This window comes from Deinococcus depolymerans (assembly GCF_039522025.1).
In the GTDB taxonomy this organism is placed as follows: Bacteria; Deinococcota; Deinococci; order Deinococcales; family Deinococcaceae; genus Deinococcus; species Deinococcus depolymerans.
Window position 1 is genome coordinate 1 of the sequence record NZ_BAAADB010000007.1, and the last position, 53,007, is coordinate 53,007.

A 53,007-nucleotide genomic window follows, 5' to 3' on the forward strand; every position below is an offset into this window, starting at 1 on the left:
ACGGCAGGCAGCTCAGAATGCTGAAAAGTACGTCCTGACCGGGATGGAGCAGGACGGACTCCTGCTTAAGGCCGCGTGACACGACATCGGCAGGGAAGTGGAAACTCTTGGTTGACAGATCGGAACACCACCGATCTGCCAACTCCACGTCCGGAATCCGTTTCTCTCCTCCTCGCATCCGCTCCGATTGAATGGTCTTTGCAGCCCATTCAATCGGAGTCCGTATCAGACGGGTTTGGCCAGCACGCTGTCCCCGGCGCGCAGCGTCGTGCGGACCAGCAGGTCGGCCGGAATCATGATCTGCGTGGCCAGGTTGGCGGACATCCGGACGGGCAGGGTGTACACCTGCCCGTCGTCGGCCCGCAACGCCACGAGCTGCGGGTGGCGCACGATGTCCTCCTTCCAGCGCCTGAAGATCAGCTCGTCGACGAGCGCCACGCCCTGCACCTGCCGGGTGATCGAGACAGTCAGGCGCGCGACGCGGGTCTTGCGGGGCACGATCAGCCCGATGCGGAACAGTTTCAGCAGCATGCGTTTCGTCTCGGGGTCCTGCGCGAGTTCCGAGACGGGTTTCTGCGCGTCGATCTGCTTCAGGACGTCCAGTTCCTTCAGGCTCCAGCGCATCCGCGCCACCCGCTGCGGCGACGTGACACGCGCCGGACCGTCGAACGGCAGGTCCTGAAACGGCATGGCCTCCAGCGCCTCGAGGGTCACCTCGTCCAGCGTGGCGTCCAGGCGTGGACTGCTGTGCGTCACCCCCTCATCGAAGTGAAACCGGCCCTTGGGATCCAACATCAGCCGCACGAGGGCCTGCACGCCGTCATCCACTCCGAACTGCAGGTGCCGGACCCGCCCGGCTTCCAGCCACGCCTGGAACTGCCCGTCCGGACGGTAGACGTACAGCACGCCCGTCCGCGCCTGCTCCGAGAGCAGGTACAGCAACTCCAGGAAATCGAAGGTATCGAGGCTGGAAGTGGATCTGGTCATGCGTGCGTGGCGTTCAGAGTGATCACGTCCTCCCGTCGCGGCGCCGCGCGCCCCTGCACTCATGTTCGCTCATCCGTACCGCCCGGACAAGGGGGAGACGCCCCCGGGGTCACCCTCACCCCACCGGGCCCCCCTTCCCCACCCCGCCGCCCGACCGGCCACCACGCCGCGCAACCGGCAGGTCAGGGACGAGGAGGCAAAGCGGCCGGACAGGGCGTTGGCAACCCGGCCCCGAGTGCGGGGCGAACACGCCGGGTCCGCGCGCCGCCCTCCCCCACCTCAGCTGCGCAGCAGGTGCGAGAAGTTCGCGTTCTCCAGGGGCGGCAGGTCCTCAAGGCCGGTCAGACCGAATTCCAGCAGGAACCGCTCCGTGGTGCCGTACAGCAGCGGCCCGCCCACCGCGTCCGAACGCCCCACCACCTTCACCAGTTCACGTTCCTGCAGGGTCACGACCGTGCCGGCGCTGCCGCCGCGCATCGCCTCGATCTCCGCACGGGTCACGGGCTGCCGGTAGGCGATCACGGCCAGCACCTCCAGCGCCGCGCCGCTCAGGGGCGGCAGGGGCGGCGGGGCCAGCAGCGGCGCCAGGTGCCCGGACAGCGGGCCCGGCACCACCAGCCGGTACCCGCCCGCGACCGCCTCCACGGCAAAGCCCATGTCCGCCGCCTGCAGGCGCGCCGTGAACGCCTGCACCTCACGCAGCGCCGCGTCCTCCGGGACGCCCAGCACCCCCGCGAGTTCCCGGACCTGCACCGGCCGTCCGGCCGCGAGCAGCGCCGCGCCGATCAGCGCGCCCAGGGAGGGCGCGCCACTCATACGGCCTCCGATGGAATGGGCTGCAAAGCCCGCTGGGTCCGAGCGGATGCGCCTCGGAGAGCTGCTCCGCAGAGACGGAGAGAAGCGGGTTCCGGACGAGGAGCCGGCAATCCGGTGAAGTTCCGGATTGTCGGCGAAACAAACGGAATCCGTATCACACGGGCCCTGCCAGTGCAGCCCGCAGCGCCGCTTCCGGCACGGCCCCCGCGCGCAGCACCTCGCCTTCCGGCAGCGTCAGCACCGTACTCGGGAGGCCCAGCGCCGGGTACCCGCCGTCGGGCAACACCTCGTCACCCAGCCGCATGTCGCGCGCCTGCGCGTAGGTCAGCGCGGCCGGCTGGCCGCTCAGGTTGCAGCTGGTGGTCGCCAGCACCCCGCCCACCCGCCCCAGCAACGCCAGCGCCACCGGATGATCCGGAATGCGGACCCCGACCCGGCCGCCCGGCGCGAGCAGTTCCGGGCAGTCCGCGCTGGCCGGCATGACCACCGTCAGCGGTCCAGGCCAGAACCGTTCCAGCCGCTCCAGGGCCGGCTGCGGCCGGATCAGCCGCTGCGCCGCCGCACGGTCCAGGCAGGACACCTGCACCGGCTTCTGCGCGGCGCGGCCCTTCAGGTCGTACAGGCGGCGAATGGCGGCCGGATGCTCCGGGTGGGCGGCCAGCCCCCACACCGTCTCGCTGGGGTACGCGACCACACCGCCCGCCAGGAGCCGCGCGGCCGCCCGGTCCACCTGCGCGTGCCAGTCCTGCCCGGACCGGCCCTCTGCGTTCTTGTCGTCATTCATGATCGGCTCTCCCTGCCACTGACCGCCGGGACCACCCCCCGGGCGCTGTAAGGTCAGCGCAAGACCACCAGACTATACTGATCCGGTATGCCCGTCTTCGAATACCGAGTGCGTGACCGCTCCGGCAAGGTGCTGAAATCCCAGATGGAAGCCGAGACGGCCAACCAGGTCCGGGACGCCCTGCGCGCCAAGAACCTGATGATCGTCGAGATCAAGGCCCCCAAATCGGGCCTGAACGCCGACATCAAGATTCCCTTCCTGGACAACCAGCCACCAAATCTCAAACAGATTGCGATCTTCAGCAAGCAGCTCGCCACGCTGATCAACGCCGGCGTGCCGCTCGTGCAGTCCCTGGCCATCCTGCAGAAGCAGATCGAGCACAAGGGCTTCCAGAACGTCGTGAAGAACATGCGCACCGACGTGGAAGCCGGCACGCCCCTGAGCGACGCCATCGTCAAGTACCCGAAGATCTTCAACCGCCTGTACGTGAACCTCGTGCGGGCCGGCGAGACCAGCGGCACACTCGACTCGGTCCTGGAACGCATCGCGGCCTTCCAGGAAAAAGACCTCGCCCTGCGAGGCAAACTGAAGAGCGCCCTGACCTACCCGGTCGTGGTGCTCGTCTTCGCGATCCTGATCACGTACTTCCTGCTGACCACCATCGTGCCGCAGTTCGCGAACATCCTCTCTCAGCTCAACGCGCCGCTGCCGCTGATCACGCGCGTCCTGATGGCCGTGTCGGATTTCCTGAAGCACTCGACCCTGATCATCGTCGCCATCGTCGCGGCCATCACGTATGCCTACCGCTGGTACTACAAGACCCCGAAGGGCCGGATGATCATCGACGACATCAAACTCAAAATTCCGGTCTTCGGGAACCTCGTGCAGAAAAGCGCGATCGCGTCCTTCGCCCGCACCTTCGGCCTGCTGATCAGCAGTGGCGTGAACATCATCGAGAGCCTCGAGATCACCAAGGGCACCGCGAACAACGCCATCGTCGAAGACAGCATCGAGAACGCCAAGAACGTCGTGATGGTCGGTGAACAGATGAGTTCCAGCCTCGCGACCAGTAAGGTCTTCCCGCCCATGGTCGTCAGCATGATCTCCATCGGCGAGGAAACCGGCTCGCTGGACAACATGCTCGGCAAGGTCGGGGACTTCTACGACCGCGAAGTCGACGAGGCCGTCGACAGCATGACGGCCGCCATCGAACCGCTGATGATCGTCTTCCTGGGCGGCATCGTCGGCGTGATCGTCGCCGGGATGTTCCTCCCCATGTTCGCCATCATCGGCCAGCTCAGCCAGTAAGGGGCAAGTCCAGAGTATTCAGCGAGGGGGGGGCCGTGAAGTTCACGCCCCCCCTCTGCGTTGCCCGTGGTTCAGCGCGTGGCGGCCCTGACGGCGGCGTCCGCGTCCAGCAGGGGCTGGCCACTGGCGCTGTTCACGCTGGCCAGCAGGCGCGCTCTCGTATCCGCGGCGCTCAGGGCAGGATTCGCGGCGCGCATCAGGGCGGCCACTCCACTGACGAGCGGCGCGGCGAAACTGGTGCCTGCGCCGAGCGCGTACCCGCCGCCCGGCGCGAGGATCAGCATCTGCGCCGCGTTCGTGGCTCCGGCGCAGTTGCCGGCCCCGCCGGGCGCGACGATGTTCAGCGGTCGGGGCCGGGCGCTGCTGGGTCGGGCGCTGTAGCAGGCCAGCTGCCCGTCGTTCTGCGCGACGGCGCCCACGGCGATCACGTCCGGGTGACTGGCCGGGTAGTACACGCCGTCCCCGGCGGTGTTCCCGGCGGCGGCGACCAGCACGGCGCTCTTCGCGGCGTCCGTGAGTGCCCGGGCCAGCACGGCGTCACCGGGATCGCCGGCCAGACCCAGGCTCATGTTGATGACCTTCGCGCCCTGCCGGACCGCCTCATCCAGGCCACTGGCGAGGTCGCTGGTGCTGCCGCCCGACGCGCCCAGCACCTCCACGGCCAGCAACGGCCCGCTCCATGTGACGCCCGCCACGCCGCGCCCGTTGTTCGTGGCGGCGCCCACCAGTCCCGCCGACGCGGTGCCGTGCCCGGTGCTCGTGTCGGACCCACCCGCCTCCGGGCTGAGGAACGACGCGCTGCCCGCCACGCGGCCGGTCAGGTCCGGGTGCCCCGCCTCCACCTTCGAGTCCAGGATGGCGGTCTTCGCGGCGACCGGCGTCTTGCCGCACCCCTGCAGGAACGTCCACGCCTGCGGGGCGCGTACGCGCGTCAGGTACGACTGCGTGAAGGTTCCCACGCCCGCGATGGGCACGCCCGCGTTGCCCGGTACGCCCGGATCGTTCGGGTTCGCCAGCGGCGCGTACAGGAAGTCCGGCTGGGTTCGCAGCCCGGCCTGTTCCAGTTTCACGGCGAACGCCCGGTCGTCCGTGCCGGCCGGTGTGAAGGCCAGCCGCACGCCGTCCGTGACGGTCTGCGTCACCACGCCTGACAGGGTCGTGACCGCCTGGGCACTCAGGGTTCCACCGCCCAGCAGCAGCACCCGCCCCGGCACGTGCGGCGCCGTCCAGTCCGGTGCGCCCACCGCTGCGGCCGGAACGGCCTGCACCTGCACAGCCGCGCCCGCCGTCTGCTGGGCGCAGACAGGGCCGGGCGCGGGTACGGGGGGGGCCGGCGGGGCGTCACTGCTCCCGCAGGCCGACAGCAGCAGCGAGGCGGTCACAGCACACAGCAGGGGCACAGGCAGACGCATACCCCAGCGTATAGACCCCCGGCCTGACGTGGGTCTGAACGGCCTCCATCAACCCTGAACGTCACTCCCGCCGCCGGTCAGTGAACGCGCACACCCTTCGTCAGCGGTTGCTTCTGCACCCACTTCACGAACTTCTGCACTTCATCACGCGCCAGAATCGCTTCCACGGTGTTCAGCTCGTTTGCGAGCTGCGAGTTGCTGAACGTCTTACTCAGGAACCCCTGGCAGGCCGCGCACATCTTCACGGTGGGAATCTCGCCCAGTTTCACGCCCTGCCGCCGCCCCTGCGATTTGGGGACGAGGTGATGATCCGTCATCTCCCCTTCCCGCCCGCACAGTACGCACACGTCCAGCGGAACCGTGCGCGTGTCCTCGACCCAGCTCGCCTGCTCCCGATCCTTACGACCCATGACGGCACCATAGCGCAGGTAGAACGCACGTCCGGTACACACACCACATGACCAGTTCGCCCCTGAAGAAACTCAGCGAGGCCGAATACCTGAGCAGCGAACCACTCAGCCCCCACCGCCGCGAGTACGTGGACGGCTTCGTGTACACCCTCCCCGCCGACGCCCCCACCGCGCAGGCCGGAGCGACCAGCCGACACGGCACGGTCGCCACGAACCTCGTCGCCGCCCTGCACGCCCCCGCCCGGCGCATCGGGTGCCGCGTGTACGCCAGCGACATGCGCGTCCGCATCCCCACCCAAGGCACCCGGTACTACTACCCCGATCTGCTGATCACCTGCGAGGACATCCCGGACGACGCCCGCTCCACGAATGCCCCGCGCCTGATCGCAGAGATTCTCAGCGACAGCACGCAGGACACCGACCGCCGCGAGAAACTCTGGGCATACCAGCAACTCCCCAGCCTCCAGGGGTACCTGCTGGTGGACACCAGCGTCCGCGCCGCCCGCCTCTACACCCGCACCGGCACCAGCTGGAACGAGGACTACGTGGAAGGAACGGGAACGCTGACGCTGCCGTGCGCGAACATCAGCGTTTCATTGCACGAGATATACGAGGGGACAGCGCTGTAACGCCGCATTGCTTCAAAAAGGCAAACCAGTGTCCCTGTTTTCCGCAACACTGGACGGTTCATTTTCATTTAATGATTCCGTGTCAGGGTCATCTAATACTTCAAGAGACCTTAAAAAACTATTGAGATGAAAAGAATATTTATCCGGTCTGATTCCGGCTCGTATATCATTTCTAATACCGTAAAGCCCTTTAAGAAACGCCCTCTGAGCTATGCTGAAATCTGCGTATTTAACTCCCACAGCCGAGTTAGATTTTTCCAAGGCCAGGCTCTTAATGTGCCTCAGCATCTCCCGGTTTTGATTTACAAGCTCATTTAAGATCGGCTCTATTGATTCCGTCGACTGCTCTTCTATTTGGGGCTCTTGGATTGATATTACATATTTTCTAGCGTGATTTAATTCTTCGGTAAATTGGGGATAAACCATCTCAAACAGGTCAATTAGAGCAGCGTCATCAATTCTTCTCTCGCCCATAGAGTTATTAATAGACTTAATCAGCTTAAAAATATCGTCCTTATCATTTTCGGTATACTGAAAAATACTCATAAGAGGGTTGCTACCCTTAACTTCCGACCCCTTCAGATCAAACATAAACGCGCTAACCCTGGTGTCGGGGCCGCTATCAAATCTTTTGGATATTACACCAGCTTCAAAATAAAGCCAAGGCTTATTTACATTATCCGATGTCATGATTATTAGTCCAAAGGATGATTGATTCAGATTCGACAATATCTCTTCCAATCCTTTTGTTCCCTTCTCAATATTTTCAGAAGATACAAAGGGTTCACTCCCCTGGATCATCATTCTCAGATATTTCCGAAATACAAGGGCCACTTGACGACTCGCTTCGCCTGACCAGCTTAGAAATACTTTCACGCGAGTAATCTAACAGGAGAAAGGCATGCCCGCTCACGGACATGCCTCTTTTTACGACGATGCTTAGGCTTTGACTTCGTTGCTCTTGGCGAGAATGCCGCGGAGCACGGTCTGGAGGATGCCGCCGTTCTTGTAGTAGTCGATTTCGACGGGGGTGTCGATGCGGCACTGGACGGTGATGGTGCGGCTCTGGCCGTCGGCGGTGGTGATCTTCACGTCGACGTCCTGGCGGGGTTTGAGGTCGCCGGGGAGGATGACGTCGAACGTCTCGTCGCCGTTGATGCCCAGGCTCTCGGCGGTTTCACCGTTCTTGTACTGCAGGGGCAGGACGCCCATGCCGACGAGGTTGCTGCGGTGGATGCGCTCGAAGCTCTCGGCGATGACGGCCTTCACGCCGAGCAGGAAGGTGCCCTTGGCGGCCCAGTCGCGGCTGCTGCCCATGCCGTAGTCCTTACCGGCGAAGATGACGAGGGGGATGTTGCTGGCCTTGTAGTTGACCGAGGCGTCGTAGATGGAGCTGACCTGTCCGGTGGTGAAGTCGGTGGTGAAGCCGCCTTCAGTGCCGGGGGCGAGCTGGTTCTTCAGGCGGATGTTGGCGAAGGTGCCGCGGGTCATGATGCGGTCGTTGCCGCGGCGGCTGCCGTAGGAGTTGAAGTCCTTGGGCAGGATGCCGCGTTCCGTGAGGAACTTCCCGGCGGGGGTGTCGCTCTTGAAGCTGCCGGCGGGGCTGATGTGGTCGGTGGTGACGGAGTCGCCGACCTTCACCAGGGCGCGGGCGCCCTCGATGCTGACGATGTCGCTGGGGCCACCGGCGAGGTTGTCGAAGAAGGGGGGGTTCTGGATGTAGGTGCTGTCTTCCTTCCAGTCGTACAGCGCGCCCTCGGCGACGGGGATGGCGTTCCAGTCCTGGTTGCTCTTCTCGATGCCGTCGTAGACCTTCTTGAACATGTCGGCGTTGATGGCCTGGTCCATGACCTGCTGGATCTCGGCGGTGGTGGGCCACACGTCGCGCAGGTACACGGGCTGGCCGTCCTTGCCGGTGCCGATGGGGTCGTTCACGATGTCGTTGACGACGGTGCCGGCCAGGGCGTACGCGACGACCAGGGGGGGAGAAGCGAGGTAGTTGGCCTTGATGTGCGGGTTGACGCGGCCTTCGAAGTTGCGGTTGCCGCTCAGGACGCTGGCGACGACGAGGTCACCTTCGTTGATGGCGTCCACGGTGGGTTCGGGCAGCGGGCCGCTGTTGCCGATGCAGGTCATGCAGCCGTAGCCGACGGTGTTGAAGCCGATCTGGTCGAGGTACGTCTGGAGGCCGGCGGCCTCGAGGTACTCGGTGACGACGCGGCTGCCGGGGGCGAGGCTGGTCTTGACCCAGGGTTTGCTGTCCAGGCCCAGTTCGACGGCCTTCTTGGCGACGAGGCCGGCGGCGATCAGGACGCTGGGGTTGCTGGTGTTCGTGCAGGAGGTGATGCTGGCGAGCGTCACGGCGCCGTGCCCGATCTTGAGGTCGGTGCCGGTGATGGTGCCCTGGGCACCGAGCTTGTCGGCGGGCAGTTCGAAGCCGCGGGCCTTGACGGGCGCGGTGAGGGCCTCGTTGAAGACGGTGTGCATGCTGGACAGGTCCACGCGGTCCTGGGGGCGTTTGGGGCCAGCCAGGGACGGCACGATGGTGCCCAGGTCGAGTTCGATGGTGTCGGTGAAGACGGGGTCGGGCGTCTCGTCGGTGCGGTACATGCCCTGGGCCTTGTAGTACGCCTCGACGAGTTCGATCTCGGTTTCGAGGCGGCCGGTGCGGCGCAGGTAGCGCAGCGCCTCGTCGTCCACGGGGAAGAAGCCCATGGTCGCGCCGTACTCGGGGGCCATGTTGGCGATGGTGGCGCGGTCGGGGAGGGTCATGTTGCTGAGGCCCGCGCCGTAGAACTCGACGAACTTGCCGACCACGCCCTTGGCGCGCAGCATCTCGGTGACGCGCAGCGCGAGGTCGGTGGCGGTCGCGCCTTCGGGCATGGCGCCGGTGATCTTGAAGCCGATGACTTCGGGCATCAGCATGTAGATGGGCTGGCCGAGCATGACGGCCTCGGCCTCGATGCCGCCGACGCCCCAGCCGACGATGCCCAGGCCGTTGATCATGGTGGTGTGGCTGTCCGTGCCGACGAGGCTGTCGGGGTACACGACGACGCCGTCGTCCTCGGGGCGGCTCTGGACGCCCTTGGCGAGGTACTCCAGGTTGACCTGGTGCACGATGCCCGAGGCGGGGGGCACGACGCCGAAGTTGTCGAAGGCCTGCTGGCCCCAGCGGAGGAACTCGTAGCGTTCGCGGTTGCGTTCGAATTCGAGGGCCATGTTGTTGGCGAGGGCGAAGTCGGTGCCGAACTCGTCGACCTGCACGGAGTGGTCGATGACGAGGTCCACGGGGATCAGCGGGTTGATCTTGCTGGGGTCGCCGCCGAGTTTGACCATGGCGCTGCGCATGGCGGCGAGGTCCACGACGGCGGGCACGCCGGTGAAGTCCTGGAGGATCACGCGGGCGGGCTTGAAGGGAATCTCGACTTCCTCGTTGACGGGTTTCCACCCGGCGACGGTGGCGACGTCCTCGCGGCGCACGTCGTAGTCGTTCGCTTCGCGCAGCACGCTCTCGAGCAGCACCTTGATGCTGACCGGCAGGCGGCTGATGTCATGGCCCTGCTCCTGGAGTTTGTTGAGGTTGTAGTAGTAGAGTTTCTGGCCGCTTTGCGTGGTGAGCGTGTCGCGCGCGCCGAAAAGGTTCATCGCCATGTGTGTTCCTCCTTGCCCGGTTTCGGGCGGTACCTTCATCATACGGGAAGGGTGTCTGAGCGGGCGTTACCGGGGCAGGCACGCGCAGCCGCAGAGCCGTTACCCCCGTGGGGACAACAGGCCAGGTGGAGCGTCGCCCGACCGGCAGACGCCTCTGGTATCGTTCACGGGCATTCTCCCCCCAGCGAGGTTCACCTGCATGAGCGACCCCACCCACCCCACCCAGCTTCAACCGCACGAGCGCGCCCGCCTCTCTGCGCTGGAACAGACCGTCCGTGACGGCCTGCGCGACTTCCGCCGCACCGGTCAGGCGCTGTCCGAGATCCGCGACAACGAATTCTTCCTTGCCACGCACGACTCCTTCGAGGCGTACCTGCAGGACCGCTGGGGCTTCACCGCCCCGCAGGCCGGACGCCTGATCGACGCGGCGGACGTGGCCAAGGTGCTGGAACCGCTGGGCATCCAGCCGAAGAACGAGGCGCAGGCCCGCTCGTACCGCGCCGCCGCGAAGGTCATCGAGGAACTCGAACCCGAACAGCAGCGCGTCATTGCCCGGCTCGTCGAGGCCGCCGCGCCCGACACCCGGCCCGGAGCAGAGGGCGAGACGGACGGAGAGGCCGACCTGCCCTGGGACGTGCCCGCCGCCGAGGTCCGCATCATGGCCAGCGTCGTGAAGAAGATGCAGCCCGACGCCCTGGTCCACCACCCGGACAGCGGCGACGAGGTGCCCTTCGATACCCTGAGCAACCCCGAACGCTTCGAGGTCATCCGCACGCACGTGGACCAGAAGACCCAGGCGTACCGCGAGAAGCAGGAGGCGAAAGCGAACGCCCCGCAGGCCGAGAAGATCAACTGGGCCGACTGGGTGCTGAACACCGCCGCGCAGAACCTCGGGCACGGGCAACGGCTGGAGATCACCGTGGAACCCGACGGGAGCGGCGCCGCCCGCGCCGTCGCCCGCATCGTGGACGGGGGCACCGGCGAGGTCCTCTCCGCCGGAGCCGGCGCGGTCACGCTGAAGAAAGCCGTGCTGAACCTCGCCGCCGAACTGAAGTAACGCCGCGCCGAGCCGGCCCGTATCCTGCGGGTATGTCCTCCACGCTGATCACAGACCGGCCCGGTTTCACACCCATGATCGCCCGACTGATCGGCATGATGACGTACACGCGCGAGACGACCCTGGAGGCCGTGCAGGGCTGGACGATCAAGGAACTGGACCTGATCCCGGACGGGCACGCGAACAGCGCCGGGATGCTGCTGGCGCACATGGCGGCGGTGGAACGCATCTACCAGCTGATCAGTGACGGTCACCCGCACCCGGACAGCGCGCTGGAAGCCCACCACTGGCCGGGCCTGAACCTCGGCCAGCAGGGCCGCGCGGAGCTCCGGGGGCGGCCCCTGCGGCACTACCTGGAGGAACTGGCCCGGGTGCGCGCCGGGACGCTGGAACTCCTGGCCGCGCGGGACGACGCGTGGCTGGACGAACCGCTGCCACTGTGGGGCGGCACGGGAAACCGGCATTTCATGTGGTTCCACGTGTTCGAGGATGAGCTGAGCCACCGCGGCCAGCTGCGGCTGCTGCGGCGGCACCAGCCGGGGTTGCAGGGGCTGGGCCTGACGGGCGCGTGGCTGGAACCGCTCGCGGAGGGGCGCGGCGTGCGCTGCCGCGTGGCGCATGAGGGCAGTCCGGCCGAACAGGCAGGCCTGCGCGGCGGGGATGAGATCGTGGCGATTGACGGCCTGGACGTGCAGGACGTCCACTTCCACGAGTTGCGGCTGGGCGCCGCGCCGGGCGTGAGCAGCACCTACCGCGTGCAGCGCGGGCCGGACACCCTGGATCTGACGGTGACGCGGGTGGCGCGGCCCGGGTGAGTGGCCTGGCCGCTGCGCCGTACTGACCGTGCGTGTCTGTCATACGGACTCGGATTGAATGGTCTTTGCAGCCCATTCAATCCGAGCGGATGCGAGTAGGAGAGAAACGGATTCCGGACGTGGAGTTGGCAGATCGGTGGTGTTCCGATCCGTCAACGAAATAGACGGAATCCGTATCATCCCTGCCTGCCGCTCCCGCTCCGGTGTTCGCGGACGGGTGTGCCGGGGCGCCGCTTCCGCCGCCGGTGGGGGCGGGCGGCTGTCCGGGTGGGCATACCTGAGCATTCCGGTGGGTGTTCTGCGTTGAGTTCGGGGGGCGGGGGGAGTAGAATCCCCTTATTGAGAATCCTTCCTATTAAGGAGGGTCGTTCCTCTCCCCCACCCCGGAGGCTCCACTTGACCACCCAGACCCTCACCCACCCAGGCGCCCGGCCCGAGCCGCGCTTCACGCTGACGCCCGAACTGCGCCGCGCCGTCACCCTCACCACCCTGACCCTGGCTGGCCTGCTCGTCGGCCTGACCGGGCAGTCCCTCCTGCACCTCCCGGCCCTGCAGTGGGCGGGCTACGTCACGGCCTTCGTGGCAGGCGGCATTCCCGCCGGGCGGCAGGCGCTGCATTCCCTGTTCGTGCAGCGCAAACTGGACGTGGACCTGCTCATGGTGCTGGCCGCACTGGGCGCCGCGAGCATCGGACAGGCGGCGGACGGCGCGATCCTCCTCTTTCTGTTCAGCCTGAGTAACACCCTGCAGGACTGGGCGATGGGCCGCACCTCCAGCGCCATCCAGGCCCTGATGAACCTGAACCCCGAGGGCGCCACCGTCCTGCGTGGCGGGCAGGAGAAATGGTGCGAACTGGGCGACATCCGCATCGGGGACATTCTGGTCGTGCGGCCCGGCGAGCGCATCGCCGCCGACGCCCGCGTGACGCGCGGCCAGACCAGCGTGGACGAGAGCCCCATCACGGGCGAGAGCGCCCCGGTGGATAAGGCGCCGGGCGCGGAACTCGCCTCCGGGACCGTCAACCTGAACGGCAGCGTGCAGGCGACCGTGATCCGCCCGGCGGGCGAGAGCACCCTGGCGCGGCTGGTGGGCCTGATGGAGCAGGCGCAGACGCAGAAGAGCCGCACCGAGAGCCTCACCGAACGCTGGGAGAGCCCCTACGCCCTGACGGTCCTGCTGGCCGTACCCGCCGTGTACGCCCTGCTCCGGTACGGGTCCGGCCTGAACGTGGACGACGCGTGGTACCGCGCCATGACCTTCATGGTGGTCGCCAGTCCCTGCGCGGTCGTGATCAGCACCCCCGCCGTGATGCTCTCGGCCATGGCCGCCGCCGCGCGTGGGGGCGTGCTGTTCAAGAGCAGCGCCGCCATGGACGCCCTGGCGGGCGTACAGACGGTCGCGTTCGACAAAACCGGCACGCTGACCCAGGCCCGCATGACCCTGACCGCCGTGCACGCGGATGACGAGGGGCAGGCGCTGGCGCTGGCCGCCGGACTGGAGGCGCACAGCGAGCACCCCATCGCGCAGGCCATCGTCACCGCCGCCCGGGAACGCGGCGTGAACCCACGGACCGTCACGGACGCCCAGGCGATTCCCGGGCACGGCATCGAGGCCCGCCTGCCGGACGGGCAGGTCGCGTGGGCGGGGAACGTCCGCCTCGCGCAGCGGCAGGGCGCCACGCTGGACGCCGCGCAGCAGGCGGCCCTGAGTGACCTGGGCGCGCGCGGCAGCAGCAGCGTCATCGTGGGCGTCGGCCCGCGCGTGACTGGCGTGATGGGCGTGGCGGACGCCCTGCGGCCCGACATCCGCGCCGCGCTGGACGCCCTGAAGGCCAGCGGCGTCTCGCACCGGGTCATGCTCACCGGGGACCGCGAGGAGGTCGCCCGCACGGTGGCCGCCGAGGTGGGCCTCAGCGAGTACCGCGCGGGCCTGCTGCCCGAGGACAAGCTGCGCCTGATCGGCGAGCTGCCCGGCCCGGTCGCCATGGTCGGGGACGGCGTGAACGACGCGCCCGCCCTGGCCCGCGCGGACCTGGGCGTGGCTGTCGCCTCGGGCACCGACGTCGCCATCGAGAGCGCGGACGTGGTCCTGATGCGCAGCGACCTCGGGAAGCTGGCCGGCGCGGTGCGCCTGGCACGGGACGCGCGGCGCACCGTGATCACGAACCTGCTGTTCGCGTTCGGCGTGATCCTGATCGTCGCGCCGCTGGCGGTGGCCGGAAAGGTGCCGTTGCCGCTGGGCGTCATCGCGCACGAGGGCGGCACGGTGTTCGTGGTGTTCATGGGCCTGCGCCTGCTGCGCCACCGCCTGTAGGCGGGATGCAGCACGAGGGGCGCGGGAGGCAGCGGGGCACCGCGCCCCTTAAGGTTCCCGCAGGTCACGGCACATCCCGGCGCCGCCCACGCCACCGACGCTGAGCGTCAGAGTTCACCGGAGGCTCGCATGAACCTGAACCCCACCCGCCGATCCCTGCTGCCCCGCCTTCTGCTGGGCCTGCTGGCCCTGTTCGTGCTGATCCAGTTCGTGCCCTACGGCCGGGCGCACGCCAACCCCACCGTGCAGACCCGGCCGAAATGGGATGACCCGCGCACAGAGGCGCTGTTCACGCGGGCCTGCGCCGACTGCCACAGCCACGCGACCGTGTGGCCCTGGTACAGCCACGTGGCGCCCGTCTCGTGGCTGGTGCAGCGGCACGTGGACGAGGGCCGCAGCAGATTCAACGTGAACGTGCCGGGCTTCGGACGTGAAGCGGACGAGGCGGCCAGCGAGGTCCGCAGTGGCGGCATGCCGGAACCCACCTACCTGCCCCTGCACCCCACCGCCCGTCTGAGCGCGCCGGAGAGGGAACAGCTCGCGGCGGGCCTGGAAGCGACCTTCGGCAGCCGGGGCGGGGGCCGCTGAGCAGACGCGGGCCGCGCCGTAAGGTCTGGTGAACGCGGTCCCCACCCGGTGCCAGCCGGCGGGGGCCTACGCTGGGCAGTGACACACTTCAATCCAGCACAGGCCCCGCGCGGGCGGGGCAGGAGGCAGCAGCATGGGAGAAGGCAGACCGAACGGGCAGGCGCACGCCAACGTCTCACAGGACACCATCAACGACCAGGGGCAGTGGAACACCGGCACGCCCAAGAACCCAGGTGACGCCATCACCGAGGGGCAGTACACCGGGGTCAGCGACGCGAACGCCGGCGCCGGGGACAGCACGTCGCCCGCCGGGCAGGTGAGCAGCACCACCGACCCGCGTGCAGCCGAGAACACCGGCACGGACGCCAACCCCAGCACGTACGGCGGTATGAAGGACGGACTGCCGGCCAGCGGGGCCGCCACGAACCCCGAGAAGACCGTGGACGGCAACGAGGGCAGCTGACCTGGTTTAAAGCGCCTGGACTTCCGGGCGTTACCCGGGGAAGCCCAGCAGGACGTGTTCGGCACTGAAGCCGGGGCCCATGGCGCTCAGCAGGGCCCGGCCCGCCGGGGCGCCGCGCAGCACCTCGGCCAGCACGAACAGCACGGTGACGCTGCTCATGTTCCCGTACTGCCGCAGCACGCGGCGGCTGCTGTCGAGCGCCCCGGCGGGCAGCGACAGGGCCTCCTCGTACGCGGCCAGCACCTTCACGCCGCCCGGATGGACCACGAAGGTGTCCACGTCCTCGCGGCTCCAGCCGTGCGCGGCCAGGGCGTCCTCGACATTGCCGCGCATCATGCCGCGCACCAGGGTGGGAATGTCGCGGCTGAACCGGACCTTCAGGCCCTCGTCGACCACGTCCCAGCCCATGATGTCCTCGCTGTCCTCGATCAGGGTGGAGTACGCGCCGTGCAGGTGCGCCAGCGCGGGCGGCCCCGGCACGTCCGGCGCGGTCAGGACCAGGGCTGCGCCGCCATCCGCGAACAGGGCGGTCCCCACGAAGTTGCTGCTGGACTCATCCCCCCGGACCAGGGTCAGGCTGCACAGTTCCACCGCCACGAACAGCACCCGCCGGAAGCCCGCACGGACCAGGTCGGCGGCGCGGGCCAGTCCGGCCGCGCCGCCCGCGCAGCCCAGCCCCCAGATGGGCACGCGGACCGCGTGACGGTTCAGGCCCAGCGCGCCGATCAGGTCGGCGTCCAGGCTGGGGGTGCTCAGGCCGCTGGTGTTCACGACCACCACGGCGTCCACGTCCTGCGGGGTCACCTGCGCCTCGGCGAGGGCCTGCGCCGCCAGCCGGCGGGTCAGGGTGCGGGCCTCCTCGATGAACACGGCGTTCTTCTCCCCGAACCCCCGGGGGCTCAGGTACCACGCCAGGGGCCGCGCCAGCGCCCGCGAGTCGATCTGCGCGTTCCCGAACACCTCCAGCAGGCCGGGGCGGGCCGCCATGCGGGGAAAGAGGGTGCGGGCCGCGGCCTGCACGTCGGACTGCGCGGTCAGGTGCGGCGGCGTGCCCGTCACCAGGGAACGGAGGGCTGGCAGGGGGGGAACGGACATGCGGGCATTCTGCCGTGCCCACGCGCCGCGTAACCGTGCGCCTTCCCCCTTCCGGTTCCCGGCGACCTTGGCCGGACCTTCAGAGGTCACGCCCGCCCCCGGGGCGGGCCGGAACGCCGCCAGACAGCACCGGCACCGCACCGGTCACGGGGGGGCTCTCCTTCACGGCCAGCAGAAGCGGAAGCTGGCAACCCGGCGCAGCGCCCGGGTTGCCAGCGGAACAGACGGCAGTCCTGATCAGTCCTGGCGGGGCTGGTTGGCCCATTCCTGCTTCCCGACCTCGTCGAGCGCGCGGAAGTCCTCGTCGGTCAGGGTCAGCCCGGCGGCGGCCACGTTCTCCTCGAGGTGCCTGACCTTGCCGGTGCCGGGAATGGGCAGCATGACGGGGCTGCGGCGCAGCACCCAGGCCAGCGCGACCTGCGAGGGACTGGCGTTCAGGCGGGCGGCCAGGTCGGCCAGCACGCTGCCCTCGCGGGCGAGGCTGCCGGCGGCCAGCGGGAACCAGGGCATGAAGCCGATGTTCTCACGCTCGCAGTAGTCCAGCACGTCCTCGCTCTTGCGGTTCACGAGGTTGTACAGGTTCTGCACGGTGGACACCGGGAACACGCGGCGGGCCGCCTCGATCTCCTCGACCGTGACCTCCGAGAGCCCCGCGTGCCGGATGACCCCCTCGTCCATCAGTTCCTTGATGGCCGCGAACTGCTCGTCACGCGGCACCTTCGGGTCGATGCGGTGCAGCTGCCACAGGTCGATGCGGTCCACGCCCAGACGGCGGCGCGACAGGTGCGCCTGCTGCTTGAGGTACTCGGGCCGGCCGACCGGCGGCCAGATGTTCGGACCGGTGCGGGTCAGGCCGCCCTTGGTGGCGATCACGACCGTGTCGTAGGGGTGCAGCGCCTCGCGGATCAGTTCCTCGCTGACGGCCGGGCCGTAACTGTCGGCCGTGTCGATCAGGTTCACGCCGATTTCCGGCAGGCGCCGCAGGGTCGCCAGCGCGCCCTCACGGTCGGCCGGGTCGCCCCAGACGCCGTCGCCCGTGACGCGCATGGCGCCGAAACCGAGGCGGTTGACGCTGAGGTCCCCGCCGATCTTGAAGGTGCCGCTCGCGGCGGCGTTGGGGTTGGATTCGGTCATGGTCTTGCCCTCCAGGGAGGCATTCTGCGCCGCGTACCCGCGCCCCGTGTGGCAGTTTCCTCAAGGGAGGGTGAAGCCCAGTACGGGCGGGGTGCCTGACTTCAGCTTGGTGGGGGCGCGGCACCGCGCAGGGCGACCCAGTAGCTGTCCAGCGTCTGCTGTCCCAACGGTGTGATGCGGTAGCTGGTCACGGGTACCTTGCCCCGGAAGGCCTTGTGCACCTTCAGGTACCCGGCGTCTTCCAGCTTGGTGGCGTGGCTGCTCAGGTTGCCGCGGCTGAGGCCCAGCGCAGCTTCCAGGTATTTGAACTCCACCTCCTGCGCGCCCGCCAGTACGCTCATGATGGCCAGACGGACGGGTTCATGAATCACGCGGTTCAGGCCCAGCAAGGCGTTCAGGGAGGGGGGGGCGGGCGGCAGCGCGGCGCTCACGGGAGGTGGCTCAGGCCCAGGCGGGCGCGCAGGTCACGCAGGTCGGCGGCCACCTGCCGGGCCTGCACGTGCTGCGTCCACCCGAGCCAGATCAGCCCCAGGGACAGTGCGGCGGTGACGGCCCATTGCGCGGTGACCCGCCAGCTATCCGTGAAGTCGGTGTGACCGCCGATGAGCGCCCCACACAGCAGCAGACCGAGGCCCACGGTGCGGGTATCGGCGCGGCCCGTCAGGCGGACGGTTCCGGTCAGGGCGAGCAGCAGAGCCAGGCCGGACGGCAGGGCAAGGGGAGCCAGGGCGGGGAAGGCTGACCCGATCAGCCCGGTGCGTTCAGCCAGTAGCGCGAGCAGCGTGCCTGACCCCGCACCGGCCAGGAGCCCCCAGACGAAGCCACGCTGGGAGCGGGCCTGTTCGGTCACAGCCCCGAGGGTCTGGTACTGACGCCGCGTCAGGCGCACGACGATTACGAAACCTGCGCTGACAGCGGCAGCCCACAGCATCAGCGCGGGGGCGTTCAGGTCGGCGCGGGCCAACAGATAGGTCAGGGGGAGGGTCACGGCGCCGTACAGGTGACCCAGCCCCAGCGCGGAGGCCGAGTAACGACTGTAACGGGCGGTCAGATCCTGAAGGCGGGCATAGTCGGCGGGGTCAGGGTGGTGAGCCGTCACGCACACCCTCCCCTGCGCCCGGTATGCGCGGCCCACGGGGCGCACAGGGCGACGAGCAAGCCGCTCAGGAGCAGCGGGGTCTGGGTGGTCAGGAGTCCCATGGCGAACAGCAGGGCGTTCAGGCCCAGCAGGACGCCGGCGGGGCGGGAGCGGGAGGCAGTGGCGATCAGGAGTCCGGCACCTGTGATCACCCACATCCAAGTCGTGACACCGAATCCCGTCTGGTGGACGGTGCCGAGGGTCGCCAGGGTCAGCAGTGGAATCAGGGCCCGGCGTCCCTCCAGCGCGGTCATCTGCCAGGAGGTGGGCCTACGGAACGGTGGGGGACGGTGCGGCATGCACTCAGTTTGCACTGCAAACCAGTTTGGCACAAGCAGGTCTGAAGAATCCTCTCGCCTCTATCGGCTGGACCCGCTGCCACTTCCGGCTTATCTCAGGGCACCCTCTGACCCAGCGTCGTCCGGTTCCGGCACGTCGCAGGTGTCGCGGGACACGAACTGCGACAGGCGTTTGCGGTGGCGGCTGCTCCAGTCGATGCTGGGCCGCGCCTGCTCGGGCGGCAGGTAGCCCAGGCGGTACACGGCCATCAGTTCCAGTTCGGGTGGCACGCGCAGCAGTTCCCCGATCGCCTGCCACTGCCGGGGGATCTCCATGGGCGTACTGACGAACTGGATGCCCATGCCGAGCGCACCCACGGCGTTCCAGATGTTCTCGATGGCGGCGCCCAGCCCGAACACGCTGTAGAAGCCGCTGAGTTCGCCGGGCCGGTACTCCTCGCGGTCCAGCAGCGCGGCCAGCAGCAGTGGGCTGCCCGCCACGAGCCGGCGGTTGTCCTCACCGAGTTTCCTCGGCACGCCGAGTTGCCGCATGACCTTCAGGCCCGCGTCACTGAAGATCTGGCGCGTGAAGGGCCGCAGCGGGCCGGGCAGGTGGTCGATGTGGATGCCGTCGCGCCGCTCGTCCATCTCGGCCTCACTGAAGCGGAAGTAACGGCGGTACCGTTCGAAGAACACGCCGGCCTCGATCAGTTCGGTCATGCTCTCGCCGCTGATCTGCGCGATGCGGGCGATCGTGTCCGGGTTCTCGATCAGCACGAAGCGCCACGGCTGCGAGTTGAAGTGGCTGGGCGCGGCCTGCGCGGCGCGCATCAGGACGTGCTGGTGCTCGCGGCTGACCGGGTCCGGGCGGAACGGGCCGTTGGTGGTGCGGCGGTTCAGCATCCCGCGGATCAACGCCGCGTCCGGCGCGGCCATCCGCTGCAGGGCCGCCTGAACGGCGTGTTCTGGGGTGGAGTCGGCGGGGCTCATGCCGGTCAGCTTAGAGCACCCGGCCTCAGCGGAGCGGCAGCGGCCACGCGAGCAGCGCGCCGGACAGGAACGCGGCGGCGCAGGCCAGCGCCCGCTGCCAGTGGTCGGCGCGGCCGGGCCGGGTGCGGGGCATCCGCAGCAGCAGGGTCAGCGCCGGCAGCAGCGCCCAGGCGGCCGCGCCCGCCCGCCACGCCAGCCCCGCGCTGACGGTCACGCCCGCGCACACCAGGAAGAACAGCAGGTGATGGGCGCGGCGGTCCACGCCCCGCCGGCCGAGTTGCAGGGACAGGCCCAGCAGGAGCAGCAGCACGAGCAGCGCGCCGGTGCCGAGCAGGGTCCACTGGTGCGGCGTCATACCCGGTCACCATAGCGGTCCACCGCTCCGCGGAAGGCGGGGCGCATGACAGATGCCCTGCGCGGGCCGGTGTAGGGTCAGGGCATGTGCGTCCCCCTTCCCGCCGCCCCGCTGCCCACCGGCCGGCGGTCTCACGCGCTCCTGACCGCCGCGCTGTGCGCCGCGCTGCTGAGCGGCTGCCGGCCCGGCCCGCAGGGAGCGAACGCGGAGGACCTCGTGGGACGGGTGCTGTTCACGGCGGCCGGGTCCTTCGACGCGCAGTCCGGTCAGAAGGCCCGCATTCCTGGCGGGCTGCGCCGGGCCGTGTGGGACCAGGAGCCGAAAATGCCGCTGGACGCCCGGCGCGTCACCATCCAGTACGACAGTGACGCGCGTCCGATGACCTGGATGCTGGACATCGAGGCCCCGGCCTTCACGGCGCGGGACGTGGCCGGCCCGGACGCCCGGCCGGTGCCGACCGCGCAGGGCGGGGCGCTGCGGCCCGCGGCGTCCTCCCGCCTGCGCGACGCGCTGGTCATCACGCGCCCCGGCGGGCTGAAGATCCTGACCCGCAGCTACGCCACGCAGGTCGAACCGGCCCTGCTCGGCGCGTTCCAGCCGGTCCGCTGAGCCGAAGCGCCCGGGCGGTCAGCGGACGGCGTTACGGCCGGCGCGTTTGGCCTCGTACAGGGCGCTGTCGGCGCGGCTGAACAGGGTCATGGCGTCGTCCTGCGCGCCCCGGTAGCTGGCGACCCCGAAACTGGCGGTGACCGGCAGGCCCGCGACCGGTTCGCCCGCCACCTCCTGCCGCAGGCGCTCGGCCACGGCGTAGGCGTCCGTGCCGGAGACGCCGGGCAGCAGCACGATGAATTCCTCGCCGCCCCAGCGGCCCACGACGCCGCCCCCGCCGCTCACGCTGCGGCGCAGGCGTTTCCCGAAGGCGCGCAGCACGTCGTCCCCGGCGGCGTGCCCGTGCCCGTCGTTCACGCGTTTGAAGTGGTCGATGTCGGTCAGGATGATGCTCAGGGCCGTGCCCATGCGCTGCGCGGCGTCGCGCGCCCGCTCGAATTCCTCCTCGGCGGCGCCGCGCCCGTACACCTCGGTCAGGGCGTCCAGCCGCGCGGCGCGCAGGCGACGGGTGTCCTCGTGGTGTTCGTCGAGGTTCTGCTCGATGAACGCCGTGAGGAGGTACGCGAGCAGCCCGGTCGTGCCGATGGCGAGGCTGGCGGTGATCCAGTCCACGAGGTTCGGCGGGTCCACCGGGCCGTTGGCGACGACGCTGACGATCATGCCGACCACGCTGACGATGTTCACGGTCGTCCCGATGCGCGCCCCGAACACCAGGTACGACACGAGCACGTTCAGCATCAGCCACAGTGTCAGGTGCATGGGCATGGCGCCCCAGGCGATGGCGCGCGGAATCTCGAGAAGCGCCACCAGCAGGTACCCCACGGTGCTGAACGTGTAGATCTCCCGCAACCGGTGAGGCCAGATCAGCGTGCCGATCACGGTCACCAGCGGCACCAGGGTCGCCCAGTACTTCGGGGTCTGGTACGCGCCGGGAAAGGGGCCGGGCGGGTCGATCAGGGCGGTCAGCAGGGCGTACAGCAGGTAGGCGCTGCTGGCGATGCACACCGCGGACAGGCGGCTGCGCTGAAGACGTTGCGGCAGGGAAGTCATGGGCGGGTCCCTCCGGCGGACGGACAGAAACGGGTGGGCAGATGCGGTTGGATGGGCGCGGGCGGAAGGGCAGCGGGGGCCTGTGCGTGACCTGGCATTCGCCCGCGGCGCGGGTCCGCGCCCCCCGGCTGATGTGGAGAGCGCCCCGACCAGGTACTGACCAGCCGGGGCGCCGCTCGGTGGGTAAAACTCAGGCGAGCAGTTCGCCCTCGGCGAAGAACAGGCCGAGTTCGCGCGCGGCGCTCTCGGGGCTGTCGCTGCCGTGCGTGACGTTCTCGCCCATGCTGGTGGCGAAATCCGCACGGATGGTACCGGGAGCGGCGCTGGCGGGGTTGGTCGCGCCCATCATGGCGCGCCAGCCGGCAATGGCGTTCTCGCCTTCCAGGGCGATGGCGACCACGGGGCCGCCCGTGATGAAGTCCACGAGTTCACCGAAGAAGGGGCGCTCCTTGTGCTCGCCGTAGTGGGCTTCGGCCGTCTCGCGGGCGATGACCATCTGCTTGAGACCCACGACGCGGTAGCCCTTGCGCTGGATGCGCGCCAGGATTTCAGGGGTGAGGCCACGGCGGACGCCGTCGGGTTTGATCATGGCAAAAGTACGTTCCATAGCGTCCCGGAGAATAGCAGGCGGCAGGGCGCCGCGCGTGGACCCGCGCGGATTACCCCCACCGCTGGACCCAGCACAGCCCGGGCGGGGGTCGGCACAACATGTCTGGACCACGTACAATGCTACGGTGACCCACGTTTCTCACTCTCGCCCCTCTGGGGACGCTTCACGCATCGCGCTGATCGCCTGCGCGGTTGCGGTCGCGGGGATGCTCCTCGCCCCACTGGCCACCCTGGGCCGCGGCTTCAGCGCAGACGCCGTGCTGCTGCACCTGAGCGGTTCAGTCATGAATCTCTCCGCCGATCAACAGGCGCCGCTTCCGCCGACCGGGACCATCGTCACGCTGGCCTGGGCCACGCTGGCGATGATGGTCGCCACGCTGGTCGGAGCGCTGCGCCGCCAGAACTGGTTCTGGATCACGGGCCTGCTGGGCTTCGCGCTGGCCGTCGCGGCGGTCGTCACGCTGGGCAACAGCATCGAGGAGCAGACGGCGCGCGTCATGGCCGACAGCGTCCTGCGGCCCGGCGCCAAACGCCAGCTGCGCAACTACTACGCCAGCGCCGGCATGAACCTCGGCCTGTTCCTCCCGGCACTGGCCGGCCTGATCGCCGCCGGTGCCGGCCTGAGCGCCCGCGACTGGTGGTGGCAGACCTTCAACCGCATGCGCGGCCTGCTGGTGCCGGTCGCGGCCATCGGCCTGGCGATCCTGGTGGGAGCGCTGGTGGTTCTGGTCGTGCAGCCCGCCATCAACCGCAGCGGCGCGCCCCTGAGCCTCTGGAGCGGCTGGCTGGCCAAGGCGGACATGGTGTACTTCGTGTACTCCACGCTGTTCGCGCCGGTCACGGCCCTCAACCCGCTGCTGGACAGCCTGAAGCTCGCCACGCCGCTGATCTTCACCGGCCTGAGCGTGGCCTTCGCGTTCCGCACCGGGCTGTTCAACATCGGCGCGCCGGGCCAGCTGACCATGGGCGCCATCGGCGCGATGCTGGTCGGCGTGTACGCCCCGGCCAGCCTGGGCTGGGCACTGCTGCCGCTGTCCGTGCTGGCTGCCGCGCTGGGCGGCGCGCTGTGGGGCGCCATTCCGGGCGTGCTCAAGGCGCGGTTCGGGTCCAGCGAGGTCATCAACACGATCATGCTGAACTACGTGGCGTCCGCCATCTTCATCTTCATGATCGGCAACGACAAGTTCCCGTTCCTGGGCCGCGAGTACTCCCTGCCCTTCAAGGCCGAGGGCTTCGAACCCCGCAGCCAGGAACTGCAGCAGGCCGCGCAGCTGCGCCCGCTGCTGAGCGTCCTGAACGTGGGCTCCAACGGTGCGGTCGCCATCAGCGTCGGGCTGCTGGTCGCCGCCGCCGCGTTCTTCGGTGCGCGGCTCGCGCTGCGCCGCCAGCGGAACCGCACCCTGATCGCCGCGGCCGCCGCGCTGGTCCTGGGCGCCCTCACGTGGCGGATCGGCATTCCGGTCAGCGTGACCGGCAGCCAGCTCAACGGCGCGTTCCTGATCGCGCTGGTGTGCGTGGCGCTGTTCGGCACGCTGATGTGGCGCACCGCGACCGGCTACGCCCTGCGCGCCGTGGGCCTGTCGCCCAAGGCCGCCGAGTACGGCGGGATCAGCGTGGCGCGCGGCACCATCCTGGCCATGACCATCGCCGGGATGTTCGCCGGTCTGGCCGGCACGCACTACGTGAACGGCGGCGCGCTCGACGAGTACCGCCTGAAAGGCAACATGCCCGTGAACGTCGGCTTCGACGGCATCGCGGTCGCCCTGATGGGCCAGAGCACTCCGGCCGGGGTGGTGGCGGCCAGCGTGCTGTTCGGCACCATCGACACCGGCGGCATCGACGTGGACCAGAAACTCGACACCATCAACCGCGACATCGTGACGGTCCTCAAGGCCCTGATCGTGCTGTTCATCGCGGCCGGCGGGTTCCTGAGCCGCCGCGTGACCGACCCGCCGCCCCCCGCGCTGCTGGCCTCCGCGAAGGCCGGGCCCGGCGCGCCCTCCCTGGACGGCACCTCGGCCGCGCACCTGGAACGCAGCACGCCCCTCCCCAACGTCGGTCAGAACCCCGAGCACACCCGGGACGGTGACAAATGAATCTTCTCGAGCAACTGTTCACGACCGCCTTCCTGGTCACCTTCATCCGCTCCGTCGTGCCGCTGCTGCTGACCGCGCTGGGCGGCCTGTTCAGCGAACGCAGCGGCGTCGTGAACATCGCCCTGGACGGCCTGATCATCTTCGGTGCGCTGGCGGGCGCCGTGTCCACCAAACTGCTGGAACCCTCGCTGGGCGCCGCCGCGCCCTGGGTCGGCTGGCTGGCCGGGATGCTGGTCGGCGGCCTGATCGCCTGGATTCACGCGGTGGTGTCCATCAAGTACCGCGCCAACCAGGTGATCAGCGGCACGGCCATCAACCTGCTGGCCACGGGCGTCCCGGCGGTCCTGCTGACCGCGCTGTACGGCGTGTCGAACGAGAGCCCCAAGGTCGAGAACGCCCTGCCGCTGTGGGGCGTCGGGGACCTGAAGTTCTCGCCGCCCGTGTACTTCGCGTTCCTGGCCGTGGCCGCCGCGTGGTACGTGATGTACCGCACGCCGTACGGCCTGCGGCTGCGCGCCACCGGTGAGCAGCCGGGCGCGGCGGCCAGCATGGGCGTGAACGTGCGCCGCATGCGCTACAGCGCCGTGATCCTGTCTGGCGTGCTGGCCGGCACGGCCGGGGTGTTCCTGAGCATCGGGAACCTCGACTCGTACGTGCGGAACATCAGCGCCGGGGGCGGCTTCATCGCGCTGGCCGCGCTGATCTTCGGGCAGTGGAAACCGCTGGGCGTGCTCGGCGCGACCCTGCTGTTCGGCCTGCTGCAGGCCCTGAGCATCGTGCTGGGCGGCGAGGACCTGCTGCCCCCCACGCTGGTGCAGGCGCTGCCGTACCTGATCACCATTCTGGCCCTGATCTTCACCGGCCGCAGCCGCGCTCCCAAGGCCCTGGGCACCCCCTATGAAGGCTGATCCGCTCACCCACCGCCCCCGCCCTCACGGTCGTGGCCGGAACCGTGTAGGGTAACGGTTATGAGCTTTGGCGCCGCGCTGAAACAGGCCCGTGAATCCCAGGGGCTCACCACGCAGGACGTGGCCCTGCGCACCAAGATCCGCGGGGATTACCTCCGGGCACTGGAGGAAGGCAACACCAGCCTGCTGCCCGAACGCACCTTTGCCCGCTCGTACCTGCAACGCTACGCCCGTGAGCTGAGCCTGGACCCGGCGCCGCTGCTGGCGGAGTTCGACCGGAGCGTGCCCGCCTCGGCGGAAATGACGCAGTCCCTGCGCGGCCCCGCGGCGCGGCCTGCGGGCCGCGCCGCCCGGGGCCTGAGCCCCGCGCTGCTGGCCGGCGTGGCGACCGGCGTGATCATCCTGGGTGCCGGCGGGTACTACGCCCTGAGCGCCCTGCGGGCTCCCGCTGCGCCCGCGGCCACCACGGCGGCCGGCGCGGCCACCCCACCCGGTCCGGCTGCCGCGCCGGTCACGACCGTGCGCCTGAGTGTCAGCAGCGTCCCGAACGGGGCGCGCGTGTACCTCGACAACCGCGACCTTGGCGTGACGCCCGTGCAGTCCTTCCCGGTGGACGCCCGCCGGGACGCGCAGCTGCGCGTGGAAGCGCCGGGCCGCACGTCCCTGAAACAGACCGTGGACCTGAGCCGCAGCCGCAACCTGCGCGCGCAGCTGCAGCCCAGCGGTCAGGCCAGCGTGCTGGTGGACCTGAGTACGCCGGTCCCCGCGCCGGCCGGACCAGCGTCAGGCACCTCCACGCCCGCCGCCCCCGCACCGGCGCCCGCCGGTAAGGCCACCACGCCGGCCGCCCCCGGCAAGCCGGCCCAGGCAGTGAACGTGATGTTCAGCGGCGCCTCCTGGACCCGCGTGACCGACGCGGCGGGACGCGTGCTGTACCAGGGCACCCCGCCCGCCGGGACCGTCAAGGGCTTCCCGAAAGGCGTGACCATCCGCACCGGGAACGCCGGGGCCGTGAAGGTCGGCGTGAACGGCGCTGCGCCCGCCCCGCTCGGGCAGGCCGGGCAGGTCGTGACCCGCAGCTTCTGAAACCCGGCGGGACGGGGGGGCGAACGGTGAACGCCGTCGCCCCCCCGTTCCATCCGGGCTGACTGTGATCCGGCCGCCGGTGGTGCGGCGCGCCCGTCGCCGGCCCGGGCCGGTGCCGTACAGTGAAAGGAACGTGACCCCTCTCCCCTCCCCCCGACCGGACATCCTTCCGCTGAACGCCTTCCAGTACGCCTGGCGCAACCCCTGGCTCCGCCTGACCGTCTTCCTGCTGCTCGCATACCTGACGTACCGGCTGGTCGGTCAGATCCGGTCCGTGCTGATCGATTTCGCCGTCGCCTTCCTGATCGCCTACCTGGCCAACCCGCTGCTCAACTGGCTGGAGCGCGGCCGGGTCAAACGCGGACTGGGCGTGTTCTTCGTGGTGCTGGCCTTCCTGGCGCTGCTGGGACTGGCGGGCGTACTGCTGGCGACGATCTCCGGGCAGCTGGTGACCCTGCTGCAGAAACTGCCGGAGCAGATCGGCACCCTGGGAGACACCCTGGACCGCATGACCCGCTGGCTGAGCAACCTGGGCGTGCCGGGCCTGGGCAACACCCGCGCCCAGCTGATCGAGGCGGCCCAGAAGTACGTGCAGAACATTGGTCAGAACCTGATGCCGATCCTGCAGCGGGGCCTGAGTTCCACCGGTTCGATTCTCAGCGGCCTGCTGTCCATCGGGGGGGTGGTCGGGCAGGTGCTGCTGATCCTGCTGCTGAGCATCTACCTGATGCTGGACTACAGCCGCGTGAACGCCACGCTGCTGGGCGTGTTCCCGCGCCCCTGGCAGCCGCGCGTGCTGGAGGTCAGTGACCTGATCGGCACGGCTGTCGGCGGGTACGTGCGCGGCCAGCTGGTGATCGCCACGTTCATCGGGGTGTTCGTGTGGCTGGGACTCACGGTCATCGGCATTCCCAGCGCGGCGGCCATCGGCTTCCTGGCGGGTGCGTTCAACATCGTGCCGTACCTGGGGCCGATCATCGGGGCGCTCCCGGCCATCCTGCTGGCGCTCACGCTGCCCGGCGCGCTGCTGAAAATTCTGGTCGTGGTGGGCATCTTCGTGCTGGCCAACCAGATCGAGGGGAACTTCCTGAGCCCGTACATCCTGTCGCGCACCACTGACCTTCACCCGATCACGGTACTGGTGGCGATCCTGGTGGGTGTGGCGCTGCTGGGCTTCGCGGGGGCGTTGCTGGCCGTGCCGACCGTGGCGCTGGGAAAACTGCTGCTGCAGCGGTACTACTACCCCAGCCGCGTGTACACCGAAGGCCCCTGATACGGACTCGCAGAGCTGCCCCGCAGAGTGGGAGCGAAACGGGGTCCGGGCGTGGCGTTGGTAACCCGGTGGTGTTCCGGGTTGTTACCGAACCAGACGGAATCCGGATGACGCCTCCATTCTCTGCTTCGCAGCGGTTGCGGTCCGTCCTGCCCGTCAACCTTCACTCGCTCTCCTGGGGCGCTTGACAGGTCTGCCCGGCCATACAGCCTGCCTGTTTATGGCACCTGCTTCACAACAGCAGGAACCCCGCCACGGGGGCGGGGTTCCTGGCCTGGGTCCCGGGTGGGATCAGACGAGTTCGATCAGGGCCATGGTGACGCCGTCACCGCGGCGGGTGCCGACGCGCAGGATGCGGGTGTAGCCACCGGGACGCTCGGCGTACTTGGGGGCCACTTCGTCCATGACTTTACGCAGCACGTCGTTGTCGTGGATGTCGCGGGCCACCAGGCGGCGGGCGTGCAGGTCGCCGCCCTTGGCGGTGGTGATCAGTTTCTCGACGTAGGGGCGAAGCTCCTTGGCCTTGGTGAGGGTCGTCTGGATGCGACCTTCACGCAGCAGGGCCGTCGCCTGGGCGCGGGCCAGGGCGGTGCGGCTGCTGCTGTTGCGGTTGAGCTTGCGACCGGATTTACCGTGACGCATGGTGATTCTCCTTTGGGGTCAGTCGGCTCAGTCGCGCAGGGCGAGGCCGAACTGGGCGAGTTGCTGCTTGATTTCGTCCAGGCTGCGCTCGCCGATACCGGGGACCTTCTTCAGGTCGCGGTCGGAGAGGGCGCACAGGGCGTCCACGCTGTCGATGCCTTCTTCCTTGAGGGAGTGCAGCACGCGGGTCGTGAGACCCAGACCTTCGAGGGTCACGCGGGGTGAGTCCATCTCGGCGGGGTAATCGCCGGGGTTCAGGTTCAGCGAGGAGGTCTGGGGGGGCAGGTCGTACACGTTCGGCGCGGCGGGCGCGGGGGTGTAGACCGGCTGCTGGTACTCGGGGGTGGCGGCGGGGAGGGTTTCCACGTTGCCGAACACCGTGAGTTCATCGCGGAGGATCTCCACGCTCTTGTCCAGTGCGTCCTGGGGACTGACGCTACCGTCGGTCCAGACGCGCAGGATCAGGCGGTCCAGGTCGGTCTGCTGACCGACGCGGGTGTTTTCCACGTGGTACGCCACGCGGCGCACCGGGGAGAACACGGCGTCCACCGGAATGGAGTTGATGCGGTCCTTGGTGGCGTGCTTGTCGGCGGGAACGTATCCTTCGCCTTCCTCGACACGCACTTCCATGACCAGTTTGCCGTCCTCTGCGAGGTTGGCAATCACCAGGTCAGGGTTGACGATCTCAGCGTCGCTGGGGACCTCGAAGGCGCTGGCCCGCACGACGCCTTCGCCCTGCGCGCGCAGGGTCAGGGTCTTGGGGCCGCTCGCGTGGAATTTCACGACGAGCTCCTTGAGGTTCAGGATCATCTGGATCACGTCTTCCTTAACGCCAGGAATCGTGGAGAACTCGTGCAGGACGTCCTCGATGTACACGCTGGTGACAGCCGTGCCGGGGATCGAGGACATCAGGATGCGCCGGATGGGGTTCCCGATGGTGACGCCGTAACCGCGCGTGAGCGGTTCCAGGACGAACTCGCCGTAATCGCCGTCCACGCGGGCCTTGAGTTGAGGGCGCTTTTGATCCACTGGGGCCTCCTGATTTAGCGCGAGTAGTACTCGATGATGAAGTTCTCGTTGATGGGAAGGGCGAGGTCTTCACGCGCGGGGAGGCGGGAGAAGGTACCCTTGAAGTTCTCGGCGTCCAGTTCGACCCAGGGGCTGACGCGGCGGCGCTTCTGCGCTTCCATGTTCTCCTGGATGAAGCCGATCTTGCGGCCGAGTTCGGACACGCTGATCTCGTCGCCGATCTTGACGCGGTAGCTGGCGATGTCGACCTTCTTGCCGTTGACCAGGATGTGACCGTGGCCGACGAACTGACGGGCCTGCCGGCGGGTGCTGGCGAAGCCCATGCGGAAGACGACGTTGTCCAGGCGGCGTTCCAGCAGCTGCAGGAACACGGTGCCGGTCACGCCGGGAACGTTGGCCGCTTCCTCGAAGAGGTTACGGAACTGTTTTTCACCCATGCCGTACAGGCGGGCGAGTTTCTGCTTTTCGCGCAGTCGGACGCTGTAGTCGCTGGGGCGACCACGGCCGCGGCGCTGGCCGTGCTGGCCGGGCGCGTAGGGACGGCGGTCCAGGTACTTCTGGACTTTTTCGGTCTCCGCGAGGTTGATGCCTTCGCGGCGGCTCTGTTTGGTGATGGAACCACGGAAACGACCCATGTCTTAACTCTCCTTGCGGCGCGACTTCTGTGAAGTGCAGCCGGGTCTGCGGCCCTCTGTTGCCCGCCTCCGTTGCCTGTGGTGGGGCTTACGTCACCGGGAGGTGAGCGGTGGAGGCGGGGCAGGTGGGCGCGCGCGTGCGCTTTAGGCGCGGAACTTCTTCTTGGGGCGGCAGCCGTTGTGGGGGACGGGGGTGTCGTCCATGATGGACTTCACTTCGATCCCGCTGGCCTGGATGGCGCGGATGGCCTGCTCGCGGCCGGAGCCGGAGCCGCGCACGATCACGTCGACAATGTTCATGCCGAAGGTCTGCTGCGCTTTCTTCACCGCGTCGGCGGCGGCCAGCTGGGCGGCGTAGGGAGTGCCCTTCTTGCTGCCTTTGTAGCCGATCGTGCCGCCACTGCTCCAGGCAACGGAGTTGCCGTCGAGGTCAGTGATGGTGACGATGGTGTTGTTGTAGCTGGCGTGCACGTACGCGCGGCCAGCGCTGATGTTGCGCCGGGCGCGGCGCGGGGTCTTGCCTTTGGTACTCTTCGCCATGGCTTACTTCCTCGTCGCTTTCTTCTTGCCGGCGACGGTCTTGCGCGGCCCCTTGCGGGTACGGGCGTTCGTCTTGGTGCGCTGGCCGCGCACGGGCAGGCCGCGGCGGTGACGCAGGCCACGGTAGGCACCGATGTCCATCAGACGCTTGATGTTCTGACCGACTTCGCTGCGGAGGTCACCTTCGACCTTGTAGGTCTTCTCGATGGCTTCACGCAGGGTGCTCTGTTCCGCTTCGCTGAGGGTCTTGACGCGGGTGTCCGGGTTGATGCCGGTGGTCGCCAGGATTTCCTTGGAGCGGGTCAGGCCGATGCCGTAGATGTAGGTGAGCGCGATTTCGACGCGCTTTTCGCGGGGCAGGTCAACGCCAGCAATACGCGCCATGCTTAACCCTGCCTCTGCTTGTGCTTGACGTTGGTGCAGATGACCAGAACGCGCCCGTGGCGGCGGATCACCTTGCAGTTGTCGCACATCTTTTTGACACTGCTACGAACTTTCATGCTTCCTCCTCGCGCCGCCGCGCCCGCGCACCCCATCGTGGGTGCCTGGCTGGCAGCGCTCGACCCCCCTCCCACCTCTGGCAGGCGGGGAATCTGTGGGTACTTCGGCCTTCGGGCTTACTTGCGGTAGACGATCCGTCCGCGCGACGTGTCGTACGGACTGATTTCCAGAACCACACGGTCACCGGGCAGGATGCGGATGTAGTGAATGCGCATCTTGCCGCTGATGTAAGCCAGGAGATCGTGTCCTGTATCGAGCTTCACTCGGAAGGTCGTGTTCGGAAGTGCTTCCTCCACGACGCCCTCGGCCCGCACGGTATCGGACTCTTCCTTCTTACGCTTTTCCCGCTGTTCCGGCATTTTTCGTCTCGCCACGCAACCTCCAGGCTTGATACAAGCCAAACGTAAAGGTATCACGCGCTTCCCCGAAACAGCAAGCGTCCGTCCCGGGGGGGCCCGGACCAGCCAGTTACCCCGCCGCGACCGTTCGGCAATTCAGGACGGCAGGGGTGGGCTAGGTCATGCCGCGCACCTGCGCCTGCCCACCCCGCCCCGGCATGGCACGCTGAGACCATGCAGCCCCCAGCCACCCTGAGCGCCGCCCTGCGCCTGATCGCGCAGGCCCCGGCGCTGTGGCCCGGCTTCCACCCGCAGCGCACGCCCCTGCTGACCTTCGACGGCACGCACACCTGGCTGCACCAGTGCGCCCCCCCACCCGGACCGGGCTGGACCGCGCAACCGGACGGCTGGAGCTGGCCAGGCCGCCACCCCGACCTGAACGCGAACACCGCGCTCCCCCTGGGAGACGGCCGGTGGGCGGCGGGCGTGCTGCTGCCCAGCCTGGGCGAACCGGACGCCCGGACCCTGGCCGCCATCCTGATCCACGAGGCCTTTCACGCCTACCAGCACGCCACTCCCTCGGTCGCGTGGGAGGTGAGCGAACTGGACGCCCTCACCTACCCGGCCCACCCGGCCGTGCTGCACGCCCGCGCCGAGGAAACCCACTGCCTGCGCCGCGCCCTGCACGAACCCGACTGGCTCACCCCGGCCCGGCAGGCGCTGTCCTGGCGCGCGCAGCGACACGCCCTGCTGACCGTCGCGCAACGCACCTTCGAGACCCGGATGGAGACCCGCGAAGGACTGGCCACCTACGTGGAAACCCGCTTCCTGCAGCAGTTCCCGGCGCTGGATCCCGCTGCCGCTCCGGGCCTGGGGCCGCGCCGCTGGGCGTATGTCAGCGGCGCGGCCCTGGCCCACCTGCTCGACCGCCGCGACCCGCACGGCCCGTCACCCTGGCCGCAGGCCGCGCTGACCGGGCAGTCCCTGGCCGACCTGCTGCTCGAACGGACCGGCACCCCGCTTCCGGCCGCGCCGCACGCCGACCTGCAGGCCGCCGCGCGGGAGGCGGCCGCCACCCACGCCGCGCAGCTTCAGGCGCAACTGGACGCCTTCCAGGCCCAGCCCGGCCCGCGCCTGCACCTCCGGGGCGCGCTGCGCGTGTGCAGCTTCGACCCCATGAACCTCCACCCCCTGCCCGGCGGCGACCTGCTGCACGCCCGGCAGCTTCAGCTGCGCAGGGACGGGCCCGACCACCTGCGCGCCCAGCTGGGCACCTTCGGCCACCCTGCCCGCACCGGCGGTCCCTCGCTGTCGCACGTTCAGGAGGTCACGCTGCGCGGCCTGCCCGCGCCCACCGTGCAGGGGGACCGCTGGCAGGTCCGCACGCCCAGCCTGACCGTGGACCTGCCCGCCGACGCCGTCTCCCCGGACGCGGACGGCTGGACGGCCCGCTGGCCCTGAGCGGCGGGGTCGGCCTCCGCCTCACCGGGCAGCGTGGCCCACCCGGCGCGCCTCGCGGACCAGATCACGGATCGCCCCCGGCCAGCTGGGATGCTCGAACGTGAAGCCCGCCTGCAGCAGGCGCCCCGGCACCACCCAGCGGCTCTTGAGCAGCAGTTCCGGCTCGGAGTCCATGACGGCGGCGCCCAGGCCGATCAGCGCCGCCGTGGACGGCACGCCGAGCGGCACCCTCCACGCCCCCCGGTAGGCGCGCAGGAAATCGGCGTTCGGCAGGGGGTGCGGGGCGGTCACGTTCACCGGTCCCGACAGCGGCGTCCCGATCAGGAACTGCGCGGCGCGGCAGAAATCCCGCTCGTGAATCCACGACACGTACTGCCCGCCCCCGGCCATCGGGCCGGCCCCACCCAGCCGGACGACCCGGTCCGTGGTTTCCATGACGCCGCCCGCACCGACGCCGTACACCATGGCGGTGCGCAGGGCCACACGGCGGGTGCTGGGCAGGTGCAGTTCGTTCAGGGCGGCCTCCCAGCGGGTCGCGACGTCCACGCTGAACCCCACGCCCGGCTCGCCTGAATCCTCGTCCTGCGGGCGGTCGCGGGCGTCGCGGTAGAGGGTCGCGGTGGAACTGTTCAGCCACACGGCCGGGGGCCTCTCCACGGCCGCCATGGCGCGCCCCAGCGCCCGCGTGCTGTCCAGGCGCGAGGTGTAGATGTCCAGCATGTTCTGCGCGGTGTACCGGCAGTTGACAGTGCGGCCTGCGAGGTTCAGGACGCGGCCGTCGCGCCGTCGATCTCGCGCACCCACCTGCCCTGCCTCAGCGCGTCCCAGGGCACCCAGCGCCCCGGCGTGGGCACCGGCGGGCGCGAACGCGACACGATGACCACGTCCCAGTCCTGCGCCGCGAAATGCCGCGCCACGGCCCGGCCCAGGACGCCGCTGCCCCCGGGGATCACGAGGCGGGGCGCAGCGTCGGATCGGACCGGTTCGAGTCGGTTCAGGTCGGGTCGGGGCGTCATGCGCTCAGCCTACGCCGCCCCCACGCACCACGAGTCCCTGTTCGCCCGCCCAGGTGCCCACGTCGTCCCCGCGGATCGCGGCGGCCATCAGGCCAGGGAAATGACCGGGCGTGCAAGCGAACGCCGGGATGCCCATGCCCGACAGGGCGCGCGCCACGCCATGGTCGTAACTGGGCGCGCCGTCGTCCGACAGGGCCAGCAGGGCGATGACGTTCACGCCGCTGTCTTTCAGGGTGCGGGCGCGGGCCAGCATCTCGCGCTCGTTCCCGCCCTCGAACAGGTCGCTGACCAGCACCAGAATGGTCTGCTCGGGCTTCTGGATCACCCCCTGGCAGTACGCGAGCGCCCGGTTGATGTCGGTGCCGCCGCCCAGCTGGATGCCGTACAGGACGTCCACCGGGTCGTCGAGGTGCTCGCTGAGGTCCGCGACCTCCGTGTCGAACACCACGACACGCGTACTGACCGCCGGGAGGCTGGCGAGGACCGCGCCGAACACACCCGCGTACACGACGCTGCTCGCCATGCTGCCCGACTGGTCCAGGCACAGGACAATGTCACGCAGGGAGCGGCGCCGGCGGCCCATGCCGACCAGCCGCTCAGGGATGATGGTGTTCTTCCCCGGCTGGTAGGTCTTGAGGTTCGCGCGGATGGTCCGGTCCCAGTCGATCTCGGCCGGGCGGGGCCGGAAGTTGCGCTGCGCGCGGTTCAGGCTGCCGGTCACGGCGGCGCGGGTGGGTTCCTCCAGCCGCCGCGTCAGGTCGTCCACCACCCGGCGCACCACGGCGCGGGCCGCGTCCCTGGCCCGCTCCGGCATCACGCCGCGGAGGCTCAGGAGCGTCCCGACGAGGTTCACGTCCGGCTCCACCCCGCCGAGCATCTCGGGTTCGAACAGCAGCTGCTGCAGGTTCAGGCGTTCGATGGCGTCGCCCTGCATGACCCGCACCACGTCCTGCGGAAAGAACTCACGCAGATCGGCGAGCCAGCGGGCCACCTTCGGAGCGCTCGCGCCCAGCCCGCCGCGCCGCGCGCCCGGTTCCGCGTCGTACAGACCGCCCAGGGCGTCGTCCATCCGGCGGTCCAGGGAACCCAGGCTGACCTGCGCCGCCCCGCCGGGACCGCACGCCAGCCCGTCGGCGTCCCCGCCGCCCAGCACCAACCGCCAGCGGCGTAACCGTTCCGTGTCTCCCGTGTCTGTCATGCTCCTGCCTCCCCTGCCGTGCATGCGCGGCCTCTCACCGCCCTGCAGAGCCGTTCTCCGAATGACGGCATCGGAACAACAGATGTCCGGTGCCTCCCCATTCCCTGCTTCGCCGCTGTTCCAGTCCGTCCTGACCGTCCACCTTCACCCGCTCTCCTGCGGAGCTTGATAACTCCACCCGGCCATGAAGGCTGCCTCTTTACGCCAACCGCTCTCATCCGGCTTCCGTCTGTCTCGCCCTCCACCCGCAACAGCACCGGGTTGCCAAGCCCGCCGGTCCGCCCTGCTCCCACGCTGCGGAGCGGCTCTCCGAATCCGTGTAAGACCAGGCGGCCCCACCCGCGACCTACCAGACGGACGTGAACTTCACGCCGAAGCGCCCGCCGCCGCCCACCTCGGCAGTCAGGGCGTAACTGCCGATCCGGTACTCGGCTTCCACGAACGGACCGGGCCTCTCCCCCCAGCGGTACCCGCCGCCCAGCCGCAACGGACGGCCCTCACCGCTCTGCCAGGGCACCGCGGCCCGCAGGCCCAGCTGCGTGCCCGAGGGGTCATGGGCGGCCGTGACCACCCAGTAATCCGCCGGGATGAACGTGCCGCCCCACCCCCACTGCCATGCGCCCTGCAGTCGGCTGGCCCGGCCCCACAGCTCGCCGTGTCCGCCCAGCGCGACCGCGCCGCCCAGCAGCGGGCCGCTGCGGTCCACTCCGGCGGCCAGCGTGAACGGCGCGACGTTGAACGCCACGCCCGCCCCGGTGTACGCACCGTTCCCGGCACCGACCCCGCGCCGCGCCGCGACGTTCACACTCCAGGCCCCCTCCCGCCACGCCAGCCGGGTCTCGCGCTCGCCGCGCCACGCGGCGCTGATCAGGCCGTTTCCCAGCAGCTCGTAGTGCGCCGGATTCCAGGTCAGGGGGGGCAGCGTGGCCGGGTGCTCGCCGCGCAGGCCATCCAGGGCGGGTTCCGTGACGCTCAGCAGCAGCAGCGGCACGCGGGCGTCCAGACCCCAGCGGACCCGCATGGGCAGCAGCGACTCGTCCCACGCGGTGATGGCCGGGGCGGGCAGGGCCATGGGGTCCGCGCGGCCCAGCGCGGGCGGGCCGCCCGCCACGCCGCACTGCAGTCCCTGCCCGCGCGCCTCGCGCCTCACCCGCGCGTCGTGACGGTTCAGCGGGTACGCCACGCAGCGGGGCGCGGCGCCAGCGGCCTCCTGTTCCGGGACCGTCAGTTCACGGCGCAGACCGGCGGGACTCAGGTCCGCCAGGGCCGCGTGCGCGTGGGTGTGCGTGCCGATCTCCCACCCGGCCTCCCGGAGTTCCTGCACCTGCGCGGCACTCAGACTGCCGGGCCGCCCCACCCGCGACCAGATGACGTACGCCGTGCCGGGCACCCCCTGGGCGCGCAGCACCGGAAACGCCAGCCGGTACACGCTCTCGAACCCGTCGTCGAACTGAATGACCGCCACCCGCTCACGGACCGGCGCGCGGGCCGCCTCGCTGGACGTCACGAAACGGTAGCCCATGCGGCGCAGCGTCTCGATGCGGCGGTTCAGGGCGTCCGGGGAGATGCCCAGCGACGCCCCGCCACTCACGCCCACCTGATGGTAGACGAGCACCACGGGCGCCGACCGCGCCGTGCCCAGCAACGCCAGCCCGGCCAGCACCGCAAGCAGCAGTCGAGGCAGCCGCAGACGGGCCGGCGTGAACGGAACGGCGGGGTTCGGCATGGCAGACACGGACCCCCACAGTAGCGGCCGCCGGAAGGGACCACCACCCCCGGCGGGGCACACGGCCTTCCGCCAGCCCCGCAGCCCGGTCACGCCTGCACGCCCAGCAGGCGCAGCACCATGGGCACGGCCCGCAGCGCCCGCGCCCCGTCCACCTCGCGGGCCGCGCGCCGCCCCGACGCACCCGCGCCGCGCAACGCCTCCCCGATGGCCCGGCGCTCGGGCCGCTCGAAGCGCGAGAACACCCGCCGCAGCAGCGGCAACGTCTCCTGGAACACCGGACCGTCCAGGCCGGTCAGCCAGTCGTCCAGCAACCCCAGCAGCGCCGGATCATGAATGAGGAGCGCGCCGCTGTCGCCCAGGAAGCCGTCCAGCCACGCCGTGACCTCCAGCGGCACCCCGCTGCTCAGCGCCAGTCCCAGCCGCCGCTCCACCTCCGGGCCGTCCAGCACCGACGCGTCCCGCAACCGGCGCACCGCGTCCCCGCTGAGCAGCGGGTGCGTGTCGTCCCGCTCGGCAAGTCGGGCCAGGGCCGCCTGCCACCCCGCCAGGACCGCGCCGTCGTCCAGCAACCGCACCGCCGCGTCCGCTCCCTGCACGTGCCCGCGCAGGGTGAACGCCGCGTCGTCCGCGATCCCGACCGCCGCCAGCGGCAGGCCCACGCCCGCCCGCGTGAGCAGCGTCCGGAACGTCGCGCCCGCCAGCACGTTCGACCCGCCCTCGCGCCCACGCACGTCCCCGTAGCGCGCCAGCCGCGCCAGGGGCGGCAGGGCCTCCAGCAGGTCGCTCACGTCCGCGTTCCCCGCCGCCCGCGCGTCCAGCGCCGCCAGGGCCACCGGCAGCGCGCCCTCCAGGTCGGCGTAGCGCACGGCCTCCAGCAGGGTCGTCAGTTCCGCCAGCGTGCCCGCGTTCCGGGCGGCCTCCACCGCCACGGCCGTCGCCGCGTCCAGTACCGTCTGCCCGCTGCGGCTCGCCTCGACCAGCCGCACACTGAACTCCGGCTTCCAGGCCAGCGCCCACGCCTCCTTGAAGGTGCCGCGCCCCCCCACGGAACGCTCCTGCGCCCACGGCACGCCCAGCAGATTCAGGCGGTGGAACAGCACAGAGCGGGCCAGATCGTTGTCGGTGCGCAGGTCCAGCGTCAGCTCCGTCTGCTCGGGCTGCACCTTCAGGCGCAGGCTCTTCTGAATACGGGCCAGATCCTGCGCCAGCGGCACGGTCGGCACGCCGTCCGGCACCGCCCCCAGCGCCTCGCCGACCACCAGTTGCCGCTCGATCAGCCGCAGGGGCAGGTCACTGTCCCACCCGAACACGCTCAGGACCGCCTCGTTCAGCTCGTCCAGGCCCGGCAGCGCCCGCCCGCGCAGGGCCGCCAGGGTGTTCGCCAGCCGCGTCGCCTCGATCACCGAAGCGCTGCTCGCCTCCAGCCGCTCCTCGCGCAGCAGCCGCGCCACCCGCGCGAACCAGCGTTCCGTCACGTCCCGCCGCGTCGTGAAAAGGTGATGGTAGTACCCCGGCGAGCGCACCCCCGCCCCGTACCCGCTGCCCGTGCTGAGGCGGCCGTGCGTCCACGGCACCCAGGTCAGCGTGACCTTCGCCTTCGGCAGGCCCTTCAGGATCGCCGCGTCGTCCTTCGCCTTGAAGGCCTCCACGTCCAATGCCGGAGCGTGCCACGCCCCGCACACCACCGCCACGCGCCCCGCCCCGCCCTTCACGGCCGCGCGGATCGCCTGCCGCATGCACGCCTCGCGCTGCGCTTCCCGGCCCGACGCCGCCGGGGCATCCGCCCGCACGGCCCGCATCGCCTCGTTCACGGCCTCGAACACGTCGAAGTCGTCGCCGCGCGCCTCGACCAGCGTCTCCCACCACCGCTCGAAATCCGCGTACCCGGCCGCCTCCGCCAGCACCCGCAACGGATCGCTGTGCAGGTCATCCGACTCGTCGTCCCCACGTTCGCCCACCAGCGTCACCGACGCCGGAAGATCCATGAACCGCGCCGCCGCCCCCGCCCGCGCCGCCCAGCGGAACGCCACGAACTCCGGACTGAACGCCGCGAACGGCCAGAACGACGCTCTGGCAGGATCGTCGTTCACGTAGCCCAGCAGCGCCACGGGCGGCGTCATGTCCTCCAGCGCCAGGAACGGCAGAACGGAATCCGCATCCGACGGCCCCTCGACCAGCACCACATCGGGCTTGAGCTGATTCAGCGCGTGCTCAAGCGACCGGGCACTGCCGGGGCCGTGATGACGGATAGGAAAGATGGAGACGCTCACGTGTAGGTATTCAGGATCGCACTGATCCGACAGGATGAGCACCAGAATCCGTAGATGGTGCCATTTGTGTACGCCAAGCCGTCATGGAGCTGGAATACGAACAGCATGGTCTGCTGACATTTAGGGCAGGTTTCCCACTCTGGACCCTGCAGCCAGGAAGGCGGTCCACCTACCCGGTTCAGGTTCTGACTGTCGTTGAAATCGTTCTGGAACAGCCAGCGTGACGGTGTTACCTTCAACTGCACGGGAAGACCATGATGCAGGAACTTGTAGGTTTCCCGGTCAAGGTCTGAGAAGTCATATCCTCCTGTTTCCTCAAAGCCTGACCCATGGTACTTGGGGCGTTCAGGCAGTCCGTGGTCATCGTGCACAAATATTGTGGGCCGGTCACTGATCATGCAATACGTGCAGACAACGAAGGTAATGGGCGCATGAAGCGTAACGCCGGGCACTGGATTACTGAGAGTGAGGAGATGCTGCAAGTTGTAGTCACAATGTGGGCACTTCGGCCCTTCTGCGCCCCAGTACTCAGCCTGGATTCCCTCGCCATTGATCCGCCACGACAGATCATCCAGATGCATATGAGCTGGAGCGGTCATATTGTGGGTCGTCAAGTCGGCTGGGCTGGGCATGATGTGGTAGCAGGCATCTGCGTACAGTCGCCGCCACTCTCCACCTTTACGCTCGACTCCGGCATTTTCAAGCAACTGGGTATTCAGCTTGCTCGCAACGAAATTAAGATTTTCAGGTTCACCCGACCACTCCAGACACAGCTGAGCCCAGTTTCTATGAGCGATTGAGGTGTTCATCTCATTTCTGAGTTCATGGCTGAAGCGCCTACCTGCACCCCACCAGGCTCCCGTTGATTCCCAACTTCGTTTACTCCATAAGGCGGAGAGGTACGGATGAAACAGATCTGGTGCCTGCCATTGCAGCTTGTCCAGCATCTCGTGCTGCAACCGCAGTCCAGACACATCGGCCTCCTTGTAATCCATTCCCAAAGCGAGGAGGGATTTCTCGAAGACTCGGGGCAGAGCGTGATCTGGAATGTAGTCCAACAGTCGGCGGTGCGCGTTCGATAGACCACGTCGATCCAGAAGCGTCAGCAGCACCTCTAGAGCAGCCTCCGGGTCAGGATGAATGCGGCCAGTCAGGACTTCTTCTGTCCTCTGCCTGAGGTTTCGAAGCTGTGTCTGCTCCTCATCGGTCAGCCGGTCAAGTCCACCCTCTGCATCGCGCTTCTGTGCAAGAAGAACTATGGCGTCCAGCAAGCTCAGGTATTCTTCAACGCCATTCACGTTCAGCTCACCGTCCGGCAGGCTTTGTAGAAGTCTTTCCAGTCGTCGCGTTTTTTGGCGACGGTTTCGAGGTATTCGCGCCAGATGACGGCGTCCTGCACGGGGTCTTTGATGACGGCCCCCACGAGGCTGGCGGCGACGTCGTGGGCGGTCAGGTGGCCGTTCCCGAAGTGCGCGGCGAGGCTCAGGCCGTGGTTGACGACGCTGATGGCTTCGGCGGTGCTGAGGCTGCCGCTGGGGCTCTTGAGTTTTGTCCTGCCGTCCTCGGTGGCTCCGGCGCGCAGTTCGCGGAACACGGTGACGATCCGGCGGACTTCCTCCAGCGCGGGTGGCTGGGCGGGAATGTGGAGGTTCGTGGCGAGTTGCGCGACGCGGCTGGTGACGATGCTGACCTCGTCGTCGAGGGTGTCGGGGACGGGCAGGATGACGGTGTTGAAGCGGCGTTTCAGGGCGCTGCTCAGGTCGTTCACGCCCTTGTCGCGGTTGTTGGCGGTGGCGATCAGGTTGAAGCCCTGCACGGCCTGCACTTCCGTGTTCAGTTCCGGGATGGGCAGCGTCTTCTCGCTCAGGATGGTGATGAGGGTGTCCTGCACGTCGCTCTGCACGCGCGTCAGTTCTTCCAGGCGAGCGATCTTGCCGGTGCGCATGGCACGCACGATGGGGCTCTCGACCAGGGCGGCCTCGCTGGGCCCCTCGGCCAGCAGGCGGGCGTAGTTCCAGCCGTAGCGGACGCTTTCCTCGCTGGTGCCGGCGGTGCCCTGCACGAGCAGGGTACTGGTGCCGCTGATCGCGGCGGCGAGGTGTTCGCTGACCCAGCTCTTGGCGGTGCCGGGCACGCCGATCAGCAGCAGGGCGCGGTCCGTGGCGAGGGTGGCGACGGCGATCTCCATCAGGCGGCGTTCCCCGACGTACTTGGGGGTGATCTCGGTGCCGTCTTTCAGCGTGCCGCCCATCAGGTACGTCAGCACGGCGTGCGGCGAGAGGTTCCAGCGGGGCGGACGGGGCCGGTCGTCGTGCGCGGCCAGGGCAGAAAGCTCATGCGCGTACGCCTGCTCGGCGTGCTGACGGAGGACAGTGGAATCAGGGGTGGTCATGGGTGGGCTCCTAGTTGTGTCAGATGATGTTGAATCTCAGGTCGGGCTGATCGCGCTACTTTTTCGATGTGCCTGGAGAGGGTCTGCCTGACTTCTGGAGACGGGTGACTCAGCAGTCGGCGAGCCGCTCCACCAGGGATCAATTCAGTGAGGGCCATTCCCTTGATCAGCTCTGACTCGGTCTTATCCAGATTTGGATAGGGGGCGTTGTCTCCGTACTCCACGAGAATCTTCAGACCTACGGTGGTCAGGGAGTCGACTCGCTCAGCTATGGCTTCCAGAACGTCCAGAGGGGTCGCTGGATTGGCGGCGAGACGGTCCTCCATCCTCCGGTAGCGTCGTTCAGAAAGATTCCTCAGCACTTCGGGAGGAGTGCTCTTGTTTCCCGCGATGGCCAGCAGGAGTTCAGTGTCCTGGCTGCTCGCGAGTTCCATCAGCAGTGCTGGCGGCGTGTTCGGGTTCCTCATCACCGCAAGGACTACTCGGGAATCGGAGGTTCTGGCCAGAACTTCCAGAACTTCCGGAGGAGTGTTCTGGGCGCGGGCTACTTCCCTTGCCAAGTCAGGAGAGAACCTCGCCAGTTCCACCCGACGTTCAGGGGAAGTGTCAAGCTTCCGCGCTTCCCGCTTCAGCGCTTTCCAGTCCAGGGTCATCCTCTCTCCTTTCCGAAGTCGTTCCACATCTGCTTTCTCAGTTCGAGGGTGCCCAGCAGTTCGGTCAGGGTGCGGTGGGCGTAGTCGGTGGCGTCGGCGGGGAGCGGGTCGGGGTGGGGGGTGTGCGGGTGGGCGTGCGTGGCGGCGAGTTCTGCGAGTTGTGCCCAGCGGTAGCCCCAGGCGGCGGCGTAGTGGGCGTCTCCGATGGTGTCGCGCAGGGTGCCGAGGAGGGCGGCGCTGGGGTCGGGGGGCCAGGGGCCGGGGTGGGGGCCGAGCAGGGCCAGCAGGCGTTCCGGGTCGCGGTCACGTAGCGCCTGTGTCTGTGCGGCGGCCAGCGTTTCGGGTGGTCCAATCTGGAGCAGGAAGGGGTGGGTGGGCAGGTGGTGTAGGAGCGCGGCGGCCAGTGCCGGATGGCTGGTGCTGACGGCGTTCTGCACCAGTGCGGGCAGGTGGTCGTGCTGCCGGGCGATGTTCACGAGCGTGGCGGGCGGGATGTTCAGTGCGGCCAGCAGGGCGTCGGGATGGGTGTGTTCCAGCAGGTGTTCCAGGAGAGCAGTGGCGCTCAGGCGGTCCTTGCTGGTGGGGTCGGGCAGGCCGTCGCGGGTGGCGTGCTCGTCGGGGGCGGTGGGCGGGGTCAGGGTGCTGGGTGTCTGCCCGGTCGGGCGGCCGAGCAGGCCGGGGTTGTCGAGGCTCACGAGGGCGGCGAAGCGGGCGGCGTTCCGGGCGTTCTGGGCGCTGCCGCTCAGGCGGTGCAGGGCGGTTCGGGCCAGGGTGCGCACGTCGTCGCTGCGGTCGGTGGTCAGGGTGTCCAGCAGGGGTTCAAGGGTGTGGTCGTCCGGGGTGAGGGTGTCGAGCAGGGCGTTCAGGAGGCGTTTGCGGCTGGCGGCGCGTTCGCTGCTCAGGTGCTCGCGCAGGAGGTCGCGGGCGGCGTGCGGGTCGCGGTCGCGCACGCTGCGCCACAGGGCCTCGCGGCCGGCGTCGGTGGCGGTGTCCCAGGCGTCCTCGTCGGGGGGCGTGAAGGACCAGTCGGGGTTGAAGCTCGCGAGCCAGCGGCCGCGTTCGCCCAGGACGGGGGTCAGCAGGGGTCGCAGGCGGCTGTCGTGGCGGGCGGCGTCGAGGAGTTCCGGCAGGCGGGCGGTGGGCACGCGCCATCCGGCCTGCGCGCAGAGGGTCAGCCACTCGCTCAGGAGGGGGGTGCCCAGGACCGGTGGGAGGTGCCGCGCGGCGCGTTCCGGGGCGGGCGGGAGGGTGTCGGGGGGTGCAGGGGTGGGCAGGGTGTCGCTGGCGGGGTCGGGCAGGCGTCCGGCGGTGTGTGCGAGGGCGTGCAGGGCGGCGCGGGCCAGCAGGGTGCCCTCGGCGTCCGGGCGGGTGATCTGCGCGGCGGCCTGTCCGAGCGGGCCCGTGCCGGGGCCGGGCAGGGTGCCGCGCGCGGTGCCCACGAGGGCCAGGGCGAGCAGGGCGTCGTGGTCGTTCATGCGTCCACCGTGGGCCGGAAGGGGTGCAGGGTGCCGCCGTGCAGGACGCTCAGGGGCGTGAGGGCCGCGCCGTTCCACTCGGCGTACACGGTGACGGGCTGCCCGCCGCTCAGGGCGAGGAGGGTGTGCAGGGTGCGGTCGCTGCCGGTCAGGGGGAGGCGGCCGGTGCTGTCCTGCGCGTGCCAGGGGTCGCCGGGCAGCAGGTGTACCGGCCCGGTGAGGTGCGCGGTGCGGTCCAGCCAGGGGTTCAGGGCGAGGGCCGCGCCGTGCCGGTCGAGCAGGGCGTCCAGCGTGAGGCCCGGCGCGTGGGGCGGCGAGGTGGTCGCGGTCGCCTCGCCGCGCAGCAGGGCGCGTTGCGGGACCGTGCCGGGCGCGTGGCACACCTCGGCCTGCACGGCCGTGCCGGGGGTCAGGGCGGGCGGGAAGGGGCGTCCGGCGGCCGAGAAGTCCAGCAGCAGGGCGGTGTGGTCGCCGCTGGCCAGCCAGGTGCGCCGGGTGCTCAGGGTGTCCTCCTCGGTGACGCTCTGGCCCATCACCTGCCAGTGGGCGCGGAGGCCGCCGCCATCCAGAACGGTGGCCGAGTCGAGCGGGAAGCCCAGCGCGGCGCGCAGGTCGGCCTGTTCGGTGTCGCTCAGGGTGTCGCGGTGGGTCCAGGCTTCGGTCAGCAGGTGCAGGCGGGCCAGGTGCGCGAGGAGTGCGGCGGGGTCGTGCAGGTGGTCCGGGATCTGCCGGACGAGTCGCGCGGCGCCGGGTGCCTGGGCGTCCACGAGGCGGGCGGCCTGGGTGTCCCAGTCGCTGTAGGGGCGGGTGGGGGCGTGCGCGAGGCCGTCGCGGATCAGGTCTTTCAGGAAGGTCTGCAGGGCGTCCAGGCCCAGGCTGACTTTCTTCTCGCGGGCGGCGCGGCGTCTGGCCTGCGCGGCCGGGTCGGGCGCGGCGCGGCCCTCGCCCGCGGGTGCGGCGGGTGGGGGGGTGCCTGCGCGGGCGGCGCGGCCGTCCAGCCAGGTCTGGAGGCTCTCGGGGGGCGGGGCCGCGCCGAAGTCGCTGGTGTGGGTGGCGTGCAGCAGCAGCAGCGCGAGGGCGTGCTTGCAGGGGAATTTGCGGCTGGGGCACGAGCATTTGAAGGCGGGGCCGCTCAGGTCCACGCCGGTCAGGTAGGGGTTCTTGCCGCTGCCCTGGCACTGGCCCCACAGACTGCCGGTGGGGGCGTTCAGGTTCTGCCAGTTGCTGGGCGTGGCGAGCTTGCGGCCGGCCTGGGCGCTGGCGGCGTCGGGGGCGAGGGCCAGGACGGTGTCGGGGGTCAGTGGGGTGGGCGTGGGGGTCATCGGGCTTCCTTGCACGTCCGGCGCACGCGCACCAGAAGTCTGAGATTCGATTACGCTACTGGCGTAATGTAACGCATTCACCGTTCCGGGACAAGTCCCGCAGCGGCACAGGAAAGGGCCGGAAGCGACGGCAATCCTGCACGTCACCTCCGGCCCGCTGTCACGGCCCTTACTTCAGGCCAGCCACGATCCGCTCGTACACCTCGTCCATGCCGCCCACGCCATCCACGCGGTACAGGTGCCCACGCGCGGAGTAGTAATCGATCAGCGGCTGCGTCTGCTCGCGGTACACCTGCTGACGGTGGCGCGCCACTTCCTCGGTGTCGTCGCTGCGCACCGCCTCGCCCCGCTCGGCCGCCTGACGGCCACGCTCCACGATGCGGCCCACCAGCACCTCGTCCGGCACTTCCAGCAGCGGCACGGCGTTCACGGGCGCACCCAGTTCCTCCAGCAGCACGTCCAGACCCTGCGCCTGCGCGGTCGTGCGGGGGAACCCGTCGAAGATCACGCGCACACTCTCCATCCCGGCCAGCCGGTCACGGATCAGGGCAATCAGGATCTCGTCCGGCACCAGCTTCCCGGCGTCCAGAATGGGTTTCACCTGCTCGCCCAGCTCGGTGCCGCGCTTCACGTGGTCACGCAGGATGTCCCCGGTGCTGATCTTCACGAGGCCACGGTCCTGCGCCAGTCGTTCCGCCTGGGTTCCCTTGCCGGCGCCGGGAGGCCCCAGGAAGATCACGACGTTGTTCTTCTGTCCAGTCACACTTTCCCTCCGTTAGACCCTCAGCATATCGGCTCTCGCGCTTTCCGGAGCGGGCCTGCTCAGCCCAGCCCTGTACCCCGGCAGGTAACGACGCTGCGCCACACGCACGCAGCAACGCAAAACCGCCTGCGCGACTGGCAGGCGGTCCCGGAACAAGCGGGGATGATACGGATTCCATCGGGCTCTGCTCGCTCTGCGAGTCCGCTCGGATTGAATGGCCTTTGCAGCCCATTCAATCGGAGTCCGTCTCAGTTGTTCAGGCGGCCACGGATGCGGCCCTTGCTGATGAACCCGTCGTAACGCCGGACCGTCAGCTGCGCCTCAAGCTGCTTGAGCGTCTCGAGGGCCACGCCCACGATGATCAGCAGGCCCGTCCCGGAGAACTGGAAGGTCGTGATGCCCGTGACCTTCTGCACCAGCTGCGGAATGATGGTCAGCACCACCAGGAAGATCGCGCCCCACAGGCTCAGACGGGCACTGATCGTGCCCAGGAACTCGGCAGTCGGGGTGCCCGGACGGACACCCGGAATGAAACCGCCGGCCTCGCGCAGCTGCTCGGCAATGCGCTTCGGGTCGAACTGCACCGAGTTGTACAGGTACGTGAACCCGAAGATCAGCACCGATTCCAGCAGCAGGTACAGCGGCTGCCCGAAGGTCAGGTTCGTCTGGATCCAGGCGTTCACGGCCGGCGCCCGCGTGACCGTGGCGCTGGCGATCAGGTTGGGAATGATCAGCATCGCCGAGGCGAAGATGACCGGAATCACGCCCGCCTGGTTCACCTTGATGGGCAGCCAGGTGGCCTGACCGGCCCCGCGGGCCTGTCCGGCCGCACCGGCCCGCGCGCGGGCGTACGTGACGGGCACGCGGCGCTCGGCCTGGTACACGTACACGATCCCGGCGATGGTCAGCAGCACGACGGCCACGAAGGCCACGAGCGACAGGACCTGCACCTGATCGGTGCGAAGCAGCTGGGCGGTCGCGCTGAACTCACGCGGGTACACCGCGATGATGCCGGCGGTGATGATCAGGCTGATGCCGTTGCCCACGCCCACCTCGGTGATGCGCTCCCCGATCCACATGGTGAAGGCAATGCCGGCCACCTGGGTCAGGACCATCACGAGCAGCGTGAAAATCCCGGTGTCCCACCCGGGCGCCAGGAACTGCGGCTGAGACGTGATGTACAGCGAGAAGAAGGTGGCCTGCACGGCCCCCAGGCCCACCGCCGCGTAGCGGGTGAACTGGTTGATCTTCTTGCGGCCTTCCTCGCCCTCCTTGGAGAGTTTCTCCAGGGCGGGGATGGTGGTGGTCATCAGCTGAATCACGATGCTGGCCGTGATGTACGGCAGCACCCCCAGCGCGAAGATCGAGAACTGCGAAAGATTGCCGCCCGACAGCATGCTGATCAACCCGAAAAGGCCACCAGAGGTGGCCTGTTCAAGTGCGGCGGTGTTAACGCCGGGAGTGGGAATGGCACTCCCGAGTCGGTACACCGCGAGGAGCAGCAGGGTGAAGACAATCTTCCGCTGAAGATCCGGAATCCGGAACGCGTCGCGGAAGGCGCGCAGCATTTACTCCGCCTTCTCGGCGCTTTCCGTCTTCACGGCGGGCAGGATGACCTTGCCGCCGGCAGCTTCCACGGCCTTGACCGCGCCTTCGCTGGCGGCGTCAACGTGAATGGTCAGGGCGCGGCTGAGTTCACCGTTGCCGAGCAGCTTCACGGGACGGTTCTTGCGGCGCACCAGGCCCGCGAGTTCCAGCGTGTTGCGGTCGATGGTGGTGATGGTGTCCTCGATCATGTCGAGACCAGCCAGGTTCACCACTTCGAAGGTGATGCCGACGTTGTTGAAACCGCGCTTGGGCAGGCGGCTGATCAGGGTGCTGCGGCCGCCTTCGAAGAAGCTGCCCTTGCCAGCGCCGCTGCGGGCCTTCTGACCCTTGTGGCCGCGACCGGCGGTCTTGTCGGTGCCGCCGGGGCCACGACCGACGCGCTTACGGTTCTTGCGGCTGCCGGCGTGGGGTTTGAGTTCGTGGAGCTTCACGCTTCCACCTCCAGGAGGTGCTTGACGGTGTTCACCATGCCGCGGATGGCGGGGGTGTCGTTGATTTCACGGCTGTCGCCGATCTTCTTGAGGCCCAGCGCGTGAACGGTCTTCACCTGGTAGCCAGGGCGGCCGATGACGCTGCGCTTGAGGGTGATTTTCACTGCGCGCCTCCGGTGGGCTGCGCCTCGCCGCGCAGGGCACGGACCTGCTTGGCGGTGCGGAGGTTCTTGAGGCCGTCGAACACGGCGTACGCCACGTTCACCTTGTTCCGGCTGCCGAGTTCCTTGCTGAGCATGTTGGTGATGCCCGCCAGTTCGGCGATGGAGCGGGGCACGGTGCCGGCGATCACGCCGGTACCGGGGCCTGCAGGCTTGAGCAGCACGCGGCTGGTGCTGTTCACACCCACGATGTCGTGGGGGATGGTGCCGTTCTCGACGGGCACGCTGATCATGTTCTTGCGGGCGATGCTCTTGGCCTTCTCGATGGCCACGGGCACTTCTTTCGCCTTGCCGATGCCCATGCCCACGCGGCCGTTGCGGTCGCCCAGGATCACCAGTGCGGCGAAGCGGAAGCGGCGGCCACCCTGGTAGGTCTTGCTCGTGCGGTTGACGAAGAGCATCTTCTCTTCGAATTCGCTGCTTTCGCGCTCCACACGGTCGTTGCGTCGGTTAAAAGTCAAGGCCACCCTCCCGCGCCGCGTCTGCGAGCGCTTTCACGCGTCCGTGGTAGCGGTACTGGCCACGGTCAAAGACCACCTTGCTGACGCCCTTGGCGACAGCGGCTTCCGCCAGGGCCTTGCCCACGGCGGCGGCGGTGTCGGTCTTGGTCCCGGTCTTGACGGCGGCGCTGCTGGCCGCAGCAACGGTGATGCCCTTGCTGTCGTCGATGATCTGGGCGTAGATGTGCTTGCTGGAGCGGAACACGCTGAGGCGCAGGCGCTCTCCGGCGGCCTGCCGCACTTTGCGGCGGGCGCGGAGCTTGCGGCGCACGGTCGTCTGGGCAGCCATTATTTCTTCCCTTTCCCGCCGGTGGCACCGGCTTTACCAGCTTTGAGGGCGATTTTCTCGCCGGCGAAGCGAACACCCTTGCCGTGGTAGGCGTCGGGCTTACGCACCTTGCGGACGTTGGCGGCCACCTGACCGACGAGCTGCTTGTCGATGCCGCTCACGTCGATCTTGGTGGGCTCGGGAACCGTGAAGGTCACGCCGGCCGGGGGCTCGATGATGACCGGGTGGCTGTAGCCGATGGTCAGTTCGAGGTTCTTCCCGGCGAGCTTGGCGCGGAAACCCACGCCCTTCAGTTCCAGGTTGATGGTGTAGCCGTCGCTGACACCCTTGACGGCGTTGGCCACCAGGGTGCGGGTCAGGCCGTGCAGCGCGCGGTGGCGCTGCTGGTCGCTGGGACGCTCGACGAGCAGCTGGTCGCCGTCCTGCTTGATGGTCAGTTCCTGGTTGTAGGGAACGGTCAGTTCGCCTTTCGGGCCTTTGACCTTGAACACGCCGCCTGCGGCGCTCATGGTCACGCCGCTGGGAACGGCGATCGGCTGTTTACCAATTCGGGACATCGTCTGTCCTCCTTCTTCCTTAAGTTCGGACGGTTCCGCGTGCGGGCGCCCGAGGTCAGGTGAGATCTCGTGTTCGCTGGAATCCTACCGCTGGGCGGGGATTACCAGAGAACGCAGATGACTTCGCCGCCGACACCCTGCTTGCGGGCGTCGCGGTCGGCCAGCAGGCCCTTGCTCGTGGACACCACGGCGAGGCCCAGGCCGCGCTGCACGCGGGGCAGGTTCTCGGCGCTCACGTAGGCGCGGCGGCCAGGACGGCTGATGCGCTCAATGTGCTTGATGACCTGCTCGCGCTTGACGCCGTACTTCAGGGTCAGGCGCAGCACGTCGAATTTCTGCCCTTCGGGCAGGAGGCGCTCGTAGGACGCAACGTAGCCTTCCTGCACGAGCAGTTTGGCCAGTTCTTCCTTGAACTTGGAGGCCGGGATGTCCACGGTCTCCTTAAAGGTGCGCGTCGCGTTGCGGATGCGCGTGAGCATGTCGGCGATAGGATCACTCAGCATGTATCTCCTCCAGGGGTCGGCGTGTCAGGCACGCTCGCCCCGGCAGGTGGCCCGTCATCTGTCTGACGCCGGGCTCTGGGCTCCCCTCGTGAAGCGTGTGGCGGTGTAACTACCGCCGTCTCTCCTGTTGGGTCGGAATCCACCGCTGGACGATCACCTCTCAAGGCGAGTGGTTCGTATCCAGGGGGCACAGCACGAACACCGCACAGCGTGCGGCAAGAAAGGAGTGTATCAGATCCCGGCTGCCACTGGCAACGGGGTCGGCGCGGGGCATGAAAAAACCCCCGTTACCGGGGGTGTGGGGGGAGGGCTGGATTACCAGCTGCTTTTCTTCACGCCGGGCAGTTCGCCCTTGTGCGCCATCTCGCGGATGCAGATGCGGCACATGCCGAAGAAACGGTAGTACCCGCGGGCGCGGCCGCAGCGGCTGCAACGGCTGTAGTTCTGCACGGCAAATTTATGACCGCGCGCGGCCTTGACAACTTTCGAGGTGTTCGCCATATCAGTTCCTTATTTCCGGAAGGGCAGACCGATGGCCTGGAGGAGCGCGCGGGCTTCTTCGTCGGTCTTCGCGGTGGTCACGATCGTGATGTCCATCCCGCGCACCTTGTCGACCATGTCGTAGGTGATTTCCGGGAAGATCAGCTGCTCCTTGATCCCGAGGTTGTAGTTGCCGCGGCCGTCGAAGGCGTTGGGGTTCACTCCGCGGAAGTCACGGATGCGGGGCAGGCCGATGTTGATCAGCTTCTCGAGGAACACGTACATGCGCTCGCCGCGCAGCGTGACCTTGATGCCGACCGGCATGCCCTGGCGCAGCTTGAAGTTGCTGATGCTCTTCTTCGCCTTGGTGACGATGGGCTTCTGCAGGGTGATCAGCGCGAGTTCCTTGCTGGCCTTGTCGATCGCCTTGCTGTCTTCCTTGGCGGAGCCCAGGCCCTCGTTCACGACGATCTTCTCGATGCGGGGCACGGCCATCACGCTGGAGTAGCTGAACTGCTGCATCAGCGCGGGGCGGACCTGCTCGTTGTACTTGACTTTCAGTTGCTGCATGGTGGGTTCCTTCGAGCGGTCTCCCAGTTTTTCAGAGAGCGCCGCTCAGGCCGCTGCGCGCCCCGCGGTGGGGGCGGCGCGGCCCGGAGTGGGTTCAGTCGATGTTCTTGCCGCTCGCGACAGCCACGCGGACTTTCTTGCCGTCCACGATGGTCTTGCGGATGCGGGTCGCCTTGCCCGTTTCGGGATCGACGATGGCGACCTTGCTGGCGTGCAGGGCCAGCTCGCGGCGCTCCTGCCCACCCTGGGGGTTGGCGGGGCTGGGCTTGACGTTCTTGGTGACGAGGTTCACGCCTTCCACGACGACCTTCTGGTCGCGGGGCAGGGCGAGGAGGACCTTGCCGGTCTGGCCTTTGTGCTTGCCGCTCAGAACGATGACGGTGTCACCCTTCTTGAAGTGCAGCTTGTCGCCGTGGTGGCTACCAGCGCTGGGACGGGGCATTACAGCACCTCCGGGGCCAGGGAGACGATCTTCATGAAGCGGCGGTCGCGGAGTTCACGGGCGACCGGCCCGAAGACGCGCGTGCCGCGGGGCTCGCCCTGGTTGTTGATGATGACGGCCGCGTTCTTGTCGAAGCGGATGGTGCTGCCGTCGGCGCGCTTGATGGCGTGGCTGGTGCGCACGACCACGGCCTTGACGACGTCGCCGGCCTTGACGGTGCCGCGGGGGGCGGCGTCCTTGACGGAAGCGACGATGATGTCGCCGACGTGGGCGTAGCGTTTGTTACCGCCGCCGCCGGTCGTCAGGCCCTTGCCGCCGATGCCGCTGTTCAGCACGCGGATGCACATGATCTCGCGGGCGCCGCTGTTGTCCGCCACGTCGAGGCGGGATTGAGGCATGATCATGCGTTACCCCCTTCGGTTTCCACGGCGGTGGTCTCGATGCCGCGGGGACGCTCGATCAGCTTGGTGACCTTCCAGGTCTTGGTCTTGCTGATGGGGCGCACCGCGAGGATCTCGACGCGGTCACCGATCTTGTACTCGTTGTTCTCGTCGTGGGCAGCGTACTTGTGGCTGCGGGTCACGACCTTGCCGTACAGCGGGTGAGCGAAGCGGCGCTCGACCTTCACGCTGACCGTCTTGTCGGCCTTGTCGCTCACGACGACGCCGGTAAAGGTCTTTTTCATGCCTGCTCTCCCTGCTTGCTCAGCTCGGCGCGGATGGTGTTGAGCTGGGCGACTTCGCGGCGCAGCTGCGTCACGCGGTGGGGCTGGGCCAGGTTGCCGGTGGCGGCCTGGAAGCGCAGCTCCATCAGTTCTTTCTTGCGGGCGTCGATTTCACGGGCGAAATCGTCGGCCTTCAGGTTACGCATCTCACTGGGCTTCATCGTAGACCTCGCGCTTGACCATCTTGGTCTGGATGGGCAGCTTGTGACCGGCGAGGCGGAAGGCTTCCTTGGCCTGCTCCTCGGTCACGCCGGACACTTCGAACATCACGCGGCCGGGTTTGACGACGCTCACCCAGTACTCCACGGCGCCCTTACCTTTACCCATTCGGGTTTCGGCGGGTTTCTTGGTGACGGGCTTGTCGGGGAAGATGCGGATGTAGATCTTACCGCCGCGGCGGAAGTGACGGCTCATGACGATACGGCACGCCTCGATCTGGTTGCTCTTGATCCACGCGGGTTCCAGGGCGATCAGGCCGAAGTCGCCGAACGCGACGTAGTCGCCGCCCTTGGCGTCGCCGGTCATCCGGCCGCGGTGCTGTTTACGGAACTTGGTGCGCTTGGGAAGAAGCATCACTCACCTCCGGGGCGGCGCCGCGCGGCGGGGCGGCGGCGGTTGGGGCGGTCGCCTTCGGGACGACGCTCGTCGTTGCGGCGCTGGGGGCGGGCGAAGGTCTCGGTGCGGCCGCCGATGACTTCACCGGTGAAGACCATGACCTTGATGCCCAGGATGCCGTAGGTGGTGCGGGCCAGGGCGGTGCCGTAGTCGATGTCGGCGCGCAGGGTGTGCAGGGGCACGCGGCCTTCGCGGACCATCTCGGTGCGGGCCTGCTCGGCCCCGCCGAGGCGGCCGGACAGGATGATC

The 53,007-nt window shown here is 68.8% G+C and carries 62 protein-coding genes (1 of these 62 only partly in view); 13 read left to right on the top strand and 49 right to left on the bottom strand.

Features of this window, described 5'->3' with window-relative positions; genetic code table 11:
• Positions 1 to 225: 225 nt before the first annotated feature.
• The 3 genes from ABDZ66_RS04355 to ABDZ66_RS04365 form a co-directional block, all read right to left on the bottom strand.
• Positions 226 to 987: a DUF4388 domain-containing protein gene (locus tag ABDZ66_RS04355; protein WP_343756468.1), complete on the bottom strand. Its 762-nt coding sequence runs from the start codon at positions 985 to 987 to the stop codon at positions 226 to 228.
• Positions 988 to 1,266: 279 nt separating this feature from the next.
• Positions 1,267 to 1,803, bottom strand: coding sequence for an SMC-Scp complex subunit ScpB (gene scpB, locus ABDZ66_RS04360; protein WP_343756470.1), 537 nt, complete (start codon positions 1,801 to 1,803; stop codon positions 1,267 to 1,269).
• Between the two features lie 154 nt (positions 1,804 to 1,957).
• Positions 1,958 to 2,587 carry an L-threonylcarbamoyladenylate synthase gene (locus tag ABDZ66_RS04365; protein WP_343756472.1) on the bottom strand — a complete coding sequence of 210 codons (630 nt, stop codon included), beginning with the start codon at positions 2,585 to 2,587 and terminating at the stop codon, positions 1,958 to 1,960.
• Between the two features lie 87 nt (positions 2,588 to 2,674).
• On the opposite strand from ABDZ66_RS04365, the gene pilC reads away from it, so the two are divergent.
• The gene (gene pilC / locus ABDZ66_RS04370; protein WP_343756474.1) at positions 2,675 to 3,895 is read left to right on the top strand and encodes a type IV pilus assembly protein PilC; all 1,221 of its coding nucleotides are present in this window, start codon (positions 2,675 to 2,677) and stop codon (positions 3,893 to 3,895) included.
• A 71-nt stretch (positions 3,896 to 3,966) separates the two neighbouring features.
• Here the strand turns inward: pilC and ABDZ66_RS04375 are convergent, their stop codons facing one another.
• Entirely contained in the window at positions 3,967 to 5,307 is a 1,341-nt protein-coding gene (locus ABDZ66_RS04375) for a S8 family serine peptidase (RefSeq protein ID WP_343756476.1), read from the bottom strand.
• Positions 5,308 to 5,384: 77 nt separating this feature from the next.
• On the bottom strand, positions 5,385 to 5,717 hold the full coding sequence (locus ABDZ66_RS04380) for an HNH endonuclease (protein ID WP_343756478.1): 333 nt from the start codon (positions 5,715 to 5,717) through the stop codon (positions 5,385 to 5,387).
• Positions 5,718 to 5,764: 47 nt separating this feature from the next.
• Between ABDZ66_RS04380 and ABDZ66_RS04385 the strand changes: the two genes are divergently transcribed.
• Positions 5,765 to 6,346, top strand: a complete 582-nt coding sequence (locus tag ABDZ66_RS04385) for a Uma2 family endonuclease (protein ID WP_343756480.1) — start codon at positions 5,765 to 5,767, stop codon at positions 6,344 to 6,346.
• A 12-nt stretch (positions 6,347 to 6,358) separates the two neighbouring features.
• Here ABDZ66_RS04385 and ABDZ66_RS04390 read toward each other — a convergent pair whose 3' ends face one another.
• A complete protein-coding gene (locus tag ABDZ66_RS04390; RefSeq protein WP_343756482.1) occupies positions 6,359 to 7,222 on the bottom strand; it encodes a hypothetical protein in 864 nt (287 codons plus the stop codon).
• A 63-nt stretch (positions 7,223 to 7,285) separates the two neighbouring features.
• On the bottom strand, positions 7,286 to 9,997 hold the full coding sequence (gene acnA / locus ABDZ66_RS04395) for an aconitate hydratase AcnA (RefSeq protein ID WP_343756484.1): 2,712 nt from the start codon (positions 9,995 to 9,997) through the stop codon (positions 7,286 to 7,288).
• Positions 9,998 to 10,196: 199 nt separating this feature from the next.
• Here acnA and ABDZ66_RS04400 point away from each other — a divergent pair, with 199 nt between their 5' ends.
• The 5 genes from ABDZ66_RS04400 (at position 10,197) to ABDZ66_RS04420 (ending at position 15,233) form a co-directional block, all read left to right on the top strand.
• The gene (locus ABDZ66_RS04400) at positions 10,197 to 11,054 is read left to right on the top strand and encodes a hypothetical protein (RefSeq protein ID WP_343756486.1); all 858 of its coding nucleotides are present in this window, start codon (positions 10,197 to 10,199) and stop codon (positions 11,052 to 11,054) included.
• A 32-nt stretch (positions 11,055 to 11,086) separates the two neighbouring features.
• Entirely contained in the window at positions 11,087 to 11,869 is a 783-nt protein-coding gene (locus tag ABDZ66_RS04405; protein WP_343756488.1) for a mycothiol transferase, read from the top strand.
• A gap of 396 nt (positions 11,870 to 12,265) precedes the next feature.
• Complete coding sequence (locus ABDZ66_RS04410; protein ID WP_343756490.1) at positions 12,266 to 14,182, top strand: heavy metal translocating P-type ATPase; 1,917 nt, start codon at positions 12,266 to 12,268, stop codon at positions 14,180 to 14,182.
• A gap of 129 nt (positions 14,183 to 14,311) precedes the next feature.
• On the top strand, positions 14,312 to 14,770 hold the full coding sequence (locus ABDZ66_RS04415) for a heme-binding domain-containing protein (RefSeq protein ID WP_343756492.1): 459 nt from the start codon (positions 14,312 to 14,314) through the stop codon (positions 14,768 to 14,770).
• Positions 14,771 to 14,903: 133 nt separating this feature from the next.
• Positions 14,904 to 15,233, top strand: a complete 330-nt coding sequence (locus ABDZ66_RS04420; protein ID WP_343756494.1) for a hypothetical protein — start codon at positions 14,904 to 14,906, stop codon at positions 15,231 to 15,233.
• Positions 15,234 to 15,263: 30 nt separating this feature from the next.
• Here the strand turns inward: ABDZ66_RS04420 and ABDZ66_RS04425 are convergent, their stop codons facing one another.
• The 7 genes from ABDZ66_RS04425 to ABDZ66_RS04455 all read right to left on the bottom strand — a co-directional run bounded on the left by ABDZ66_RS04425 (position 15,264) and on the right by ABDZ66_RS04455 (position 20,223).
• The gene (locus ABDZ66_RS04425; protein ID WP_343756496.1) at positions 15,264 to 16,328 is read right to left on the bottom strand and encodes a type III polyketide synthase; all 1,065 of its coding nucleotides are present in this window, start codon (positions 16,326 to 16,328) and stop codon (positions 15,264 to 15,266) included.
• A 237-nt stretch (positions 16,329 to 16,565) separates the two neighbouring features.
• Entirely contained in the window at positions 16,566 to 17,462 is an 897-nt protein-coding gene (locus ABDZ66_RS04430) for an aldo/keto reductase (protein WP_343756498.1), read from the bottom strand.
• 101 nt (positions 17,463 to 17,563) lie between these two features.
• Positions 17,564 to 17,893, bottom strand: a complete 330-nt coding sequence (locus ABDZ66_RS04435; protein WP_343756500.1) for a winged helix-turn-helix domain-containing protein — start codon at positions 17,891 to 17,893, stop codon at positions 17,564 to 17,566.
• Positions 17,890 to 18,561 carry a hypothetical protein gene (locus tag ABDZ66_RS04440; RefSeq protein ID WP_343756502.1) on the bottom strand — a complete coding sequence of 224 codons (672 nt, stop codon included), beginning with the start codon at positions 18,559 to 18,561 and terminating at the stop codon, positions 17,890 to 17,892. The genes ABDZ66_RS04435 and ABDZ66_RS04440 overlap by 4 nt, the downstream gene beginning before the upstream one ends.
• A complete protein-coding gene (locus ABDZ66_RS04445) occupies positions 18,558 to 18,899 on the bottom strand; it encodes a hypothetical protein (protein WP_343756504.1) in 342 nt (113 codons plus the stop codon). Before ABDZ66_RS04445 ends, ABDZ66_RS04440 begins: the two co-directional genes overlap by 4 nt.
• A 90-nt stretch (positions 18,900 to 18,989) precedes the next feature.
• The gene (locus ABDZ66_RS04450; RefSeq protein ID WP_343756851.1) at positions 18,990 to 19,781 is read right to left on the bottom strand and encodes a nitroreductase family protein; all 792 of its coding nucleotides are present in this window, start codon (positions 19,779 to 19,781) and stop codon (positions 18,990 to 18,992) included.
• Between the two features lie 112 nt (positions 19,782 to 19,893).
• The gene (locus tag ABDZ66_RS04455) at positions 19,894 to 20,223 is read right to left on the bottom strand and encodes a hypothetical protein (RefSeq protein WP_343756506.1); all 330 of its coding nucleotides are present in this window, start codon (positions 20,221 to 20,223) and stop codon (positions 19,894 to 19,896) included.
• Positions 20,224 to 20,307: 84 nt separating this feature from the next.
• Here ABDZ66_RS04455 and ABDZ66_RS04460 point away from each other — a divergent pair, with 84 nt between their 5' ends.
• Positions 20,308 to 20,832: a hypothetical protein gene (locus tag ABDZ66_RS04460; protein ID WP_343756508.1), complete on the top strand. Its 525-nt coding sequence runs from the start codon at positions 20,308 to 20,310 to the stop codon at positions 20,830 to 20,832.
• Positions 20,833 to 20,850: 18 nt separating this feature from the next.
• Here the strand turns inward: ABDZ66_RS04460 and ABDZ66_RS04465 are convergent, their stop codons facing one another.
• Both ABDZ66_RS04465 and ndk read right to left on the bottom strand, forming a co-directional pair.
• Positions 20,851 to 21,882, bottom strand: a complete 1,032-nt coding sequence (locus ABDZ66_RS04465; RefSeq protein ID WP_343756510.1) for a GGDEF domain-containing protein — start codon at positions 21,880 to 21,882, stop codon at positions 20,851 to 20,853.
• Positions 21,883 to 22,072: 190 nt separating this feature from the next.
• On the bottom strand, positions 22,073 to 22,489 hold the full coding sequence (gene ndk / locus ABDZ66_RS04470; protein ID WP_343756512.1) for a nucleoside-diphosphate kinase: 417 nt from the start codon (positions 22,487 to 22,489) through the stop codon (positions 22,073 to 22,075).
• 127 nt (positions 22,490 to 22,616) lie between these two features.
• Between ndk and ABDZ66_RS04475 the strand changes: the two genes are divergently transcribed.
• From ABDZ66_RS04475 to ABDZ66_RS04490, 4 genes are all read left to right on the top strand, one after another.
• Positions 22,617 to 24,587 (top strand): ABC transporter permease, encoded by a 1,971-nt coding sequence (locus ABDZ66_RS04475; RefSeq protein WP_343756514.1) that lies wholly within the window; start codon positions 22,617 to 22,619, stop codon positions 24,585 to 24,587.
• Positions 24,584 to 25,495, top strand: coding sequence for an ABC transporter permease (locus ABDZ66_RS04480; protein WP_343756516.1), 912 nt, complete (start codon positions 24,584 to 24,586; stop codon positions 25,493 to 25,495). The genes ABDZ66_RS04475 and ABDZ66_RS04480 overlap by 4 nt, the downstream gene beginning before the upstream one ends.
• 60 nt (positions 25,496 to 25,555) lie before the next feature.
• Positions 25,556 to 26,581 (top strand): RodZ domain-containing protein, encoded by a 1,026-nt coding sequence (locus tag ABDZ66_RS04485; protein ID WP_343756518.1) that lies wholly within the window; start codon positions 25,556 to 25,558, stop codon positions 26,579 to 26,581.
• A 133-nt stretch (positions 26,582 to 26,714) separates the two neighbouring features.
• On the top strand, positions 26,715 to 27,854 hold the full coding sequence (locus tag ABDZ66_RS04490) for an AI-2E family transporter (RefSeq protein WP_343756520.1): 1,140 nt from the start codon (positions 26,715 to 26,717) through the stop codon (positions 27,852 to 27,854).
• Between the two features lie 291 nt (positions 27,855 to 28,145).
• Here ABDZ66_RS04490 and rplQ read toward each other — a convergent pair whose 3' ends face one another.
• The 7 genes from rplQ to infA form a co-directional block, all read right to left on the bottom strand.
• Positions 28,146 to 28,496, bottom strand: a complete 351-nt coding sequence (rplQ, locus tag ABDZ66_RS04495; RefSeq protein WP_273989215.1) for a 50S ribosomal protein L17 — start codon at positions 28,494 to 28,496, stop codon at positions 28,146 to 28,148.
• Positions 28,497 to 28,523: 27 nt separating this feature from the next.
• On the bottom strand, positions 28,524 to 29,525 hold the full coding sequence (locus tag ABDZ66_RS04500) for a DNA-directed RNA polymerase subunit alpha (RefSeq protein WP_343756525.1): 1,002 nt from the start codon (positions 29,523 to 29,525) through the stop codon (positions 28,524 to 28,526).
• A 14-nt stretch (positions 29,526 to 29,539) separates the two neighbouring features.
• Positions 29,540 to 30,160, bottom strand: a complete 621-nt coding sequence (rpsD, locus tag ABDZ66_RS04505) for a 30S ribosomal protein S4 (RefSeq protein ID WP_055362796.1) — start codon at positions 30,158 to 30,160, stop codon at positions 29,540 to 29,542.
• 144 nt (positions 30,161 to 30,304) lie between these two features.
• A complete protein-coding gene (gene rpsK / locus ABDZ66_RS04510) occupies positions 30,305 to 30,700 on the bottom strand; it encodes a 30S ribosomal protein S11 (RefSeq protein WP_046843186.1) in 396 nt (131 codons plus the stop codon).
• Positions 30,701 to 30,703: 3 nt separating this feature from the next.
• On the bottom strand, positions 30,704 to 31,084 hold the full coding sequence (gene rpsM, locus ABDZ66_RS04515) for a 30S ribosomal protein S13 (protein ID WP_055362795.1): 381 nt from the start codon (positions 31,082 to 31,084) through the stop codon (positions 30,704 to 30,706).
• Between the two features lie 2 nt (positions 31,085 to 31,086).
• A complete protein-coding gene (gene rpmJ, locus ABDZ66_RS04520; protein ID WP_019012075.1) occupies positions 31,087 to 31,200 on the bottom strand; it encodes a 50S ribosomal protein L36 in 114 nt (37 codons plus the stop codon).
• 117 nt (positions 31,201 to 31,317) lie between these two features.
• Positions 31,318 to 31,560, bottom strand: a complete 243-nt coding sequence (infA, locus tag ABDZ66_RS04525; RefSeq protein ID WP_019012076.1) for a translation initiation factor IF-1 — start codon at positions 31,558 to 31,560, stop codon at positions 31,318 to 31,320.
• Positions 31,561 to 31,773: 213 nt separating this feature from the next.
• Here infA and ABDZ66_RS04530 point away from each other — a divergent pair, with 213 nt between their 5' ends.
• Positions 31,774 to 33,000 carry a hypothetical protein gene (locus ABDZ66_RS04530; RefSeq protein ID WP_343756561.1) on the top strand — a complete coding sequence of 409 codons (1,227 nt, stop codon included), beginning with the start codon at positions 31,774 to 31,776 and terminating at the stop codon, positions 32,998 to 33,000.
• Between the two features lie 21 nt (positions 33,001 to 33,021).
• On the opposite strand, the gene ABDZ66_RS04535 is transcribed toward ABDZ66_RS04530, so the two are convergent.
• From ABDZ66_RS04535 to rpsC, 26 genes are all read right to left on the bottom strand, one after another.
• Complete coding sequence (locus ABDZ66_RS04535) at positions 33,022 to 33,804, bottom strand: DUF1731 domain-containing protein (protein WP_343756563.1); 783 nt, start codon at positions 33,802 to 33,804, stop codon at positions 33,022 to 33,024.
• Positions 33,765 to 34,016 (bottom strand): hypothetical protein, encoded by a 252-nt coding sequence (locus tag ABDZ66_RS04540; protein WP_343756565.1) that lies wholly within the window; start codon positions 34,014 to 34,016, stop codon positions 33,765 to 33,767. The genes ABDZ66_RS04535 and ABDZ66_RS04540 overlap by 40 nt, the downstream gene beginning before the upstream one ends.
• A 4-nt stretch (positions 34,017 to 34,020) precedes the next feature.
• The gene (locus tag ABDZ66_RS04545) at positions 34,021 to 35,214 is read right to left on the bottom strand and encodes a VWA domain-containing protein (RefSeq protein ID WP_343756568.1); all 1,194 of its coding nucleotides are present in this window, start codon (positions 35,212 to 35,214) and stop codon (positions 34,021 to 34,023) included.
• Positions 35,215 to 35,560: 346 nt separating this feature from the next.
• Positions 35,561 to 36,940: a polysaccharide deacetylase family protein gene (locus ABDZ66_RS04550; protein ID WP_343756571.1), complete on the bottom strand. Its 1,380-nt coding sequence runs from the start codon at positions 36,938 to 36,940 to the stop codon at positions 35,561 to 35,563.
• A gap of 89 nt (positions 36,941 to 37,029) precedes the next feature.
• Entirely contained in the window at positions 37,030 to 39,255 is a 2,226-nt protein-coding gene (locus ABDZ66_RS04555; protein ID WP_343756573.1) for a DUF5682 family protein, read from the bottom strand.
• Complete coding sequence (locus ABDZ66_RS04560) at positions 39,210 to 40,511, bottom strand: hypothetical protein (RefSeq protein ID WP_343756575.1); 1,302 nt, start codon at positions 40,509 to 40,511, stop codon at positions 39,210 to 39,212. The genes ABDZ66_RS04555 and ABDZ66_RS04560 overlap by 46 nt, the downstream gene beginning before the upstream one ends.
• Before the next feature lie 2 nt (positions 40,512 to 40,513).
• Entirely contained in the window at positions 40,514 to 41,605 is a 1,092-nt protein-coding gene (locus ABDZ66_RS04565) for an ATP-binding protein (protein ID WP_343756578.1), read from the bottom strand.
• Positions 41,602 to 42,258: a hypothetical protein gene (locus tag ABDZ66_RS04570; protein WP_343756581.1), complete on the bottom strand. Its 657-nt coding sequence runs from the start codon at positions 42,256 to 42,258 to the stop codon at positions 41,602 to 41,604. Before ABDZ66_RS04570 ends, ABDZ66_RS04565 begins: the two co-directional genes overlap by 4 nt.
• Complete coding sequence (locus ABDZ66_RS04575; protein ID WP_343756584.1) at positions 42,255 to 43,733, bottom strand: DUF5691 domain-containing protein; 1,479 nt, start codon at positions 43,731 to 43,733, stop codon at positions 42,255 to 42,257. Before ABDZ66_RS04575 ends, ABDZ66_RS04570 begins: the two co-directional genes overlap by 4 nt.
• A complete protein-coding gene (locus ABDZ66_RS04580) occupies positions 43,730 to 45,055 on the bottom strand; it encodes an SWIM zinc finger family protein (RefSeq protein ID WP_343756587.1) in 1,326 nt (441 codons plus the stop codon). The genes ABDZ66_RS04575 and ABDZ66_RS04580 overlap by 4 nt, the downstream gene beginning before the upstream one ends.
• Positions 45,056 to 45,224: 169 nt before the next feature.
• Positions 45,225 to 45,818, bottom strand: a complete 594-nt coding sequence (locus tag ABDZ66_RS04585; protein ID WP_343756590.1) for an adenylate kinase — start codon at positions 45,816 to 45,818, stop codon at positions 45,225 to 45,227.
• Between the two features lie 248 nt (positions 45,819 to 46,066).
• Positions 46,067 to 47,386, bottom strand: a complete 1,320-nt coding sequence (gene secY / locus ABDZ66_RS04590) for a preprotein translocase subunit SecY (protein WP_343756593.1) — start codon at positions 47,384 to 47,386, stop codon at positions 46,067 to 46,069.
• Positions 47,387 to 47,857 carry a 50S ribosomal protein L15 gene (rplO, locus tag ABDZ66_RS04595; RefSeq protein ID WP_343756596.1) on the bottom strand — a complete coding sequence of 157 codons (471 nt, stop codon included), beginning with the start codon at positions 47,855 to 47,857 and terminating at the stop codon, positions 47,387 to 47,389.
• Positions 47,854 to 48,021, bottom strand: coding sequence for a 50S ribosomal protein L30 (gene rpmD, locus ABDZ66_RS04600; RefSeq protein ID WP_343756599.1), 168 nt, complete (start codon positions 48,019 to 48,021; stop codon positions 47,854 to 47,856). Before rpmD ends, rplO begins: the two co-directional genes overlap by 4 nt.
• Positions 48,018 to 48,539 carry a 30S ribosomal protein S5 gene (gene rpsE, locus ABDZ66_RS04605; protein ID WP_343756602.1) on the bottom strand — a complete coding sequence of 174 codons (522 nt, stop codon included), beginning with the start codon at positions 48,537 to 48,539 and terminating at the stop codon, positions 48,018 to 48,020. Before rpsE ends, rpmD begins: the two co-directional genes overlap by 4 nt.
• A complete protein-coding gene (gene rplR, locus ABDZ66_RS04610) occupies positions 48,529 to 48,867 on the bottom strand; it encodes a 50S ribosomal protein L18 (protein WP_343756605.1) in 339 nt (112 codons plus the stop codon). The genes rpsE and rplR overlap by 11 nt, the downstream gene beginning before the upstream one ends.
• The gene (gene rplF, locus ABDZ66_RS04615; RefSeq protein ID WP_343756608.1) at positions 48,867 to 49,424 is read right to left on the bottom strand and encodes a 50S ribosomal protein L6; all 558 of its coding nucleotides are present in this window, start codon (positions 49,422 to 49,424) and stop codon (positions 48,867 to 48,869) included. The genes rplR and rplF overlap by 1 nt, the downstream gene beginning before the upstream one ends.
• Positions 49,425 to 49,525: 101 nt before the next feature.
• Complete coding sequence (rpsH, locus tag ABDZ66_RS04620; RefSeq protein ID WP_343756610.1) at positions 49,526 to 49,927, bottom strand: 30S ribosomal protein S8; 402 nt, start codon at positions 49,925 to 49,927, stop codon at positions 49,526 to 49,528.
• Between the two features lie 315 nt (positions 49,928 to 50,242).
• A complete protein-coding gene (locus ABDZ66_RS04625) occupies positions 50,243 to 50,428 on the bottom strand; it encodes a type Z 30S ribosomal protein S14 (RefSeq protein WP_012693992.1) in 186 nt (61 codons plus the stop codon).
• 9 nt (positions 50,429 to 50,437) lie between these two features.
• The gene (gene rplE / locus ABDZ66_RS04630; protein WP_343756620.1) at positions 50,438 to 50,977 is read right to left on the bottom strand and encodes a 50S ribosomal protein L5; all 540 of its coding nucleotides are present in this window, start codon (positions 50,975 to 50,977) and stop codon (positions 50,438 to 50,440) included.
• A gap of 94 nt (positions 50,978 to 51,071) precedes the next feature.
• Positions 51,072 to 51,419 (bottom strand): 50S ribosomal protein L24, encoded by a 348-nt coding sequence (gene rplX, locus ABDZ66_RS04635; RefSeq protein ID WP_055362779.1) that lies wholly within the window; start codon positions 51,417 to 51,419, stop codon positions 51,072 to 51,074.
• The gene (rplN, locus tag ABDZ66_RS04640) at positions 51,419 to 51,823 is read right to left on the bottom strand and encodes a 50S ribosomal protein L14 (protein WP_022800312.1); all 405 of its coding nucleotides are present in this window, start codon (positions 51,821 to 51,823) and stop codon (positions 51,419 to 51,421) included. Before rplN ends, rplX begins: the two co-directional genes overlap by 1 nt.
• Entirely contained in the window at positions 51,820 to 52,104 is a 285-nt protein-coding gene (gene rpsQ / locus ABDZ66_RS04645; protein ID WP_343756628.1) for a 30S ribosomal protein S17, read from the bottom strand. Before rpsQ ends, rplN begins: the two co-directional genes overlap by 4 nt.
• Entirely contained in the window at positions 52,101 to 52,304 is a 204-nt protein-coding gene (rpmC, locus tag ABDZ66_RS04650; protein WP_088249582.1) for a 50S ribosomal protein L29, read from the bottom strand. Before rpmC ends, rpsQ begins: the two co-directional genes overlap by 4 nt.
• Positions 52,291 to 52,716: a 50S ribosomal protein L16 gene (gene rplP, locus ABDZ66_RS04655; protein WP_046843208.1), complete on the bottom strand. Its 426-nt coding sequence runs from the start codon at positions 52,714 to 52,716 to the stop codon at positions 52,291 to 52,293. The genes rpmC and rplP overlap by 14 nt, the downstream gene beginning before the upstream one ends.
• A protein-coding gene (rpsC, locus tag ABDZ66_RS04660) for a 30S ribosomal protein S3 (protein WP_343756633.1) crosses the window boundary here: on the bottom strand, positions 52,716 to 53,007 show its 3' portion. The gene runs 452 nt beyond the window's last position; 292 of the gene's 744 nt are visible here — the last part of the coding sequence; its start codon lies off the right edge, out of view; it ends in the stop codon at positions 52,716 to 52,718. Before rpsC ends, rplP begins: the two co-directional genes overlap by 1 nt.

Coding starts and splice junctions, on each gene's coding strand:
- rpsH (WP_343756610.1), bottom strand. CDS start 49,927: ATGCTGAGTGATCCTATCGCCGACATGCTCACGCGCATCCGCAACGCG.
- ABDZ66_RS04430 (WP_343756498.1), bottom strand. CDS start 17,462: ATGACCGAATCCAACCCCAACGCCGCCGCGAGCGGCACCTTCAAGATC.
- rpsQ (WP_343756628.1), bottom strand. CDS start 52,104: ATGAAAAAGACCTTTACCGGCGTCGTCGTGAGCGACAAGGCCGACAAG.
- rplE (WP_343756620.1), bottom strand. CDS start 50,977: ATGCAGCAACTGAAAGTCAAGTACAACGAGCAGGTCCGCCCCGCGCTG.
- ABDZ66_RS04400 (WP_343756486.1), top strand. CDS start 10,197: ATGAGCGACCCCACCCACCCCACCCAGCTTCAACCGCACGAGCGCGCC.
- ABDZ66_RS04480 (WP_343756516.1), top strand. CDS start 24,584: ATGAATCTTCTCGAGCAACTGTTCACGACCGCCTTCCTGGTCACCTTC.
- ABDZ66_RS04565 (WP_343756578.1), bottom strand. CDS start 41,605: ATGACCACCCCTGATTCCACTGTCCTCCGTCAGCACGCCGAGCAGGCG.
- rpsK (WP_046843186.1), bottom strand. CDS start 30,700: ATGGCGAAGAGTACCAAAGGCAAGACCCCGCGCCGCGCCCGGCGCAAC.
- ABDZ66_RS04420 (WP_343756494.1), top strand. CDS start 14,904: ATGGGAGAAGGCAGACCGAACGGGCAGGCGCACGCCAACGTCTCACAG.
- ABDZ66_RS04365 (WP_343756472.1), bottom strand. CDS start 2,587: ATGAATGACGACAAGAACGCAGAGGGCCGGTCCGGGCAGGACTGGCAC.
- scpB (WP_343756470.1), bottom strand. CDS start 1,803: ATGAGTGGCGCGCCCTCCCTGGGCGCGCTGATCGGCGCGGCGCTGCTC.
- ABDZ66_RS04425 (WP_343756496.1), bottom strand. CDS start 16,328: ATGTCCGTTCCCCCCCTGCCAGCCCTCCGTTCCCTGGTGACGGGCACG.
- ABDZ66_RS04460 (WP_343756508.1), top strand. CDS start 20,308: ATGTGCGTCCCCCTTCCCGCCGCCCCGCTGCCCACCGGCCGGCGGTCT.
- ABDZ66_RS04415 (WP_343756492.1), top strand. CDS start 14,312: ATGAACCTGAACCCCACCCGCCGATCCCTGCTGCCCCGCCTTCTGCTG.
- rpmJ (WP_019012075.1), bottom strand. CDS start 31,200: ATGAAAGTTCGTAGCAGTGTCAAAAAGATGTGCGACAACTGCAAGGTG.
- ABDZ66_RS04405 (WP_343756488.1), top strand. CDS start 11,087: ATGTCCTCCACGCTGATCACAGACCGGCCCGGTTTCACACCCATGATC.
- ABDZ66_RS04545 (WP_343756568.1), bottom strand. CDS start 35,214: ATGACAGACACGGGAGACACGGAACGGTTACGCCGCTGGCGGTTGGTG.
- ABDZ66_RS04625 (WP_012693992.1), bottom strand. CDS start 50,428: ATGGCGAACACCTCGAAAGTTGTCAAGGCCGCGCGCGGTCATAAATTT.
- rpmC (WP_088249582.1), bottom strand. CDS start 52,304: ATGAAGCCCAGTGAGATGCGTAACCTGAAGGCCGACGATTTCGCCCGT.
- ABDZ66_RS04530 (WP_343756561.1), top strand. CDS start 31,774: ATGCAGCCCCCAGCCACCCTGAGCGCCGCCCTGCGCCTGATCGCGCAG.
- pilC (WP_343756474.1), top strand. CDS start 2,675: ATGCCCGTCTTCGAATACCGAGTGCGTGACCGCTCCGGCAAGGTGCTG.
- ABDZ66_RS04455 (WP_343756506.1), bottom strand. CDS start 20,223: ATGACGCCGCACCAGTGGACCCTGCTCGGCACCGGCGCGCTGCTCGTG.
- rplX (WP_055362779.1), bottom strand. CDS start 51,419: ATGCCCCGTCCCAGCGCTGGTAGCCACCACGGCGACAAGCTGCACTTC.
- ABDZ66_RS04375 (WP_343756476.1), bottom strand. CDS start 5,307: ATGCGTCTGCCTGTGCCCCTGCTGTGTGCTGTGACCGCCTCGCTGCTG.
- ABDZ66_RS04355 (WP_343756468.1), bottom strand. CDS start 987: ATGACCAGATCCACTTCCAGCCTCGATACCTTCGATTTCCTGGAGTTG.
- ndk (WP_343756512.1), bottom strand. CDS start 22,489: ATGGAACGTACTTTTGCCATGATCAAACCCGACGGCGTCCGCCGTGGC.
- ABDZ66_RS04575 (WP_343756584.1), bottom strand. CDS start 43,733: ATGAACGACCACGACGCCCTGCTCGCCCTGGCCCTCGTGGGCACCGCG.
- ABDZ66_RS04580 (WP_343756587.1), bottom strand. CDS start 45,055: ATGACCCCCACGCCCACCCCACTGACCCCCGACACCGTCCTGGCCCTC.
- infA (WP_019012076.1), bottom strand. CDS start 31,560: ATGCCGGAACAGCGGGAAAAGCGTAAGAAGGAAGAGTCCGATACCGTG.
- secY (WP_343756593.1), bottom strand. CDS start 47,386: ATGCTGCGCGCCTTCCGCGACGCGTTCCGGATTCCGGATCTTCAGCGG.
- rplR (WP_343756605.1), bottom strand. CDS start 48,867: ATGGCTGCCCAGACGACCGTGCGCCGCAAGCTCCGCGCCCGCCGCAAA.
- ABDZ66_RS04465 (WP_343756510.1), bottom strand. CDS start 21,882: ATGACTTCCCTGCCGCAACGTCTTCAGCGCAGCCGCCTGTCCGCGGTG.
- acnA (WP_343756484.1), bottom strand. CDS start 9,997: ATGGCGATGAACCTTTTCGGCGCGCGCGACACGCTCACCACGCAAAGC.
- rpsD (WP_055362796.1), bottom strand. CDS start 30,160: ATGGGTCGTTTCCGTGGTTCCATCACCAAACAGAGCCGCCGCGAAGGC.
- rplF (WP_343756608.1), bottom strand. CDS start 49,424: ATGTCCCGAATTGGTAAACAGCCGATCGCCGTTCCCAGCGGCGTGACC.
- ABDZ66_RS04570 (WP_343756581.1), bottom strand. CDS start 42,258: ATGACCCTGGACTGGAAAGCGCTGAAGCGGGAAGCGCGGAAGCTTGAC.
- ABDZ66_RS04385 (WP_343756480.1), top strand. CDS start 5,765: ATGACCAGTTCGCCCCTGAAGAAACTCAGCGAGGCCGAATACCTGAGC.
- ABDZ66_RS04445 (WP_343756504.1), bottom strand. CDS start 18,899: ATGCCGCACCGTCCCCCACCGTTCCGTAGGCCCACCTCCTGGCAGATG.
- ABDZ66_RS04540 (WP_343756565.1), bottom strand. CDS start 34,016: ATGACGCCCCGACCCGACCTGAACCGACTCGAACCGGTCCGATCCGAC.
- rplP (WP_046843208.1), bottom strand. CDS start 52,716: ATGCTTCTTCCCAAGCGCACCAAGTTCCGTAAACAGCACCGCGGCCGG.
- ABDZ66_RS04485 (WP_343756518.1), top strand. CDS start 25,556: ATGAGCTTTGGCGCCGCGCTGAAACAGGCCCGTGAATCCCAGGGGCTC.
- ABDZ66_RS04380 (WP_343756478.1), bottom strand. CDS start 5,717: ATGGGTCGTAAGGATCGGGAGCAGGCGAGCTGGGTCGAGGACACGCGC.
- rpsM (WP_055362795.1), bottom strand. CDS start 31,084: ATGGCGCGTATTGCTGGCGTTGACCTGCCCCGCGAAAAGCGCGTCGAA.
- rplN (WP_022800312.1), bottom strand. CDS start 51,823: ATGATCATGCCTCAATCCCGCCTCGACGTGGCGGACAACAGCGGCGCC.
- ABDZ66_RS04550 (WP_343756571.1), bottom strand. CDS start 36,940: ATGCCGAACCCCGCCGTTCCGTTCACGCCGGCCCGTCTGCGGCTGCCT.
- ABDZ66_RS04450 (WP_343756851.1), bottom strand. CDS start 19,781: ATGCTGAACCGCCGCACCACCAACGGCCCGTTCCGCCCGGACCCGGTC.
- rplQ (WP_273989215.1), bottom strand. CDS start 28,496: ATGCGTCACGGTAAATCCGGTCGCAAGCTCAACCGCAACAGCAGCAGC.